Below are 56050 nucleotides of genomic sequence, written 5' to 3' on the forward strand. Positions count from 1 at the left end.
GCACCGGCGTCATGTGCCCAGCGCTGCGGCGGCCGCGGCGAGGGTTTGGGTTCGGTAGCCGCCGCCGAACAGCACGATGTGCACCAGCAGTGGATGCAGTTGATGCAATGGGATGCGGGTGCGCCAACCGTCTGCGAGGGGGTGGGTTTCGGTGTAGGCGGCACGGATTCGGTCCAGGTGTGGGGTGCCGAAGAGGGCGAGCATGGCGAGATCGGTTTCGCGGTGGCCGCCGTGTGCGGCGGGGTCGATGAGCACTGCGCGGTCGGCGGTCCACAGAACATTGCCGGACCACAGGTCGCCGTGGATGCGGCTGGGCGGTTCCGGTGGGCCGGCGAGGGTTTCGATGTTCTCGATGACGCGTTCCAGCAGGCGGATTCCGTCGCGACCGAGGTCGGCCGCTGCGCGCGGCAGGTACGGAGCCAGGCGGCGTTCGGCGTACCAGCGTGACCACGGGCCGTCGGCCGGGGTGTTGTCCAGGGGCAGATCGGCGATCCAACCCGGCCAGGGCGCGCCGAACGATCCCGGCGAATCCACGTGCAGCGCGGCGAGATCGCGCCCGAATCGCTCCGCGGCCGCCGCCGTCGGCGCCACTTGCGGCAGCCAGGGCAACACCAGCATGCGCTCGTCGACGGCCAGCACCTCGGGAACCAATTCCGGCGCTCCGTTCGCCAGCCAGCGCAACCCCGCCGCCTCCGCCTCGAAGACCGCGGCTTGGTCGAGCGATGCCTTCACGAAGACCTCGCGGCCGTCGGCGAGCACGGCCCTGTGCAGCGTCCACGAATGACTCGACCCGACGTTGTTCACCTCGCGCACCGAGACGCCGAGCATCCCCGCGATATGTGCCGCCTCGTTCACCGACATGACTCACCCATGCCCAACCCCAACCCGGTCACCACGCCCCAGACAGCGCCGACAGCTGCGCTTCCCGGTCGCCGCCGCACCTTGATCAAGTCCGGCTCCCGTTGTGCACAGATCGGCACCGAGCAGCGCCGACCCGCTCGCACCGATCCTCGGCTCCCGACCGGACCCCCGCGCATCGGCCGCCTGGAAGCCTCGCGGCAGCGAGTTGCGGCGCACGTGCGAGGCGGGTGGGCACCATGTCTGCCTCATCGTGATGCCGCGGTGAGGCGCTTCTTGGTCTCCTCGTCGGCGGGGAAGAACGATTCGATGGCGAGTTCGGCGACGGTCACGTTCATCGGGGTGCCGAAGACGGTGGTGACGCTGATGAAGGACAGCTCGTGGTCTTCGTGGCGCAGACGTAATGGGACGATGGCTTGGTCGGGTTCGGGGAGCGCGAGGTCGACTTCGCCACCGGGATATGCGCGCAGTTCGTCGCGGAGCTCGATCAGTTCGGGTGCACCGGTGACTTCGATCTGGCGTGACAGCCGCTCGAAGATGTGGCCGCGCCATTCGGCGAGATTGGCGATGCGACCGGCCATGCCATCCGGGTGCAGGCTCAGGCGCAGGGCGTTCACCGGGGCGGTGAGCAGCTCGGTGTCGATGCCCGTCAACAGCAGTGCGACACCGGCATTGGCGTCGATCATGTTCCAGCTCTGATCGATGGCCAGCGCCGGATAGGGCTCGTGTCCGGCGAGGATCTGGCGCATCGCGCCGCGCACTGCATCCATGGCGGGTGTGTCCAGCGAGGGTTCGGCGTAGGCGGGGGCGTATCCGGCCGCGAGCAGTAGCCGATTGCGTTCGCGCAACGGGATCTCCAACTGCTCGCACAGGTGCACGACCATGGTGCGGCTCGGATTCGCGCGACCCGTTTCGATGAAGCTCAGATGCCGCGCGGAGGTTTCCGCGCGTCCGGCCAATTCCAGCTGGCTGAGCCTGCGCTCGAGCCGCCAGTGGCGCAACAGGTCTCCGGCTGTCTGCGTACTCACCCCGCCGATACTACGAAGCCGACGGGCCCGAGACGATTACCTCAGTGGTAATCGCGAGCGTTCGGCGTCTTACCTCCCGGGGAATCGACACGTCGGCCCCATGGAGGAAGATCGTTGACGCGAGCGAAAGGACACCACATGCCGACGACGACGAACTACGCGTTCGACACCGATACCGCCAGCACACCGGTCGGCCCGCACGAATTCGAACTCGAGCTCTCCGACCGCTGGAACACCATGGGCGGCACCGCGAACGGCGGCTACCTCATCGCCATCTGCCTGCAGGCGTTGCGCGCGGAACTGCCGCACCCGGACGTGCTGTCCGCCTCGGCCCACTACCTGCGTCCGGGCACCAACGGTCCCGCCCGTATCCGCACCGATCTCGCCCGCATCGGTCGCCGCACCGCCACGGGCCAGGCCATCCTGACCCGCGACGACCGCGAAATCATCCGCGTCCTGGCCACTTTCACGGATCTGTCCAAGGCCACCGGACAGACCGTCGTGCGCAATACACCGCCCGAGCTCCCGGCCCCCGACGACTGCGTCAACCCGCTGCGGGGCATCACCCCGAGCCCCGCCACCATCGCCGAACGCGTCGAATTCCGCATGCCGCAGATCCCCGGCTACTGGCGCGGCACCCCCGGTGGGACTTCCGCCGCCGAATTCTGGATGCGCTTCGCTGACGGCCGCAATGCCGACCCCCTCGCCCTGGCCCTCCTGGTCGACGCCGCCATGCCCGTAGTCTTCGACCTCGGCGTCCCTGGTTCCTCCACCATCGAACTCACCGTTCACATCCGCCGCCGCCCCGCCCCGGGTTGGCTCGCCTGCCGCGTCACCACGAACTACCTCATCGATGGCTTCCATGAGGAGGATTTCGAAATCTGGGACAGCACAGGCACTCTCGTCGCCCAGTCCCGCCAACTCGCCCTCATTCCATAGCCGGATCGACCGGGCGCACCCTGCACCGAGCTGCCCCGATGGGGTTGTCCTGGTGAAGACGTAGCGCTCAGGCGTCGGCGATAGCATTTGGGAGCAACGTTGTGGGCAACCGTCGAACAAGGAGGCGCCATGGCCGAAGCGGCGACCGAGTGGGGCGGTGGGCTGTGGGCGGCTGCTGACCTGGTAACCCCGATGGCCATCCGGGTGGCGGCGACGTTGCGGTTGGCCGACCACATCGCCGCCGGCACACAGACGGCCGAGGCGCTGGCCACGGCGGTGGACGCCGATCGGGACGCGCTGGAGCGACTGTTGGGCCACCTGGTGACCGCCGGTGTGCTGACTCGTGCGGGGACCGGCAGCTACAGCCTGACGGCCCTGGGTGGCCGGTAACGCACTTCCCCAGCAACGCCACACACTCGCCCGCACAGCCAACGTGGCGGCGGGCGAGTCGTCAGAACCGCCAGCGGGTCGCGCCGCCGGAGCCGATCGTTCCGACGGCCGTCGCGGTGCGCGCAGTCAGGCGGTAGATGTGCCAAGGCGGCGGGCCCGCGGAAGGGGCGCTGTACTCGGCGGTGAGCGCCTGGCCGGTGTCGTCGACGCGACAGGGCCAGCCGCCATCGGCCCAGCGCCGGGCCATATCGGCGATTACCTCGGGATCGGTGATCTGGGTTGCGGTGCCTTCGACGACCAGGTCGAATTCATGGGTGGCGACGCTCATCGAGCAGCGCGGATCGCGCGCCAGGTTGCGGCCCTTTCGAGAGTGGGCGCCGGTCACGAACCAGAAGGCGCCGTCGACCCAGAGGGCACCCAGGGAGGTCACGTGTGGGCTGCCGTCCTGGTTGATCGTGCTCAGCCAGCAGGTGTGCCGGTCGAGGCCGCCGCTGCCAGGGGCCAGTTCGATGCCTGCGTCGAGCCGCGCTCGAATACCCGACCAGTCCAGCGGCGCCAGCTCGTACAGGTCGGCGAGGTTGATTACGTCCATACCAGTAGCCAGTCCAGCGGCGCCAGCTCGTACAGGTCGGCGAGGTTGATTACGTCCATACCAGTAGGACGGTGCGCCGATCGGAAACTCACCGATGCCGGCGAATGGGTTGCCCCGGATCTCGGAACGGGCACTGCAAACTCGAACGATGCCCGCAACCGCGCGGATCGCCACAGTAAACTCCAGTAAATGAACGCGGCCCTGCCGACTGTCGGAGTGGAAGAGGAGTTCCTGCTGGCCGATCCCGCCAGTGGCGCGCCGGCCCCGAGAAATGTCGAAGTCGCCGCGGCGGCGGCCGAGGTCGGGATCGATCTGCAGTTGGAGTTGACGCGCTGTCAGATCGAGACCAATACCGAAGTCCATACCAAGACCTCGGAATTGCTCGATGACCTGCGCCGATTGCGCACGGGCGTGGCGAGTTGCGCGGAAAAGCACGGTGCGCGGCTGCTCGCGGTGGGGGTGCCGCCTGCGGTGCAGGACGAGTTCCCGGTCACCGATACCCCGCGCTATCAGCGCATCGAACGCAATTTCGGCATGCTGGCCCATGAGCAGGGACTGTGCGGCTGCCACGTCCATGTGGGGGTGCCCGCGCGCGACGTCGCGGTGCGGGTGGGGAATTATCTGCGGCCGTGGTTGCCGGTGTTGTTGTCGTTGACAGCCAATTCGCCGGTGTATCGCGCCACCGATACCGGATACGCCAGTTGGCGCAGCATCATGTGGCGGCGGTGGCCGAGCGCCGGGCCGCCACCTTTCTTCGCATCCATCGCGGATTACGACGATATGGTCGAGATGATGCTGGCCAGCGGCAGCATCCTGGATACGGCGATGGTGTATTGGGATGTGCGGCCCTCAGCGTCGTTCCCGACCGTCGAGGTGCGCGTCAGCGATGTGCCCGCGACCGTCGAGGAAACCGCGTTGCTGGCCACACTCATCCGCGCCGCGGTCGCGATGGCGCTCGAGGAGAGGCGGCCCGCGCCCCCGGTGCCGGCGGAGGTGTTGCGTGCCGCGTATTGGAAGGCCGCGCGGTCCGGCCTGGACGGTGACGGCCTCGACACCCGCACCGGACGCACTGTGCCCGCCCGCATATTGCTCGACCAGTTGATCGACTATGTAACCCCGGCGCTCGAGCAGTCGGGCGATCAGGAGTTCGTCGCCGCGGCGGTCGCGGCAGTCGCGGCGCGCGGCAACGGCGCCCGACGACAGCGCGCCGCCTTGCGCGCGCACAACGACGTCACCGAGGTCATCGATGAGCTCGCCGCCGCTACTCTCGAAGGCTGCTATTGACCGGCGGGCGGCAAGCCGAAGACGGGGCGCGGTCCACCGTCACGGACAGCTTGAACCGCGACGAGCGCCAATAGCGTCGCGCCGTCACCGAACTCATTGCGGCCTCCCACCCGAGACGTTCTACTACATAGCGTAGTTGATACGTCCGTCGGGCAAAAGGGTCAGCCGATGACGGAGTTCATGATGGTGCCCGCACTGGTCGCGATGACACCGCCGATCATCCCTCCGGCGATCATCTTCGGTGACTCCAGCGTGCCGCCGTTCCACTTCTCCCAGGCGAACCGGCCACCCGCGTAGGTGATGCCGCAAACGCCCGACAGCAGCACCAGCCAGGTCAGATATCTGACCATCTGGAGGATCTTGTCCGAGGCGGGCGGCGCCTCGGGAGTCGGGTTGCCGATTTGGGCCAGTACGGTCTCGTGCAAGGCGATCAGGATCATGGGCGCGCTCATTCCAGGTCGATGCGGACGAGAATGGCAGATAACCGAGCGATAACCAGATCGGTACCCGACAGTATGGGCGGCGGATGCGATTTTCGTGGGGCGTCCGCGGAACCTGTCTGTTATGTCCGATGGCCGCACCGCGCGCAGCGGGTGTACTATTCGCCCGAACGACCCACGCGGGAGCTCGGGCACGGCCGGGCTGAGAGGGCGGACCCCACGTTTCGCCGACCGCATGAACCTGTCCGGGTAATGCCGGCGTAGGGAGAGCGGTACCGGGATGTCTGCACCCACCCTTGATCGACGTGAAGCTCCGCTGACCCTGGACCAGCCCGCACCCAAAGTGCTGTCGTTCTGGGATCAGAGTGCGTTCTGGGCGAACCTCGGGGTCAGCTTGTTCGCGTTCTCCGGCGCGTACACGGTGCTGGCGCCCAATACCGACGGCGCGGCGCAGATCTCCATCGCCGCGGGCATTCTCGCGATGATCATCGGGACGGTAGTCGGCGGTCTCATGCTCGGACTGGCCGCGATACCGGGAACCGAGACCGGCAAACCCGCGATGATGCTGCTGCGCGGGCTATTCGGCGCAAAGCTCAGCTATCTGCCGACGGTGCTCAATATCGCGCAGCTGATCGGCTGGGGCACCTTCGAGCTGATCGTCATCGGCAACGCGGCCGAAGAGCTGTTCGACGGTGGACCGCACTGGGTCTATGTGGTCGCCGCGGGTGTGCTGACGACCGTGTTGACGATCTGGCCGCTCGGTTCGGTGCGGATGCTGCGGCGGTTCGTGACCGTCGGCGTGGTGATCGCCCTGATCTGGTTCTATCTCCAGTTCATTCGCGAGGGTCTGCCCGATCTCACCACCAACCCGGGCCCCAAGAGCAGTGGACCGTTCGGTGTCGATTGGAATCTGTTCTGGGTCGCCACCGATGCGGCACTGGCGGTTTCGATCTCGTGGGTGCCGGTGGCCGCGGACTACACCCGGCACTCGCGCAGTACCCGCGCGGCATTCGGCGCGGCGAGTGGGGCGTATGCGTTCACCCAGATCATCGCGTACGTGTTGGGGCTGTTCGCGTTGGCGCTCGCCTCCGGTGACGGCGGGGTGTACTCGCCGTTCCTGACGGTCAGCCTGGGTGCGGTGTTCTTCTTCATCTTCGTATTCCGTGAGGCCGACCAGTCTTTCGCGAATGTCTACTCGACCGCGGTGTCGATCCAGAACCTCGCGCCGCGGGTCGATCGCCGGGTGTTGTCGGTCGGTCTCGGTGTGCTGATCACGTTGCTGGCGCTGCGGCTGAATATGGAGAACTACTTCGGCTTCCTCGGCCTGATCGGCTCGGTGTTCGTGCCGCTGCTCGGCGTGCTCGTCGCGGACTTCTTCCTGCGCGCGAAGGGGCAGTGGAATACCTCGATCGACGCGCCCTCGCGGTGGGGCATGGTTTTCGCGTGGCTGGTGGGGCTTTCGGTATACCAGCTGATCAACCCGGGCGATGCTGGCGTGTGGACCGACTTCTGGGTGCATGCGCAGGAGAAGCTGCACTTCACCAAGCAGGCTTGGATGAGTGCGTCGCTGCTGTCGTTCGTCGCGGCGGTCGCGGTTGCCTGGATCGTCGGGCGGATCTCGCTGCGCAAGACCGGGGCTAGCACCTCGTAGACCCGCCGAAGTCGGCTGTGCGACACCGGCGACGCGCACCTGCCCCGGGCCGGGGTGCTGTCACAGACGCAATGATCGCCCCATCCAGGTTGCACATTGTCCGAGGCGATCACTGGGTATGCGGGAACCCTGCAGCGGGGTTTGGTGTCCGCACGGTCAGTTCACGCGACACGAACCGGGGCATTTGCCATTCTCAGGTGATCGCGAGCAATTCGCCGACAAGTGTTGGGGCATCGGGCAACTATTGTCGACGACATGACTGGGCCTACCGGACGGCCCGGGACTTCGCCGACGAGGAACTCGGCCCTTGATCCGGCGAGTTCGACGATGTCGTCCTGGACCCGTGTCCATGCGTGGCGCTGGCGGGCGCATCCCGTGCTCACAACGCGACTATCCGGAGTCCATGACGTCCTCGCCGTCGCACTGATGGCGGCGACCTGTGGGTGCGGGGGCCACTGGTGACGCCGCAGCCGAGCCGCCTATCCAGTGGGACAGCAGCACAGGTCGCGGTGTGTGGGCCGCGCGACTGTACCGCGGCTGAGGCCGGATGGGCCGAGGAGGTCGGGCGACTGCTCGCGGCGGCCGGTGCGACCGTGCTGTGCGGTGGCGGCACCGGCGTCATGGCCGCGGTCGCCGAAGGTGCCTCGCGCGCGGGCGGTCTCGTGATCGGCGTCCGCCCCGATACCGATCGTTCCGCCGTCTGCCCCGGGCTCTCCGCAGTCCTCTACACCGGCATGGGCGAGGCCCGCAACGCCATCCTCATCCACTCCGCCGACGCCGTCATCGTGATCGGCGGCTCTTGGGGCACCCTCTCCGAACTCGCCCTTGCCCGACACCGCGGCACCATCCCCATCATCTCCCTCGGCGGCTGGCAGATCCACGACGCCGCCGGAAAACCAATAGCGGCGGCACAACTCGCCTCCGATCCCGCCGACGCAGTTCACCGCGCGCTGAACTAGCAGTGCTGACCATGGACGTTGGTGACGCGTGGTCAGTGCAAACAGCGGCAGGCCCGGGGCGGGTCATGCGCTGACTATTCGGCGAAAGACTTGGCGCGGGCCGCCTTCCGGACCCGGGGCGGCCGCTTCGGCCGGGGTGAAGCCGAGGCTCTCGTAGAACGCGCGGGCGCCGGTGGCGGCGGGGTGTCCGAGGCCGAAGGTGATCACCTCGATGGTGGCAGGTGCTCGGACGAATCTGCGCACGGCATCCGATATGAGCGCGCGACCGACGCCGACCCCGCGTTCCGGTTCGGAGACGACGAGCCAGCGGACGTGATAGATCGGCGCTCGGCGCACTCCGAACAACAACCCGCCCACGACATTCGGGCCCGAAGCGGCGACCAGCGCCGTGCCGCGTCGAATGTTGTTCAGCACCGCGCCGTGGAAGCCGGGGTCCTCGACCATCGGGCCGAACCAGTGCTCGACCTGAGCTGCCAGCTCCAGAAAAGCCGGAATATCCTGCTCCCGCGCGAGTCTCACGATCACTCGGCCAGTCTGGCAGGGCGGTTCACGCCGCTCCCACCCTCCACGATCACGGCGACGAGCCGGGCGTGAGGGACTCACCGAGGCCGGAGCGCGACGGCACCGTGCGTCGCTACCCGGCCCCCTCGTCGGCAAGCCGCTGGATCCCTCCGACATAGAGGGGCACCTTCCCGCTGATATGCAAGGCGAACCGGGGCCGATTCGTCCACGCATATCATGGCCGTGCATCCCGGCATCAGCTGGACGACGGACGGGTGGGTACGGTGACGAATTCCCAGGATGGTGGCCATGAAGCGACCGCAGCAAAGCGGCGGATCGACGCCGATCCGACAGTCTCCGCCTCGACGGAACTCGCGGTCTGGCGGGAGAAAAGGTACGTCGCACTGGGTAGTTCGTTCGCGTCCGGGCCGGGTATCGCGCCCCGGGTGCCGGGCTCGCCTCGGCTGGCGGGGCGATCGCAGCGCAACTACCCGCATCTCGTCGCTACGGCCGCCGGGCTGTCGCTCACCGATGTCACCAGCAGCGGTGCGACGTGTGAGCATCTGTTGCGCAGCCGTCAGTACGGGCAACCGCCGCAGATCCGTTCGGTCAGTGCCGGTACCGATCTGGTCACCGTCACCATCGGCGGCAATGATATCGGCCTCACGCCCTACCTGCTGGCCCGCCGGCTGCCGCGACCGCTCGGACTGCTGCCGCCGATCGCGAAGTTCGGCGACGCGTCCGCGGCCTTTCGTCGGCTGGCGAATGTCGAAAACGAGATCGTCGAGGTACTCGAAGCGGTCGCCGCGCACGCACCGCACGCCCACATCCTCCTGGTGAACTACCTGTCCGTGCTGGGCCCGGAAGCCGCGACCGACACCGCGGTCGACCGTCACTACCGTCACCTCGCCGAATCCCTTGCCGCACATACCGAATCCGCCGCAACCCGCACGGGTGCCGAACTCATCGATGCGCGAACACCGAGCCTGGGCCATCCTCCAGGCAGCCCCGACGCCTGGACCATCGACTTCTACGTCCCCCTGCCCCGCCGCACCTACCCGGGCAGCCCCTGCCATCCGACTGCCGCAGGAATGGCCGCTGTCGCCGACTTGATCACCACCCGCCTCCGCACCCTCACCCCACGCCGGTAACAGCTCCACCGAACGGCGGCTGGTTCGGGATCAACGGGCATGCGCGCGGGACAGGTTCCAGCTCTGCCAGGTGTCCTCGTCGAGTCTCGCGCGGATCCGGTCGAGGACGTCGTTGCGCTGTGGTTCGGGCAGTTGGTCGAGGGCGGGGACGATGTCGGGTGAGAGGTTGCCGAGATACTGGGTGTCGAGATTCTTGCCGTGTTGCCAGCGATCGATATTCCGTTCCGCGACAAGGCCTTCCGGATTGAGGATCGCCAAGGCGAACAAGGTCGCCATTCCGGTCCCGATCGCGGCGCGTGGCAGCCAGGTGCCGTCCAAGCGGAGTACGGCCACGATCATCAGCAGGTAGACCAAGCCGAGCCAGAGTTCGCAGACCTCGACCAGCAGGCGCAGCACGGTGAATCCGTATGCCTGCTGGTAGGTCCACATGCGGCCGAGTGCGGAGGCGACGATGACCAGCGAGAGCAGGCCGAACGCGCACAGCAGAACTCGCAACCAGGCCCGATCGGTAGCGGAGTCCTTTGCGGCCCAACGCAATACGACGGCGATCACGGCGAGCGTGAGGATGGTGACGATCGACAGCTGCCAGAAGCCAGTTCGCGCGTACTCGGCGTAGGTCAGGTTCGCGGTCCGCTGAACGTAGTCGTCACCGCCGAACAGTGCGACGAACTGGACGGCGACGAAGACCGCGAACAACACTGTCAACGCGCCCACCGGCAGCGACCACTCCAGCCGTCGCAGGAACCGGCCGCTCGCTTCGCCTTCCGCCGCGGCTCGCGGACCCGCCAGCAGATATATCGCCCCCACACTGCCGAACCCTAGGACCACGAACAGGATGATCCATTGCACAACCGATCCCGCATCGATCTCCGGCGTCACCGACCTGAGCAGCTTCGCGAAGGTCGCATCGGCACCACCGAGCAAAGGCACGAACACCGCCAACAAAGCGACGGTCACCGCCACCGACACCCCGACCCGCGATGCTCGCTTCCCCTTCCCGTCACCAATCCGCCCGAACGCCGCGTACACCCACGGAATCCCCGCAACCGACTCGATCGGCACCGCGATCACGTCATACCACGCCCCGTACACCGACCGCCGCCCCACAACCGCCAACGACCCAGCCACCCCCGCCCCCACCACACACAACGCGAACAACCACCCCGCCGCCCGAAACGCCCCAACCCCCAACAGCGCCAACGCCAACACAACCCACCAAACCCGCCCCCAACTCCGCAGCAGCACCCCGAATCCCACGCCACCCGCCCCCGAACCAGCCCAACCCGCCTCAGCACCCCCACCCTCGCGCCGCGCCCCCGTAGCACGCCCCGTCCCAGCCGACCGCCCCGAATCTTGCCCCACTACAGAGGACATCCCCGATGACGGTCCGGCCGAACCTCCAGCCCGATCCGACACCGCGCCAATAGTTTCGGAGCGCGTCGAACCGCCCGTGACCGCCGGATCGCATTCCACCGACGACGATGAGGCCGCAGCGACCGACGACGGGTCCGTCACGGAGGGCCCGGCCGTGGGCAGCTCCGCCGATGGCCGTCCGGCCGAATCGTTTGCCCGACCCGGCTTCGCCTCAGCACCTTCGGACCGCGTCGAACCGCTCGTAACTGCCGGGCCCGAGTCTCGTTCCGCCACCGCAACCGCGGCACTGGTCGACGGCGATACGGTCAAGAACGGGTTGCCCGATAGCGGGACGGTCACCGCGGCTGCTGCTGAGAGCGGGCTGTCCGATGGCGGTACGGCCGGTACGAGTGGCGTGGCCGGCTGGGCATCACCTTCGATCGCGGCGGCTCGGCGGGCTCGGCGGTCGACCGTGAACACCACTGCGGCCACTATCGAACCGGCCAGTAGCCAGCCGATTCCCGGGCGGTCCAAGGGGATCAAGGCCGCGCCGGCGAGACCGGCGAGGCCGGCTGCGGGCAGGACGTCCGGTGGGCATGCGACCCGTCGCCATCTCGGCAACGGCGCCTTCCAGTCGGAGCCGGGCTTGTTCGGCGATTCCGACAACGGTGTCGGTTCGGGTTGCGGTGGGTTGTCAGGCGTGGGTTGGTCTGGCATGGGTGCCCCTCATGTCGGTGTGCGGGATCGACCCGGGACCTTGTGGGTCCGGGTTGCGGGCCTGCGGGGTGGGTCAGTGGTCGGGGAGGACGACGCGGATGCGGGAGCCGGGGTCGGCGACGGCGATGGTGCCGCCGTGGAGGTCAACGATCCAGCGCGAGATGGCCAGGCCGAGACCGGTGCCGCCGCCGTCGGTGCGGCCGCCGCGGGTGAAACGGTCGAAGATGGTGGCGCGTTCGGCGATCGGGATGCCGGGGCCCTGGTCTTGGACGTCGATGGTGAGGTGGCCGTGGTCGGCGCGGGCCTCGATGCGAACCTCACCACCGGCGGGGCCGTGGCGGGCGGCGTTGTCGAGCAGGTTGAGCAGCACCTGATGTAAGCGTGCACGGTCTGCGAAAACGCTTGCGGTGCAAGGTTGCACATCGGTGCTGAAGCGCACGCCGCGCCCCAGTGCCGCGGCCGTCACCTCCGCCTCGGCGATGACCTCGGCCAAAAGCGGTGTAACGGTGAGATGTTCACGGTCCAGTGCGCGGGCGCCGGATTCGATGGTGGACAGGTCGAGCAGTTCGGAGACGAGCAGGCCGAGCCGTTCGGTTTGCGCGAGCGCGGTGCGCAGGGTTTTGTCATCGGGTTTGGACACCCCATCGACCATGTTCTCCAGCACCGCGTTCAGTGCGGTGATCGGGGTGCGCAGCTCGTGCGAGACATTGGCGATCAGGTCGCGGCGCTGTTGATCGGCGGCGGCCAGGTCGGCGGCCATCTGATTGAAGGCCACCGCCAACTGCCCGACCTCATCGCGGGAACTGGCGCGCACCCGCCGCGTGTAATCGCCCTGCGCCATCCGTTTCGCCGCCGCCGTCATCTCCCGCAGCGGCCTGGTGGTGCCGTGCGCGAGGATCTGCGAAGTCAGCAGTGCGATCACCGTCGCCGCGATAGTCGTCTTCGGCGGCAACCATCCGATCCGCAACCGAAAGAACCCGAACGCCACCCCCGCCGACCCCAACATCAGAATCGCGAACTTCAACTTGATCGACTTCACCGGATCCAGCGGCCGCGGCAGCAGCTCCGCCACCGCGTCCGACACCACCCGCACCTGCCGCACGACAGTCGCCCGCCACACCGATGCCGCAGCGGGCGGATCCGAAGTCGGCTGGTCGGTCATCGTGCCTCCAATGCGTAACCCACTCCGTGCACCGTGCGGATCAGATCTGCGCCGAGCTTGCGGCGCAGGGCTTTGACGTGGCTGTCGACGGCTCGGGTGCCTGCGGCGTCGGCCCAGTCCCAGACTTCTTCCAGGAGTCGTTCGCGGGCAAGGACCACGCGCGGGCGACGCGCGAGGCGGGCCAGGAGGTCGAATTCGAGCGGGGTGAGCTGGGCCTCGACCTCGGCGCGCCACACGCGGCGCTGGTCGACGTCGATGCGGAGGTCGCCGACGATGATGGTCGCACCGTCGCGGTCGGCGACCCGGTCCATGCGCCGTAGCAGGGCGTGCACGCGGGCGGCGAGCACCCGCAGGGAGAACGGTTTGGTGAGGTAGTCGTCGGCGCCGACGCCTAGGCCGATGAGTTGATCGGTTTCGTCGGTGCGCGCGGTGAGCATGAGCACCGGGATCGGGCGCGCGGCCTGGATCCGGCGGCACACCTCGAGGCCATCGAAGCCCGGCAGCATCACATCGAGGACGACCAGGTCCGGCGCGAGCGTCTCGGCCGCGGTGACCGCACCGGGACCGTCGTGCGCCAGATCGACGCTGAACCCTTCGGCCCGGAGCCGCGCGGCGACCGATTCCGCGATGGTCACCTCGTCATCGACCACCAGAATCCGTCGCACCCCCTGCCCGCTGACCGCCGCGTTCTGTTCCATGAAGCGAAACCCTAGCCACCCGCTGTGGAGAGAAGCGGCACCAATTGTGGAGATTCCGTGTGCGTCCAGCGAGCGGCCGGCGATCGAAGCACCGTTGTGACAACCCAACGGAGACATCGAACCGTGTCCTACCCGCAACGAAACCGAAGGCCGAGAAGTCGCGGCGGCAGCGGACAGTTAGCGACATGGTTGCGCTGGGAAGGATCGGGATACGCGTGCTCGTGGCCGCGGCAGTCGCGGTCATCGCCTCCATGGGGCTCCCCGGAAACGCACTGGCCGAACAGCGGGCAATGCTCGGCGGCGGATCGGGCATTCTGCTCGACGGCCGATATACCTGCACTCTCACCACCGTCGGCTACGACCGCGCCGAGCGCATGGTCGGACTCACCGCTGGACACTGCGCCGAGATCGGTATGTCCGTGCAGGCCGAGGCGCGGCAGGCGGGCGTCATCGGCACCGTCGCCGCTGTCGATCACGACAGCGACTTCGCCGTCATCGACTTCGACCGCGCCAAGGTCACGCCGATCCGCCAGGTCGCGCAGACCTTCATCGACGGCATCGGCACGCCGCCACGGCTGGGCGACATTGTCTGCGAGAACGGCCGCACCTCCGGATTCAAGTGCGGTCTGGTGTGGGATACGAACCTGCGGTGGTTTCAGCACCAGGTCTGCTCGCGGCCCGGCGATTCGGGCGGACCAGTCACCATCGGCGACCGGCTGGTCGGGATGAATGTCGGACATATCGGGGTCGAGATGCTCGGTGTGAGGGTGTTCGACATCGGCTGCGAGAGCCTGATAGCGCCGCTGCACGATCCGGCCGTGGCGACACAGATCGGGATGGTGCTCGCGGCGATCGATGCGGGCGGCGGTGTGGGAGCAGGTTTTCGACCGCTCTGAATACCGCACCCCTGGCTCGAATTCCCGCCCGCCCTTCCCCGATCGTGACACTCACGACCGTGAGTTGAAGTGCCCCGGCATGTTTCGACTACCGTGGGCGGCGGCCGGATACCCGCTCAGCGGTAGACGAGGTCCTTATATGTCTGGAGGATTCCGCGGATGGAGGGCGTCACGAGCAGTTCTCCGTCCAACGGCGCCCATACGTAGCCAGCGTGTGCGGTGAGCAGAATTGGGCCGGTGGATGCCACGTCCACGGCGAAATGCAAGCGTCGGACCGGCTTTCCAGCCGGAGACAAGTAGTCGAAGTCGCCGATGTGCCGGCCGATGCCGGTGACGGTCAACCCGGTCTCGTCGCGGACTCCGCGAATCACTGCCGCGGCAACCGACTCGCCCGGTTCCACGGTGGCGCCCGGAAGCTTGCGGGTCAGCTGGATCGGCCCCGTACTGTGGGCTTCCAAAAGCAACACTTCCCCACCCCGGTCGATGATCGCGCCGACTCGCAGCCCAACACCATCACGTTCACCGCGCGGAAGCGCCTCGTCGAACATCGATACCGACATCGGCGGACTCACCAGCCTTTATTCGGGCGGACCTGCCGCGTCAATGTAAGAGCGATCGTCCCAATGTTACCGTGACATCACTGCCACATGACAGCCGGTTCCAATTGGTGTCGGCTGGTTCACGATAGATCGGCGTCGGCGATGCGGGCCAACGCCACGCACAGCAGCGGTTGTCCTGTCACTGAGCTTGTCGGAGACGTCGGGTTCCTGGAAGTTCGGTGACCGCGGCGCTGCGGTCGGGGTGGTCTCGGCCAGATGCCGTGGCGCGGGTGGGATCGGGAAGTGCGGGGCAGTGGCAGTGGCATATCAGAAGAGATGCCGTCGGTTTCGCAATCCTTCGGCGCGACACCGTATTTCACGGGGGTGCAGTGCTCGTTGAGGGTGTAGTTGTCACCGGCGGAGAGGTCGCGGCCGCTGGCGGGAACTCGATGCCGATTACCCGTGCGAGATGACGTCGCGCCGAGGTGATGGACCACCGTACTCAGCGAGGCTCGGGACGGCGGTGCAGGAAGAAGTCAGCAGACGGGTGAGTGCGGATCGCCGCTCCTGTCGGGATTCGGCGCTTGCAGCTCGATCGCGAGCGTAGTCGGCGAGCAAACCAGGCAACCGGTAGTGATGTCTGTCTACCTCCACGATCATATGCTCGTCGACCAGACGGTCCAGTTGCTGCCGGGTCTGTGCGGAGGTGAGCGCGGCCAGCGCCGCAACGGAATACACGGTGAAGTCGTCGCGGGGATGTAATCCGAGCAACCGGAACAAACGCTGATGTACGGGGTCGAGCGCCTGGTAGGAAAGATCGAATACGGCCCGCAGGTGTCTGCTACCCCGAGCCTGCTCGTTCAGTGGGCCACCGACCTCGTCCAGTCGTTCCAGAAAGTCGGCGAAGCGCCAGGTCGAGCGGGATTGCAGCCGCCGTGCCACCAGGGCTACGGCCAGCGGAAGCCTGCCGTAGCGGGTCAGCACCTGGTCGACAGCGTCGGGTTCGGCGGCCACCCTGGCCTCGCCGACGGCACGTATCAACACTCGCCGCGCCTCATCCGCGGTGAACGCCGACAGCGACAGCGTATGGGCGCCATCCAGCCACAGCGTTCGTCTGCTGGTGACCAACACCAGATTATCCGGTCCGGCGGGCAGCAGCGGAAGCAGTTGGCTCTCGCCCGCGACGTTATCCAGCAGCACCAGCGCGTGCTTATCGTAGAGACGATCGCGGTACAGCGCGGAACGGTCGTCGAGACTGGCGGGGATCCGGTCGCTCGGCACTCCCAACAAGCGCAGGAACGACCCGAGCACGACCGCGGGCTCCGCGGGTGGCCGACTCGCATAACCTCGCAGATCCGCATGGAGCTGGATGTCACGGTAGCGTCCGTCGGCAAGCAACCGGTGCGCCATCTGCACTGCCAGCTTGGTTTTGCCGACCCCGCCCATACCGAGGATCGCACAGATCGTCATCGAGTTACTCTTGCCGGGCGCGGGCAGGGCGTCCCACAATTCCCGCAGTTGTGCCGCTCGTCCGGTGAAATCGGTAGTCGCGGGCGGCAATTGGCGATGGGCTGTGATCGGCACGACCTCCGGCGCAGCGACTTCCTGGCGCAGTATGCGGTAATAGGCGGCGGTCAGGTCCGGTCCCGGATCCGCGCCCAGCTCGTCGGCAAGGCGATGGCGCAGCGTGTCGAAAACGGCGAGCGCGGCGGCCTGTTGCCCGCCGCCCGCCAGCGCGATCATCAGCTCTCGGTGGACAGCCTCGTTCAACGAGTCGGTATCGGCCGCCCTCCGCAACAACGGCAGTGCCGCATGGTATCGACCGAGCTCGGCGGCGACCGCTGCGTACTCGACGACGACCGTCCGATATTCGTGCGCCAGCCGCACCACTGTTGGGTGAGATTGCAGAGCGTCGAGGCCCGCCAGCGGCTCACCTCGCCACAACCGGACTGCCTCGGCGAAGAGTTCACACGCCGCGCTGAGGTCGCCGTGGTCGCGGGCGGCACGGGCTCGAATCACCGTGCGGTAGTAGATTTTCAGGTCGTGCTGTCCATCGGCGACCGACAGGCGGTAGCCACCGTGAACCGCCGCCAGGATATCGTCGGATTCGGACTCCGCCCGGTTGGGCTGCAAGCGTCCGCGCAGCCGCGAGATGCGCGATTGGAGCAAATGCCCGGTTTGACCCCGTGGACATTCGCCGCAGATCATTTCCAGCAATGTGTTCCTGGGCACCGGGTGGTTCGGCGACAGCGCGAGCATGCCCAGCAGCAGTCGCTGTGTTTCCGAACCGGGGTCGACGAGTTTGCCGTGCACCCAAACCCGGAGCGGGCCGAGCACTTCGATGCGCAGGCCGACGGCACTGCCTTCGTCGACCTCGCGCAACAATTCGGCGAGTTCGCCATGGGACAGTTCGAGTACGTCCCCGAGCATGCGCAGGGTCGATCCGCGTGGGCGGGCCACTCGGCCTTGTTCGAGGTCGCGCAGGGCGCCGACGCTCAATCCGGCCGACTCGGCCGTCTCCTGCTGGGTCAAACCCGCGCGGCGCCGATACTTCCGTACCATTGCCGCCAATCGCCCACGGGGGCCACTGATTTCGTCATCGACCATGCGATCCCACACCTCAGTTGAACCCTTGCGTGGTCGATCATGGCAGAGTATTTGTGGGACGTCATTTTGAAGGCCGCATACTGCTTCCTGTCACCCCCGGTCGATCGGGCACCAGGCACCGTCTGCAGCGGAACGGCGAATCGCGTCGGTGATCCGGCAGGCACGCAGGCCTTCGGTGAAAGACGCGGCCCGGTCGGCGGCGCCGCCCTGCCCGGTGATCTGGTTCAGCACGGCGATCCACTGGTGTACCAGGGTGTGCTCCCAGCCGAGGATATGGCCCGGAGCCCACCAGGTATCCAGGAAGGGCTGGCTGGGCTCGGTCACCAGGACCGCTCGTGGTCCTGCCGTCCGCGAATCTTGTTCATCGTCACGCGTTTGCGCGATATGCAGTCGGTTCAGGTCCTCCATATCCCAGCGCAGCGACCCGTCCGACCCGAAAATCTCCACCAGCTGTCTGCCCTTGCTGGCCGTGGCCACCCGGGATGCCTCCAACACCGCGGTCGCTCCCGAGGTGAGTTCGACCAGGGCCGCATACCAGTCCTCGTGGTCGGTGCCCGGCTCGGCCCGGCGCAGACCCGCGGGCGCGTCCGGCTCCGCCAGCGTGGCTATGCTCGCGCATACTCGGGCCGGCTCACCCACCAACCAGCACAGCAGGTCGATGATGTGCGAATAGTCGGCGACGCTGTTACCGGCCACCGGATCGGCGAACTTCCAGCCGTCGCGAGCCGCGGCCGTGGCTGCCCAGTCCTGCAAATAGCTCAGCCGCACATGGCGGATGGTCCCGAGCCTGCCTTCCTTGATCAGGTCGCGGGCCAGGCGCAACGCTGGAACGAAGCGATAGTTGTATCCGCACACGGCGACGAGATCGGGCGGCACGGCCGCAGCCATTGCCGCTGCGGTAGTCGCGTCGATGGCCAGCGGTTTTTCACAGACCACATGCTTGCCCGCGCCCAACGCGGCGATCGACGGCTCCGCATGCGATTCGTTGGCTGCGACGTTGACCACAATGTCCACGCCGGGATCGTCGATGGCCGCCCGCCAGTCGTCGGTGGCGTGCTGGTAACCGAGCCGGTCCGCGGCCCGCGTGGCCCTGGCTTTGTCCCGGCTCGCTACCGTGACCAGGCGGACATCCGGCAGGTCCAGGCCGAGATCGGGCAGAGCCCGCACAGCGTGCGTGTGAGCGCGAGCCATCCAGCCGGTGCCGATCAGGGCGATCCCGAGAGTCATCGCGAGATGCCTTCCAATTCGTATTGGTCGAGCCGCACCGGAATACCGTTGCGACGACTGTGGGTCGCTGCTTGTGCCACCGAGAACGCGACGAACGCGTCGTGCACCGAACAGGGGTTGTCGCCGATACCCTCGACGTAGTCCAGGAAGCGGCCGACCTCCGATCGGTAGGCGGCAGCGAAGGTGGCCAGAAACCCTCCGTCGGAGGCGAGGACATCGGCCACCCCGTCCACGGTGGGCTGTCGGGTGGCTGAGGAAACTGTTGCGACACCTCCGCTACCTGCCAGTTCGAAGGTCACGTCATAGCCTGTCGCGCTGTGCCGAGAGCTGGTGAGCGAGACTATTGTGCCGCCGCTGAGCGTCAGAACAGTGACCGCGGTGTCGACGTCAGCGGTCTCGGCAAACCCGGCGGCTCCGGTGAGGGCTGCTCCGGTCGCATACACCGACACGATCTCCTCGCCGGTGATGTAGCGGACGATATCGAAGTCGTGCACGCTCTGATCGGTGAACAGGCCGCCGGAGCAGGCCAGGTATTCCGCCGGAGGCGGAGCTTCGTCGGCGGAGACCATGCGCGCCAGATACAGCTTGCCCAGCGCGCCTGATACGACGCGTTGGCGCAGCGCCTGGTAGCCGGGGTCACTACGCCGCTGGAATCCGATCGTCACCGGCACATCGGCGGATTCGACCAGGGTGAGCAACCGCGCCGTCGCATCGAGGGTGGTGGCCACCGGTTTTTCGCAGAAGGTGGGTATTCCCCGGTGCACTGCCTCGGTGAGGATGTCCTCGTGGGTGGTCGAGGGCGAGCAGATCAGCAACGCGTCCAGCCGGTCGCCGAGCAGCGCGGACGGAGATTCCGCGACGCGCCCGCCCACTCGCTCGGCAACGGCTCGCGCGACCTCGGCGCGGGGATCCCACAGTGTCAGCGACCCGACCCGGGATGTCGTTGCGAGCGTGCCCGCATGAAATGCACCGATTCGTCCGGTACCGAGTAGTCCTACCCGCACATCCGCTCCCTGCTGATCGCATTCTCGGTTTCCAGTGTCGGCGGCACCGCTCGCGCGACACAGTCACGTGTCCTGGCCACCACGGAGCGGCGATCGGGGGGGCTACGGGAAAACTACGGGGCAATGGATCTCAGCGGACACCGGCCGGTCGTTCACGTGACCACGGCCGCAGCATCCGCGCTAACCCGTACCGGCTCCGCAGTCGATCGGCTTCCCACCTGTGGGGCGTGTCCACGCTGCGATTTTCGCCCTGGTAGCCGCGTGTCGGCTGCGTCGTTGTCGTCAGGTGCCACTCCTACTGTCGTAGCCACCCTGGAATTCGTCAGCGTCGACCGGAAGCAGCACCCGGCCACCGGTCCGACGCACTTCCGGTTCGCGCAGCTGATCGTGACGAAGGGGCGATCCGTGTCGCACCGAGCAAGGAGAGACCGATGGTGGACGGCAATAGTGTGGGTAGTGGTCGGGTACGGGTGGCGATTGTCGGTGTGGGGAATTGTGCGTCCTCGCTCGTGCAGGGTGTTCAGTACTACCGGGACGCCGATGAGTCGGCCACGGTGCCGGGCTTGATGCACGTCCGATTCGGGCCGTATCACATTCGGGACGTGGAGTTCGTCGCCGCGTTCGACGTCGATGCCAAGAAGGTCGGCTTCGACCTGGCCGAGGCGATCTTCGCCAGCGAGAACAACACCATCAAGATCTCCGACGTACCGCCCAGCGATGTCGTCGTGCAGCGCGGTCCGACGCTGGACGGTATCGGCAAGTACTACGCCGAGACCATCGAGCTGTCCGAGGCCGCACCCGTCGACGTAGTGAAGGTGCTCAAGGACAACAACGTCGACGTCCTGGTCTCCTACCTGCCCGTCGGCTCCGAAGAAGCCGACAAGTTCTACGCCCAATGCGCCCTCGACGCGAATGTCGCCTTCGTCAACGCACTGCCGGTGTTCATCGCCTCCGACCCGGTCTGGGCCGAAAAGTTCACCAAGGCAGGCGTTCCCATCGTCGGTGACGACATCAAGAGCCAGGTCGGCGCGACCATCACCCACCGCGTGATGGCCAAGCTGTTCGAGGACCGCGGCGTGCAACTGGACCGCACCATGCAACTCAATGTCGGCGGCAACATGGACTTCAAGAACATGCTCGAACGCGAGCGCCTCGAGTCCAAGAAAATCTCCAAAACCCAGGCCGTCACCAGCAACCTGAAGAAGGAACTCGGCGCCAACGACGTGCACATCGGCCCCTCCGACCACGTCGGCTGGCTCGACGACCGCAAATGGGCCTACGTCCGGCTCGAGGGCCGCGCCTTCGGCGATGTACCACTGAACCTGGAATACAAGCTCGAGGTATGGGACTCACCGAACTCGGCGGGCATCATCATCGACGCGGTACGCGCGGCGAAGATCGCCAAGGACCGCGGCATCGGCGGACCGGTCATCCCGGCCTCGGCGTACCTGATGAAATCCCCGCCCATCCAAATGCCCGACGACCAAGCCCGCGCCGAGCTGAAGACCTTCATCATCGGCTGAAACCACTTACGGATATTTCTCCGGGAACCGACGGATGTTCCTGAGTGTGGGTACGCCATAGAGTCCGGTTCACTGCTGCACCTCACATGATCGAATCGGTCGGCAGCCGGAGGTAATTGCAGTGTCGGTCACGACGACAGAGCCGCTGGTCGGAGGGCTACTGGCGCAGGAAGTACTGGCCAGAGCCCGGACGATGGTTGAGCCGGTCTTGCGGGCTTCGGTGGATTCGCTGGGCGAACCATTGCGCCGGATGGCCGGCTACCACTTGGGGTGGTGGGATGCGACGGGCACGCCGTTATCAAGTGAATCAGGCCGGGCTCTGCGCCCGGCGCTCACCCTCGGCGCGGCCGCCGCTTGTGGCGGCGACCCCGCTGATGCCGTCCCGGCCGCCGCCGCAATCGAGTTACTGCACAACTTCTCCCTCGTACACAACGAGGTGATGGACGCCGACCCGCTGCGCCGCGGCCGCCGAACAGTGTGGAGCGTCTGGGGCATCACCAATGCAATCCTGCTCGGCGACGCCCTGCAAGCACAGTCCGTCGAGGTGCTGTCGACTCGGCTGCCCGGACATCTGACCGCCAAGGCGATCACCCGGCTGCAAACAACGGCTGTGGATCTGTGCCGCGGGCAATACGCCGATTGCGCATTCGAGAACCAGTCACGGGTCAGCATCGACGAATACGTCTCGATGGCAGCGGCCAAGACCGGCTCGCTGATGGCCTGCGCAGGCGCACTGGGCGCGCTCTGCGTGGGCGCGCACACGCACACCGTGTCGGCAATGGAGATCTACGGTCGCGAACTGGGGCTGGCGTTCCAATTCGTCGACGAGGTGATCGGGATCTACAGCGACCCAGCGATTTCCGGTGAGCCTGTGGGCAATGACCTACGCAACCGCAAGAAGACTCTGCCCGTGATCGCGGCGCTGGAATCGGGCACCGACGCCGGCGTCGAACTGGCGGCTCTGTTCGAATCGATCGAGCCGCTGACCGCCGAACAGGTGACACGGGCGGCGGTGCTGGTCGAGCAGGCCGGCGGACTGGCGCTGACGCTGCGCTACGCGCACGAACGGTTGGCAGCTGCGATGGCGGCGCTTCCGGCTGACGCCGACACCGGGGATCTCGAACAGTTGGCGCTGCTCCTCACCGAGCGAGGCAGGTGAGGCGGCATCCCACCCGCTATCCCAACGCGGCACGCTGGCACAGTCGTGCCGAGGTGACCGCGGACGCGCCACCGAGCCGGATCCGCACCGATTCCGGAGTTCGCCGGGCATAAACTGGGAGACCACAGCGCGGTAACACCGCGAACTTCCGACACAGAGCACGACATCTGCAGATCGTGGTCACCAGCAGGTCACCGGAAGGGCTGCCGATGGCCACCATGCGAGTTCGCAACGAACTCATCGAAATAGATTCCACCGCACTGCGTTTCGATGAGTCCGAGGTGAGCTCACTATTGGTCGGGATCGGCGGCTTCGACCTGGACGACACGCAGATCGCCGATCTGCGCGCCGGCACCGAAGGGTGGGTCGCCGCATTGCAACTCGTGGCCGTGTCGCTGTACGACCAGCACGACCCCCGCGCGCTGATCAGCCACCTGTCGGGCCGACATCACGCCATTGCCGATTACCTCGCCGAGAATGTGCTCGTCACCGTGGATCCGACGCTGCTGGATGCCCTGCTGAATTCCTCGTTGCCCGAACGGATCAGCGGCGATCTGGCCACCGCGCTGACCGGACAGGAGCACGGGCAAGCGCTGCTGTACACCGCACGCTGCTGTTCGGCGGTGGGCTGTAATTCGTCTCCGACATCGGCACCGCGACCCGACTGTCGCGGCACAGTCAGGGACAGTTGCGCGCCGAACAGATCGGCGATCGCGGCGAAGGCGTCGAGTTGCCCGGCGTTCCGGCGCGTCACCACCACGGCTAGCTCGAAGTCGTAAACCCCTGCCGAGGCGAGCGTTTCCATCGCCCGCACCGCCATCCGATAGGAACCGGCGCCGCGCACGGCATCGTTGACCTGCTCGGTGGCGCCGTCCAAGCGGATCTGTACGCCGATGCCATTGCTCGTGGCGAGGCGACGGGCCACCGCCGGGGTGATGCGAAGTCCGTTGGTCGCGAACTCGACTCCGACATGATGGGCGTTCGCGTAGTCGACGATGTCCCAGAAGTCCGCACGCACAGTCGGTTCGCCGCCGCCGATGTGCACATGGCACACCCGTGTCCGCTCGAACTCGGCGATCAGCGCCAGACATTCGGCGGTACTCAACTCCCCCGGATCCCGGCCGCCGGAACTCGATCGACAATAGGCGCAGGACAAATCACAGGCGTAGGTCAGCGCCCAGGTCAAGCAGTTCGGCGCCGCGACGGAAACGCCTTCCACCAGCACCTGGTTGGCAACCGGCGCAGCCGCGGCAGACGGATCGACTGCGTCAACAGCGTTATCGATCATGATGTCTCCTTTGTCCGGTTTATGGCACGGCATGACGGAAATTGTGTTCTCGCCCACGGTAATGTCATTCTACCAATGTGACAAGCACCACTCGACGCGGTCGCCCACGGGAGACGGATGCCCGGCGGCTCGAACTCAGCGCACTGCGTCTGTTCGCGACGCAGGGATTCGAGCAGACCACCGTCGAGCAGATCGCGGTCGGCGTCGGCGTCAGCAAACGCACCTTCTTCCGCTACTTCGATTCGAAGGTCGCCGTGCTGTGGCATGCGTTCGACACCGAGATCGACGCCATCCGCGCCGGACTCGCCGAAGCACCCGCGGAGCTACCGATCATCGCCGCGGTCCGCCACGGCGTACTCGCCGCCAACCGCCGTAGCAGCATGGACCTCGCCGAACTTCGCGTGCGAATCACCCTGCTGCGTGCGGTGCCCGAACTGATGGCGAGCGCGACCAGGCACTACGAGGCCTGGGCCCGGGTGATCGCCGATTTCGTCGCCCAGCGCACCGGCCAACCCGCGGATTCGCTCTATCCGCTCGCGATCGGACGCGCCACTCTCGCGATCTGCCGCGCGGCATACGACCAGTGGGCACCGCGCGCCGACCACGATCTCGCCACCTATCTCGACCTGGCCCTACGTGGTCTGGAAGCCGGTTTCGCCGATAGCGCGATCACCGCTCCCGAACCGGGGAGCGGGGTGATCGAGGTGTAGCCGAACCAACTGTGATCTCACACGTTTCGACAACTATCCCGACTAGCACGATGAGGATTCAGCACCATGAAATTCAAGAAGTTCGCGGTAACGGCCGCGCTGGTGACCACCGGACTCGGCGTCACCGCGGGCACGGTCAATGCCGCGCCCGCGCCGAGTAGCGATGACGTCAAGTTCACCACCTCGCTCACCGAGCGGTCGACGATCATCACCACCGATGCCGGCGATCTGGCCGTCGAGGATGGGGTGTTCAAGATCAAAGCGGCCGATGGGACCGTACTCGGTGGCACCGAATTGCGGTTCCGTGTCGATGATTTCGAATTCCCGATCGCCGCGGATATCGCCGGCCGCACCGCGACCCTGACCCCGCAGTTCGATATGGCACACGCGACCTACAAGCCGGTCGCACTGCCATTCGAGGATCAGGCCCCATGGAAAACCCAATACGACCGTGAACAGGCCGCTTTCGGCCGCATGATGAGCACCATCACCATGGGTGCCACCATCGGCGGCATCGTCGGCGGCCTCGGTGGCGGCGCCATCGGCTGCGTTCTCGGCGGCATCGCCGGGGCCACCGTCGCCTCGGCCACCATCATCGGCCTGTTCGGTGCCTTCATCCCCGCGGCCGCCATCGGCTGCCTCGGTGGCATCGCCGCCATCGGCGCGGTCGGCACCCTGGCCGGCCAGCTGTTCATCGCCGCCCCGATGGCGATCATGGCGGTGGCGCAGTACTTCACCACCATCAACCAGCCAATGCCGACCCCGAAATGAAACACTGAGTAACACAGGCCTTTCCGGCCATTAACCCGCCCGCCCGGCCATTCGCCGGGCGGGCTTCCGGCGCACCGTCGAGGATGCCCGGGGCGTTCTGCGCGGGCACGACGGGCACGAGTCAGGCCCGACCGGGCATCTCGAAACCGGAGACGATCACGGCGTTACTGTCGGCCGCGGCGTGACGCAGCGGTTTCGCCTTCTCGTACGAATCCGACTCATACCAGGCGCGGGCCGCCGCCACCGATTCGAACTCGAGCACAATGGTCCGGTCACCGTGCCAGGCACCCTCGAGCACCTGCGGCTGCGAGTCGGCGGCGAGCACCGAGGCGCCACCCTCGAGCAGCGACGGCCCGGCGGCACGACCGTAGGCATCCATGCCTGCCTCGTCCCGCACGGCCTCAGTGAGGATGACGTACCCCTTCGGCATCAAAGCTCCTTCAGTCGAATTGCATTGGGAGACATCCTACTCTCTATTTTTGCGAATCAAATTCTGCACGAAGAGTCACACGTGCGAGTGCCGCGCGCAGACGGCCGGACAACAGATGGCAACCTGCCGCGCGCCCATGCGGACATCAGTGTCCCTGCACCCGGCCCCATATGGTCCGTTCGGCAGCGCCGTCAACGGGCGCGAGGATCTGAACCGACGGCGCGCGCACACGGTAGCGGCGCGGCACCACGACGACCGCGCCGTACTGCCTGGCGATCCGCATGGCGAGGCCGCGCGCGCCCAGTGGCGTGTGCCGCCAGGTCCACGCACAGCCGAACGGTGCGAGAATCTGGGCCGCCTCCGCGAAATCCGCGTGCTCGATCCGTTCCGCGTTGATCATCAACCCCATCAACATGATCGAACTGGTCACCGCCGGGGGCAGCAGGCCGTCACAGACGACGTGCACGCGCCCGGTGTGGCCCGCATAGCGGGCGGCCCACTCCAGCACGGCACGGCGCCGCGCCGCGGTGCCGGTGACGAACGCGACCACGTCATCCATCTCAGGCCCGCGGCCCCGCCAGAATGGTCACCGCCGCGACGGCGGTCGGTCCGCCGACGTTGTGCGCCAGGCCGATTCGCGCACCGTCGACCTGGTTGGCGGCATCGCCGCGCAGCTGTTCGAACAGCTCGACGCATTGGGCTACCCCGGTGGCGCCGGGCGGATGGCCCTTGGCCTTCAAACCGCCGCTCGGATTCACCGGCAGCGCGCCCCCGACACTGGTGACACCGGCTTCGAGGAGTTTGTGCGCCTCGAAGCGGTCAGCGAAGCCGAGATCCTCATAGCTGATCAGCTCGACACCGGTGAAGAAGTCGTGCACCTCGGCGACATCCACATCCGCCGGTGTCAGCCCGGCCATGCCGAACGCCTTTTTGGCGGCGCGGACCGTCGCCGGGAAGGTCGTCATATCCCGTTTGTGCTGGTGCATCACCGAATCCAGGCCCAACCCGACCCCACGCACCCACACCGGACGATCGGTGTAGCGGTCCACCACATCCTCAGCAACCAGCACCAGCGCCGCCGCACCATCGCTCTGGGGAGCACAGTCATACAGCCCGAACGGGGTCACCACGGTCGGCGCGGCGAGGGCCTCTTCGATGGTGATCTCGAAACGCAACCGCGCCTTGAGATTTCGCACACCGTGGCGGTGGTTCTTCACCGCGACCATAGCCATATGCTCGCGGGTGGCCGGAGATTCGTGCAGATACCGCGCGACATGCAGGGCGAAACCGGCGGGCGCGACCAGGCCGAGGGGATAGTCCCAGGCCATATCCCGCGTCATCGCCTCCCACTCCCACAGCATGTTCTTCGACGCCGATTCCCGCAGTTTGTCCGCACCCAGCACCAGCGCGACATCGACCGCGCCCGAGGCGATCGCGAACAACGCGTTGCGCACGGCGTCATGTCCGGTGGCACAGGCGTTTTCGACGCGGGTGACCGGGACCTCGGGCAGCCCGAGGGTATCGGCGAGGATGCCGGAGGGAAATCCGTCGGTGGTACCGAGCTCACCGAACCAGGCGGCCTCGATATCGGATTTGCGCAATCCCTTGTCGATACTGGCCGCGCACTCGGCGAACGCCATCGGCACCAAATCCTTGATACCAAGGGCGAAATGCTCAGCGAACGGCGTCATCCCCGCGCCGACAATGGCAACTCTTCTCATGCCGCCACCTCCAGATCTGGTTCGAAGGCATAGCCGTAATCCGGCACGCCCGATCGCACGGCCACCCGGCGCAGCACCATACGACCACGGTCACCGATATCGACCGCGCCCGGCTCGGCACCGGTGACCTTCACCAGCGCGCGCACCCCCACCTCGTCGAGTTCGACGATGACCAGCGAATACGGGGTCTTGAGCCCCGGTACCGGCACGTGCACCGTCACACCGGTGTAGACGACGGCGGTGCGCGGCAACGGCACCAGGGTGTAATCGGTGCGCAGCGCACCGTCCTCGCCGACCCGATAGCGCGGCGGGAAATCCAATTCATCGGTGTCGGCGTGCTTGCCGGCCACCCAACGCACCTTCGCCTCGAAGGCCCGCTCATAGGCGGCCAGCGAAATCGGGATCTCGGCACCCGGCATGAACGTGCCATCGGGCTTGTCCCGGGCCGCCGGTTCCCGGCGACGGACCTCTACCGCACCGGCGGCCACCGTGACACCGGACAGACTGGCCTGCTCCACACCCACCAGCGGGCCGGTCTGCTCCGACTCCGCGATAGCGGCCAGCGCGAACAGTCCCGCACTCGCTCCGAGCGTCGGCAGTGGCGCGGGCGTGCCGACACACAGATCGACCGCTTGGTCGTGTTCGACCCCGGCCACCGCGATCGGGGTATCCAACCAGGCGACCGCCAGCGAACCGAGCAGACCACGTTCGTGCAGCAACCGGGGATCGCCGTAGTCGTGCACCACACCGGAGGCGTAGCGCGTGCGGACCGGCAGACTGCGCGCGATCCGCGCCGCGGTACGCACCTGCAGGCCACGCTCGGCGGTCAGCGCCGCAGCGGCACCGGCCGGCTCGAGGTCCACACCGATGACCAGAGTCCGCGGCCGAGCCGAGCCGAGAGCGTCCAGCGCAGCGGGCGCACCGCCGAGCCGCTCGATCACCTCCAGTTCCGGATCCAGGCCGAGACCGGCCAGCAGCACCGCGGCATTGCCGCCCTCCAGCAGCGGCAGATCCCGGCTGACCAGAACCACATGTTCCACGCCCGCGCCGGCGTCGAGCGCGGCCCGCCCGGCTTCCACCGCGAGGGTGATCGCGTCCTCGTCGTCACCGGGCACCCGCCGGTCGGCGGCGCCCCAGCACGGCAGATATGTTCCGATCGAAGCGATGAACGGCATCGGATCTCCCCCTTCGTTCTAGGTGGCCGCGCCGGCCGATTCGACCGCGAGGAGGTATCGGTCGATCCGCCCGGCGGTCGCGATATCCGACGCCTGGTCCTGAGAGCGCATCCGGCCTCCTCATCGAGGTGAAAATATAATTCTCTTTGAACGAGAACAAGCAAGCTGTCGGCGGCAACTCTAACAAAGGGACCGACGCCGCGTCACATACTTGCCGGACTTTTCGACAGCCGGTGCCGATATGGCTCGCTCGGCCCTGACGCACGTCACCAACCCCACGGTTGCCACCCAATCCTTCGCGAGAGTACGGTTCTCGTAACAGGAAGGGAGATTCTCGTGATCGAGACTACAGCACTTGGTCCAAACCTGGGAGTGTCTGTCACCGGAGTCGAGGACCTACTCGACGAAACGGCGGTCAGCCGGTGCCTGGAGGCACTGAAGTGGCGCGGCGTACTGCTCATTCGCGGCCTGCATCTCGACGACGCCGCGCAGGTGGCGTTCAGCCGCAAACTGGGCACGGTGCTCGCACCCGGCGGCCAGGAGATCTTCACGGTCTCGCTCGATCCCGCCAAGAACCGATCGGCCGAATACCTCAAGGGCACTTTCTTCTGGCATATCGACGACACCACCAGCAAAGTGCCCGCCAAGGCGACCATGCTCACCGCCCGGCACGTGGCCATGGTCGGTGGCGGCACCGAATTCGCCAGCACCTACGCGGCCTACGAGAACCTGCCCGAACACGAACGCAAACGGTATGAAGGTCTGCGCGTGGTGCACACCTTCGAGGCCGCGCAGCGGCTGGCGTATCCGGAGCCGACCGAGCAGCAGGTAGCGGGTTGGCGCAAAGTGCCCAGCCATGAGAGCGCGCTGGTCTGGCGGCGTCGTGACGGTCGGCGCTCATTGGTTATCGGTGCCACCGCCGACCACGTCGTCGGCATGGACCCCGTCGAGAGCCGCGCGCTGCTCGACGAGCTGCTGGCCTGGTCGACCCAGGAGCGCTTCTGCTACACCCACGACTGGGCCGTCGGCGACGTGGTGATCTGGGACAACACCGGCATGCTGCACCGCGCCCTGCCCTATGACCCGTCCTCGGAACGCACCATGCACCGCAGCACGATCGCTGGTGACGAGCCTTGGTCGTGAAAACCGCGGTGGTCACCGGCGGCGGTTCCGGTATCGGTGCGGCCGTCGCACAGCGCCTGCGCACCGACGGATATCAGGTGGCCACCCTCGACCTGAAACCCCCGACCGGCGACGATCACACCTACGGGGCCGATGTCACCGATCCGGTCGCGGTGGACAAGGCGCTCAACGCGATCCGCCAGCAGTTGGGTCCGGTCACCGTACTGGTCAATGCCGCGGGCCTGGACGGCTTCAAACGCTTCACCAACCTGACCTTCGCCGCCTGGCAGCGCGTGATCGACGTCAATCTCAACGGCGTCTTCCATTGCATCCAGGCCGCACTGCCCGACATGCTGAACGCGCGCTGGGGGCGAATCGTCAATATCTCCTCCTCCAGCGCCCATTCGGGCCAGCCGTTCATGGCGCACTATGTGGCGGCCAAATCGGCGGTCAACGGTGTGACCAAGGCGTTGGCGCTGGAACTCGGCCTCTCCGGGATCACCGTCAACGCGGTGCCGCCCGGTTTCATCGACACCCCGATGCTGCGCGCCGCCGAGGAGCGCGGCGTACTGGGCGGCACCATCCAGCAACATATCGAGCGGACACCGGTGCGACGGGTCGGCCGGGCCGAGGATATCGCCGCGGCCTGCGCATTCCTGATCTCGGATGAGGCCGGCTACATCACCGGCCAGATCTTGGGCGTCAACGGTGGCCGGAACACATGACCGTCACCGATACCGATCCGGTGCCGCCGCTCGACGCGGATGACGGCGCCGCGGCGAGTGGATCGATCAGCCGCCGCATCGTCGAGGTCGATGGCATCCCGATGTCGGCGCTGGTGGCCGAAGCGGCGAATCCGCGGGCCGTCATAGTCGCCGTGCACGGCGGTGCGACCACGTCGGCGTACTTCGACTGCCCGGGCCATCCTCGGCTGTCGCTGTTGCGTACCGCGGCCGCGGTCGGTTTCACCGCTATCGCACTCGACCGCCCCGGCTACGGCAGTTCGCTGCCGTACGGGGGTGAGTTGGACTCACCCGCGCGCCGCGTCGACTTGGCCTACGCGGCGGTGGACCGGATCCTGCACGACCGCCTCCGTGGTGCGGGCATCTTTCTGTGGGCGCATTCGGCCGGTTCCGAATTGGTGGTCCGGATGGCGGCCGACGCACGCAGCACCGAACTGCTCGGTATCGAACTCGCGGGCACCGGGCGCGAGCACCATCCCGCGGCGGCCCCAATCCTGGACACGGCCCATCGGAACGCGAGCGCCGCCGGCGTCCGCGATCTGCTGTGGCAGCCGCGGCGCCTCTATCCACCCGAACTCTTCGGCGGCGCGACCATCTCGTCCCCGACTCCCGCCTATGAGGGCACGGTGGTCCGGCGCTGGGCCGAGCACGACTTCCCCGCGCTCGCCGACCGGGTCCGCACCCCGGTGCACTTCACCGCCGGTACGTACGAGCGGGTCTGGCGTAGCGATCCGAGCGCACTCGCGCAGATCGCGGCCATGTTCACCGCGGCACCGCGCGTCGTGCTCAACGAGCAGGCCGACAGCGGGCACAACCTCAGCCTCGGCCATACCGCCACCGCATACCACCTGAAGGTGCTGTCGTTCGTCGAGGAATGCGCGGTGACCCGCGAAGGCGAGGGATTCAGCCGAGACGAATTCGTCTGACGAGGTCGGCGGCCGCCTCGCGGTCGAGATCGGCCGACAGGCTCAGCGACATCCGGGTCAGGATCGCGCCGAACCGCTCGACCACTCGCCCGGGCAGCTCATCCGGCGTCGCCACGACGGCGAAGGCGTCGACCATATCGTCGGTGATCAGGCCGGCCATATCCGCCCATCGGCCCGCCTTCGACAGCACGGTCAGCTCCTCGTTCACACCATCCCAGCCGTGCAGTTCGAAGATGCCGCGATAGGCCGGAGTCGAGGCATAAAAGGCGAGACGACCGCGCAGCACCGCGATCGACGTGCCCAGCTCGATGCGATCGGTCAGCTCGGCGGCGACGGCCAGCGGCAGAAATGGATCCTGGTTGAGCTCCCCCGACCACATTCCGTCGTAACCGTCGACCTCCAGCATCCGGGCCCTGGTGCCGACCTCGGCCAAGCCACCGGCTGTAGAATCACGTTTCATTCTATCGATAATATGATATCGACTGAATGTAAACATTATTCTCCAACCGCGAGGGAGTGGCGGATGACCGACGGCGAGCCGCTGGTTCTGACCGACACGTCGGACGGGGTCACGACAGTGACGCTCAACCGGCCCGCAGCACGCAATGCCTTGAGTCGGGCGCTCACGCACGCGCTCTGGGACGCCATGAACGCCGCCGAGGCCGACCCGGCGGTACGCGCGGTGGTCCTCACCGGGGCGGATCCCGCCTTCTGCGCCGGGGTCGATCTCGCGGAGGTTTCCGGCGCGGTACCACCTTCCGCGGCACCGCGATCCCCCGGCGCCGGCCCGGAGCGCGGCGCCAACGGTCTGTTCCGATTCGTTCCGGCCATGACCAAACCGGTCATCGCCGCAGTCAACGGACCGGCCGTCACCGGTGGGCTCGAGGTGGCCCTGCAGTGCACCTTCCTGGTCGCCTCGGAGCGCGCCCGCTTCGCCGATACCCACGCTCGCCTCGGCGTGATGCCCGGCGGCGGCGCGACCGTGCTGCTCGCCCGATCCATCGGGGCGCGCCGCGCCATCGAGATGTCGTTGACCGGAAATTTCCTGGACGCCGCTGCGGCGCTGCGGCTCGGGCTGGTCAATCATGTTGTGCCACACAGGGATCTGCTGCCGTTCGCGCAACAGCTGGCCAACGATATCGCCGACAACCACGGACCCGCCGTGCGGCGACTGCTCGCGCACTACCACCAGTTGGCCAACACTTCCACCCTCGACGAAGCACATCTGCTCGAGGGCTATCTGGCCGAGACCTGGCGACCGGGAACCAGTCAGATCGCCGCGCGCCGCGCCGACGTCACCGCGCGTGGTCGCGATCAGACTCGAGGTCCGAACACCTGACACGACAAACCGGATAGTATTGTCCGGTTAGGGCAATCCGCCGATCCAGTCGATCGAATACGCATCGAACAGTGGTTTCTCCGGAAACGGGATCGCCGACCAAGTGTGAGGAGCATCCATGAGCACCACTATCGACCACCGAGTGAGCCTGATAACCGGCGCCGGTTCGGGCATCGGCCGGGCCATGGCCATCGCCTTCGCCGCCGCCGGCGCGCAGGTCGTCGCCGCCGATCTCGACCAGACCAGCGCCGAGAAGACCGCCGCCGAAATCGGCGATGCGGCCATCGCGGTCGCCGTCGATATCGCCGACCAGACATCCGTGGCGAACCTGGTACAGCGCACCATCGATACCTTCGGCCGGATCGATGTGCTGTGCAACAACGCGGGCATCATCGACACCATGGCCCTGCCCGCCGATATGTCGATCGAAGAATGGGACCGGGTGCTGCGCGTCAATCTGACCGGGACTTTTCTGGTCACCAAGGCGGTGCTGCCCCATATGCTGGCCCAGCGCAGCGGCTCCATCGTCAACACCGCGTCCGAAGCGGGTATCCGCGGCGGCGCGTCCGGCGTCGCCTACACCGCCTCCAAACACGGCGTCGTCGGCATCACCAAGAACGTGGCCTGGTCATACGCCAACGACGGCATCCGCTGCAATGCCATCCTGCCCGGCCCCACCCTGACCGGTCTCGCCGGCGCGGCGGCCAATTTCGATCCCACCGGCTCGGCCCGGCTGCGGCCCATCATCTCGCTCACCGAGCGCATCGCCCAGCCAGAGCAAATGGCCGACGTCGCCGTCTTCCTCGGCTCCGACGCCGCCGCCAATATCAACGGCGCGATCATCCCGGTCGACGGCGGCTGGTCGGCGGGCTGATCGACCGCGGTCGAGATCGCCGGGGGTGCTAGATGACGCGGGATTCTCGCCCGCGCCAGTATTGCTCGCGTAGCAGCCGTTTGTAGAGCTTGCCATTGGGGTCGCGTGGCAGTTCGTCGACGAACTCGACGGTGCGCGGGCATTTGTAGGATGCCAGTTCCGCGCGACAGTGCGCGATGAGTTCGACCCCCAGGCTGATCTGGTCGACGGCCGGGTCCACGGGGCATACGACCGCCTTGACCGCTTCGCCCATCTCGTCGTCGGGCACACCGATCACGGCCACGTCGGCGACGGCGGGATGACTCGCCAGCACGTTCTCGGCCTCCTGCGGATAGATGTTCACCCCGCCGGAGATGATCATGTGGGCTTGGCGATCGGTGAGGAAGAGATAGCCGTCCTCGTCCAGATATCCCATATCGCCCAGCGTCCGCCAGCCCTTGTCGTTGGCGACCGACGCGGTTTTGCCGGGATCGTTGTGATATTCGAACGCCCGCCCGCCCGCGAAGTAGACCACACCGATCTGGCCGGGCGGCAACGGATTACCCGCCTCGCCGACGATATGGCATTGCTCCATCGGCCGACCGACCGAACCCGGATGGGCCAGCCACTCCTGCGGCGTGATGTAGGTGGTGCCGATGTCTTCGGTTCCCGAGTAGTACTCGTGGATGATCGGCCCCCACCAGTCGATCATCTGCCGTTTCACCGGAATCGGGCACGGCGCGGCCGAATGCACGACATTGCGCAGGCTCGACAGGTCGTAGCGGTCCCGCTCCCACTTCGGCAGCCGCAGCAACCGCACGAACATCGTCGGCACCATCTGCGTATGAGTGACCCGGTGACGCTCGATGAGTTCCAGACACTGGCGCGGGTCGAACTTCTCCTGCACCACCACGGTCGCGCCGATCCGCTGCCACGACATCGAGAACACCAGTGGCGCGGCGTGATACAGCGGCGCGGGCGACAAGAAGACGGCACCCGGCGCGGCGTCGGTCACGAGCAGCCCCTTGGCGATCTGCACCGGTGCCGCCGACGGATCGCCGAGGGCGGTGCCCGGCAAAGGTTTGCGCACCCCCTTCGGACGACCGGTGGTGCCCGACGAATACAGCATCTCCCGGCCCTCGCATTCATCCGCGAGCGGCAGCGGCGGCGACCCGGCCAGCAACTGCGCATAGGGCTCGAACCCGGCGAGTTCACCGGCCGCCGATACCCGCAGCGGCAGTCGAGTCAGATCGAGCCCCGCGACCACCTCGGCCGATTCCGCGCTCGCCACCAATGCCACCGCACCGCAGTCATCGAGGATGTATTGCACCTCGCTCGGGCGCAGGTGCCGGTTGATCGCGGTGTAGTACAGACCCGAACGTTGTGCCGCCCAAGCGATTTCGAGATAGGCGCGGTTGTTCTCCATGAGGATGGCGAGGTGATCGCCGACGCCGAGGCCGCGCTCACGCAGCGCCCGAGCGAACCGCAGTGACCGCTCTTCCAACTGCGCGTAGGTCACCACCTCACTGGTGGTCCCCAGCACGATCGCGGGCCGGTCGGGGGCCTGCATGGCATGCCGGCCCGGGGTCATTTCGGCCGCCGTCACCGCCGGGCACCGTTCGCCGCAAGCCGCGCCGTCCGTCCAAGAACATTGCTCTCGATCACGCAAGTTATATTCTCACCTCAAGATCGGTTCAGCTGCGGATTGCTCTGGAAATCCGCGCCCGATCCCCATCGGGCGCGCCCGCTCTTGCCGATAAGCTCGGCAACCTGTACGAAGACTAATATTCTCATCAACAGAGACTCTAATTCTCACAGAGGTGACCATGCGCTTCATCTTCCACTACCCGGAGACGAGCGGACTCGACGGCGATGTGCTCGACGCCGGGCCGCTGCGCGAGATCGCGGTCGCGGCGGAACGGTCCGGCTTCGACGGATTCTCGCTCAGCGAGCATCCGGTGCCCGGGGCCCGGTGGCTGGCCAACGGCGGCCATCAGACACTGGATCCGTTCGTCGCGCTCGGCTACATCGCCGCGGCCACCGAACAGCTGCGCCTGCTCACCCATCTGGCCGTAGCGCCGTATCGGAATCCCTTCCTGCTGGCCAAGGCCGCGGCGACGCTCGACAAACTCTCCGGTGGGCGAGTCACGCTCGGTCTGGGCACCGGATATCAGAAGAGCGAATTCCACGCTCTCGGTATCGATTTCGACGAACGCAACGTGCTGTTCGACGAAACCCTCGACACCCTCCCCCTGCACTGGAGCGGGGAACCGTTCAGCTATGCGGGCAAGCATGTCAACGCGCGCGACGTGATCGCCCGGCCGCGGCCGGTCCAGCAGCCGATCCCGGTCTGGGTCGGCGGCAATTCCAAGCTCACCCGCCGCCGCGTCGCCGAACGGGCCCAGGGCTGGATGCCGATGACCGGCGGCGCACAGCTCAGCGCCACCGCCCGCACCCCGGCCCTCGGCACCGTCGCGGACCTGGCCGCCGCCATTGCGGAGTTGCGCGCGGCGGCGAGCGCGGCCGGGCGGTCCGATCCGATCGACGTGCTGTACTCCTACCAGGGCGACGGGATCGAGGCACCGGCAGTCGACGCCGACCGGCACCGGGAGGCGTTCGCCGAACTCGAGAAGGCCGGTGTCACCTGGATCGTGGTGTCGAGCCGGACGAATTCGAACGCGGCGACGCTGGCATTTCTCGATGCCTTCGGCACGACCTATTTGTCGTGACCGACCGGAGGACAGCAGCGATGGGATGGTTCGAAGAACGCGGTGGGCTGGCCGGCACCGTCGCGGTGATCACCGGTGGTGCGGGCGGTCTCGGGGAAGCGATCGCCCTCGATCTGGCCGCCAACGGCGTACGCCTCGCCGTACTCGACATCGACGGCGAGGCAGTGGAAAACCTCCGGCGCACCCTCGATGAACAGGACTGCGACGCGATCGTGCGGCATGGCGACGTGCGGGAGCCCGACGCGCTCGCGGCCCTGTTCACCGCCGTCGACGAGCGGTGGGGCAGACTCGACACGCTCGTCAACGTGGTCGGCGGCACCTTTCGGGCGCCCTTCGTCGACACCACACCCAAAGGCTGGGACAGCCTGTTGCGGGCGAACCTGAGCCACGTACTACACGCCTGTTCCTTGGCGGTTCCCCGCATGCGCAGCGGTCGACGTGGCGGCAGCATCATCAATATGACCACCATCGAGGCGCACCGCGCGGCGCCCGGGTTCGCCGTCTACGCGGCGGCCAAGGCGGCCGTCGAACAGTTCGCGCGCACCCTCGCCGTCGAACTCGCCCCGGACGGCATCCGGGTCAACAACATCGCGCCGGACTACGCGCCGACCCCGAATCTCAGCCGGCTCTCGAACGGCGATGACGCACTGTCGAATCCGGTCGGCGTCCGCGTCGCCATCCCGATGGGACGGGTCGGGCAGGTCACCGATGTATCCAGTTGCGCGGTATTCCTGGCGTCGGGGCTGTCGACCTACATCACCGGAACCACCCTGCACCCCGATGGCGGCACGTTCGCGTCCGCGGGCTGGTTCAACTGGCCGGATTCGGGTTGGGCCAATCACGCGCCCCTGCGATTCCTGGAACGCTGACCCCCTGACGCACTACGGCTTCACATTGGGCGCCGAATTCGGCACCTGGGGTGAGCCGATGGCACCACGCGCGCCGCAGCCGGGCGAATACGACGTCGCCGTGCGGCGGATCGAGGCCGGTCCGCCGCGCCGCCGGTCGGTCAGCTCGCCGGGATCAGATCCGATGCGCCCGGCCACAGCAGCAGCTCACTGCTGCGGAATGTTTCGATATCGCCGATCGGGTCGACCGGGGCGTCGAGTGCGGCGAGCGCCTGTGCTTTGAAAGCCCGTGCGGCAACACTCAATTGGTGCTGCACCGAACCGACCCGATGATCCAGCCCGCTCGGACACAGCTCACCCCAGAGCGTCACTTCGGCCGCATGCTGATCGAGTGTGTCCTGCACGCCGCGGCGGACCCGGACATCGGATTCGTACAGATCGCCGGCGACGGCCAGTGCCCGGGGCAGCGGGCCGTGCTCACCCATCAACCGCAACGCGGATTCCAGATCGACCGCCTCGACCCCGAGAATCCGCAGCGGCCGCAGATCCTCGCATTCGGCGACCAGCACCGTGACGTGCCAGCCGGCCATCACTCGGTCGAATATCCACCCGCCGGCACTGGCCACCACCTCGGCCATGCTCGGCGCGACGACGGCAAGTCGGTGCCTCAGCGGATGGCGACGGGCGCGAGCTCGCGAGCTAGCGACCGGGTGTATCCCTTGAACACCTCGGTCAAGGGAATTGAGGGATCGAGCAGCCATGAGGTTTCCATTCCGTTGAGAAATGCGACAATCTCGACGGCCTTGACCGCCGGGTCCAAATCGACGCGGTACCGTCCGGCGCGCTGACCGCGCCGGATGCCCGCGGCCACGGCGTCGACCGCGGCTCGGTACCTATCGAGCAACCGATTGCGCAGCGGCGCATCCGGTTCCAGATTCTCGATCACAAGGACGGCGAACATGCCGACCAGATCGGGTGAGCGGTCGAATCGTTCGACGATCCGCTCGAGCTCCACGATCAGGTCGCCGGTGCGGTCCGCGTGCAATTGGTCGTCGGTGTCGCGAGCTTCGAGTATGGCGTGCAGCAACTGCTCCTTGGACTCGAAATGATGCAACAGTCCCGCCGAGGTGACCCCAGCCGCCCGCGCGATCTGCGCGAGCGAGGTGTTGCGCCATCCATTACGTGTCAACAACTGCTGGGCGACAGCCAGGATCCGCAGTTTGCGATCCTCACCTTTGGCGAGCAGAGCGTCGTAGCGCCGCGTGGTCGCGGGCCGCTGACCAGACATCGAACTCCCTCGTTCGACCAACCTACTGATGACACAGTAGGTTGGTTTGGCCGATGTGACAAGGGTCTCATTCGATATTCATCGGGACTCAGATCACAGACCGAGGGATTTGGCGATGATCACCTTCATGACCTCGCTGGTCCCGGCGTAGATGCGGGCGACCCGGGCATCGGTGTACAGCCGGGCGATCGGATACTCGGTCATATAGCCATAGCCGCCGAACAGCTGCAGACAGCGGTCGACCACCCGGCCCTGCACCTCGGTCGCGAACAATTTGACCCGCGCGGCATCGGCGCCGGACAGCACGCCGTCCACCAGATCCAGCACGGCGCGGTCGACCATGGTCTGCGCGGCCTCGATCTCCGCGGACATCGCGGCCAGCTCGAATTTCGTATTCTGGAAGGACGCAACCGGCGTTCCGAATGCCTTGCGCTGCTTGACGTATTCGATCGTCGCGGTAACCGCGGCGCGGGCCTGCGCGACCGAGCCGACCGCGACCGTCATCCGCTCCTGCGGCAGATTGTTGCCCAGATAGCCGAATGCCGCCCCGTCCTCGCCGAGCCGATTCGCCGCCGGGACTCGCACATTGTCGAACGACAGCTCGACGGTGTCCTGCACCTTGCAGCCCATTTTGTCCAGCACCCGGCCACGTTCGAATCCGGGCATACCGTCCTCGACGACGAGCAGGGTCAGACCCGCGCGCCGGTTCTCCGGATCGGTCGCGGTGCGCGCCACCACGATCACCAGATCGGCCAGCAATCCACCCGTGATGAAGGTCTTCGCGCCGTTGAGCAGGTAATCGTCGCCGTCGCGCACCGCGGTGGTGCGCATGCCCGCCAGATCCGAGCCGGTGCCCGGTTCGGTCATCGCGATCGCGGTCAGCAGCTCGCCGTTCGCGAGCCCGGGAAACCAGCGCTGTCGCTGATCGGCATCGGCGTACTCCAGGAAGTACGGGAGGATCACGTCGAGCTGGGTCCGCACCGTACTCAGGGTGACCAGCGCGCGCGCCGCTTCCTCCTGCAACACCGCGTTGTAGCGGTAGTCCCGCAGGCCCGCGCCCCCGTACTCCTCCGGGATGGCCACGCCGAGCACCCCGAGCGAGCCGAGACGGGCGAAGATCTCGCGCGGCATCTGCCCGGCCTGCTCCCACTGCGCATAGTGCGGCGCCACTTCTTTCTCGATGAATTCGCGCGCCAACTGCCGGAAGGCCTCATGGTCGGTGGAATAGATTTCTCGGCGCACCGGAACCTCCTCAGGCCGCGAGTTCGACGATGGTGGCGTTCGCGGTGCCGCCGCCCTCGCACATGGTTTGCAGGCCGTAGCGAATCCCGTTGTCGCGCATGTGATGAATCATTCGGGTCAGCAGGCCCGCACCCGATCCGCCGAGCGGATGGCCGAGCGCGATGGCGCCACCGAGCGGATTGAGCCGGCCCGGGTCGGCGCCGGTCTCGGCGAGCCAGGCCAGTGGTACGGAGGCGAACGCCTCGTTCACCTCGAAGACGCCGATATCGGCCAGGGCCAGGCCCGCCTTGCCCAGCACCTTCTCGGTCGCCGGAATCGGGCCGGTCAGCATGAGCACCGGATCCGAGCCGGCCACCGCACCGGCGCGATAGCGCACCAGCGGCGTCAGCCCCAGCGCACGCGCTTGTTCGGGCGTCGTCACCAGCAGTGCGGCGGCACCGTCGGAGATCTGCGAGGAGTTGCCCGCGTGAATCACACCGTCGTCCTGGAAGGCCGGTTTCAGCGCGGCGAGTTTCTCCGGTGTCGTACCGCGTCGTATCCCTTCATCGGCCGCGACGGTCCCGGCGTCGGTGGTCACCGGGACCAGTTGCGCGTCGAAGGCTCCCCCGTCCTGCGCGGCCGCGGCGAGCTCATGTGACTGCGTGGCGAATTCGTCGAGCCTGCGCCGGGACAAACCCCATTTCCGCGCGATCAGTTCCGCCGATATCCCCTGGTTGAAGGAGAAATCCTGATAGCGCGCAAGGACTTTGGGCCCGTACGGCATACCGTCGGCCTTCGCCGCACCCAGCGGCACCCGGCTCATGACCTCCACCCCGCCCGCCACGACGATCTCCTGCTGGCCCGACATCACCGCCTGTACGGCGAAATCCAATGCCTGCTGGCTCGACCCGCAGGCCCGGTTGACCGTGGTGCCGGGAATGCTCTCCGGCCAGCCCGCGGCCAGTACCGAATAGCGGCCGATATTGCTCGATTGGTCACCGACCTGGGATACGCAACCCCAGATGACGTCGTCGATCACCGCCGGATCGATCCCGGTGCGCTCGACCAGCGCGGTGAGCACGGCCGCGGACAGGTCGGCCGCATGCATCGCGGACAGTCCCCCGTTGCGCTTGCCCACCGGCGTGCGAACCGCCTCGACGATTACTACTTCACGCATGCACTCTCTCCCATTCGGACTAACCACGTTCGGAATTCGCGGTGGATTTGCCGGCCGCGGTTGCCGACCACAGACCGGTGAAATCGGGATCGCGCTTCTCGACGAACGCCGCGAAGGCCTCGGGCGCGTCGGCCGTCGCGAAGTTGACCGCCTGTGCCCGGGCCTCATTGGCCAGCGCGTCCCGCAGGGTCCGGTCGGCGCCCTCGTTCAATAGCGCTTTGGTCTGCGCCAGTGCGATGGACGCGCCGGCGACGAGCCGCTCGCCGAGCGAGGCGACGAACGCGTCGATATCCGGCTCGGGCACCACCCACGTCACCAGATTCAGTGCGCGCGCCTGCTCGGCGTCGATGGTTTCGGCCAATAGCGCCAACCGTTTCGCCTGCTGCAGCCCAACCAGTTTCGGCAGCAACCACGAGCCGCCGAGATCCAGTGACAACCCGCGCCGGGTGAATATCTGCGAGAACCGCGACTGCGGCGTGGCCACCACCAGATCGCAGCCGAGCGCGAGATTCCAGCCCGCGCCGACGGCCACCCCGCTCACCTTCGCGATGGTGGGGATCGGCAATTCGTGTAGCAGCAGGGCCACATCGGTCAGCATGCGCATCTTGTAGGTGGGATGGCCGCCGTCGGGCGCGGAGATATCGGCGCCGGAGCAGAACGCGCCGCCGGCGCCCGTGATGACGAGCGCGCGGACGCCGCGATCGTTGCCCGCCGCGTCCAGCGCGTCGCGCAGCGCCGTCCACAGTGTCGAGTTGATCGCGTTCTTGCGCCGCGGCCGGTTCAGCGTGAGGGTACGCACGCCGTTGTCGTCAGTACACAACAGCACCGAATCATCGGTCACGACAACCTCTTTCGTTCGTAGTCGAAATCAGCGGTAGGCCGGTCCGATGACGCCGCGCACGCGCAGCAGGGAGATCTCGTCATCGGAGAGTCCGAATTCGGCGAGCACCTCTGCGGTGTGCTGGCCGAGCGCGGGCACCGCGCCCATGGGCGGGTCGAAACCGGCGATGATCGGCGGCGGCAGCAGCGACGGGATCGGGCCCGCCGGCGTGTCGATACGACGCCAGCGATCCCGATCGGTCAACTGCGGATGCACGATCACCTCGCTGGGCAAGTTGTAGCGGGCATTGCCGATACCGGCCGCATCCGCGGCCTTCTGCACATGGGCCAGATCATGGTGCGCGCACCAGGCGCCGACCTCGGCCTCGAGCACGTCGCGATGGCGAACCCGATCGGGATTGGTCCGGAACCGCGCGTCCTCGGCCAGGTCCGGACGCCCGAGCAGTGCACGCGCGAACCGTTGCCATTCGGCGTCGTTCGTCGTGCCGAGCACCACGGTCTGCCCGTCGGCGGTCCGATAAGCGCCGTAGGGCGCCACCGCGGGCGAACTCATGCCCAACGGCTGCTGGTCCACCCCGGAGTGCCGGGTATAGGTGAGTTGGTACCCCATCACGTCGGCCATGGTGTCGAACAGGCTCACGCTGACGGCCGCACCACCGGTACCGCGCTGCCCGCGTGCGTACAGCAGCGCCACGATCGACACCGCGGCGGACAAACCGGTGCTGACATCGGCCACCGGCGGCCCGGGTTTCGCCGGTGCGCCCGGCTCGCCGGTGACCGCGCATACTCCCGATTCCGCTTGCGCGAGTAGGTCGTACGCGCGTTTACCCGACAGCGGCCCGCCCGCGCCGAACCCATCGATCTCCACCGCGATCAGATCGGGATGACGCTCGGCCAGATCGGCCGGCGCGAGGCCGAGCCGGGTGGTGGCGCCGGGCGCGAGATTGGACACCAGCACGTCGGCGCGCTCGAGCAGCCGGTGCAGCACCTCCAGTCCGGCAGTCGATTTCAGATCCAGAGTCACCGATTCCTTGCCTCGGTTACACCACACGAAGTGCGCCGCGAGGCCATTGACCACATCGTCGTAATGCCGGGCGAAATCGCCGCCGCTCGGGTTCTCCACCTTGATCACCCGGGCCCCCAGATCGGCGAGCGTTCGGGTGCACATCGGCGCCGACACCGCCTGCTCCAAGGTCACCACGGTGACACCCGCCAGCGGTGCGCCCACCGGCGCCTGCTCGGCCATCACATCACCATGCCGCCGTCCACCGGCAGCACCTGCCCGGTGACGAAGGAGGACGCGTCCGAGGCCAGGAAGACGAACGCGCCGGCGATCTCCGCCGGTTCCGCCCACCGCCGCAACGGAATTCGGGCCAGCATCTGGGCGGCGAATTTCTCGTCGGTGCGAATGGTGTTCGTCATCGGGGTCGCCGCCAGCGGCGCGAGCGCGTTCACCAGGATGTTCTTGCGCGCCAGTTCGCGGGCGAGGGATTTCGTCACGCCGATGATGCCCGCCTTGGCCGCGGAGTAGTTCACCTGGCCAAGGGTGCCGACGATGCCTGCCGAGGAGGTCACGTTGATGATCCGCCCGGTGCCATCGGTCGCCAGCTTCGGCAGCGCGGCCTGCGAACAGGTGAACGTGCCCATCAGATGGATGTCGATCAGCCGCCGGATCGAATCCTCGGTCGTATCGGCGAACATCGCCGGATCGGTCACCCCGGCGTTGTTCACCAGAATGTGCAGGGTGCCATCACCCAGCTCCGCCGCCGCGGCGACCGCGGCATCGGCCGCCGCGCGATCACGCACGTCCAATGCCGCCGAGCCGGCGGTGCCGCCTTCGGCGGTGATCTTCTCGGCGACGTCCGCGGCGGCCGCGCCGTCGACATCGGTCACCAGCACCGCCGCACCCGCGGCGGCGTAGGCCCGTGCGACAGCCGAGCCGATACCGCCCGCGGCGCCGGTGACCAGCGCCGAGCGGCCGGTCAGGTCGAAATATCGATTCTCGATAGCCATTCAGTAGCTCCTCGGCATTCCCAGCGTGTGTGATCCCAGGTAGTTCAGGATCATTTCTTGACTGATCGGCGCGATCTTCATCACCCGCGCCTCTCGGAAATAGCGGGCGACGTTGTATTCCTCGGCGTAGCCCATACCGCCGTGTGTCTGCAGTGCGCGGTCGGCCGCGGTGAATCCGGCGTCCGCGCACAGATATTTGGCGGTATTCGCCTCGCGCCCGCACGGCTTGCCGTTGTCATAGAGCCAGGTGGCCTTGCGCAATATCAGTTCCGCCGCGTCCAAATGGGTCAGCGAATCCGCGAGCGGGAACTGGATGGCCTGGTTCATGCCGATCGGCCGGCCGAACACGACCCGCTGGTTGGCGTATTTCACGGCCTTGTCCAATGCCACCCGGCCCAGGCCGAGGGCCTCGGCGGCGATCAACATCCGCTCGGGGTTCAGGCCATCGAGCAGGTATTGGAATCCCCTGCCCTCCGCACCGACTCGATCGGCGACCGGCACGCGCAGATCGTCGATGAACAATTCGTTCGAGGTGACCGCGTTGCGGCCCATCTTGGCGATCGGCCGGATATCGACCCGGCTGCGATCCAGGTCGGTGAGGAACAGCGTCATACCGTCGGTCTTCTTACCGACCTCGTCATAACTCTGGGTACGGGTCAGCAGCAGAATCTTCTCCGACTCCATGGCCTTGGAGATCCACACCTTGCGCCCGTTCACCACATAGTGGTCGCCGTCGCGTTTGGCGAATGTCGTGATGCGCGTGGTGTCCAGCCCCGCGCCCGGCTCGGTGACCCCGAAACAGACATGCAGATCGCCTGCCGCGATACGCGGCAAGGTCCGGCGCTTGAGTTCCTCGGAGCCGTGCACCACGACCGGATGCATACCGAAGATCGATATATGGATCGAGCTGGCGGCATTCATCCCGCCGCCGGACCGCGACACCTCCTCGAGCAGCAGCGACGCCTCGGTGATGCCGAGACCATGGCCGCCGTACGCCTCCGGAATGGTGATGCCCAGCCAACCGCCGCCGGCTATCGCCTGGTAGAACTCCGTCGGGAATTCATGTGCCTGATCCTTGTGCATCCAATACTGGTCATCGAACCGCTTCACCAGTTCGGCGACCGATTTGCGAATCAGTTGCTGATCCTCGCTGAGTTCGAAATTCATGCCCGCGGACACATCCACTCCTTTCACCGGAAAGATTCATCGACCGCACGCGCCCGCGAGCGGATGCTGATGTCGTGGTCGGCCACCGACGCGCGCAGCGCATCGAGTTGATGTCGTCGCGCCGCACTCGGCAACTCGTCAATCCGAGGCCGGCAGCGCCTTGGCGGCCTTGATCGTCATCGGCACGCCGTCGCAGCTCAGCTCCCCCGCACCGGCGGCGGTGCACAGCACCTCGACCGTCTCACTCGCGTCGACATAACGCTTGCCGAGCACCGTGACCGTCGACCCGTTCGCCGCGACCGGCGTGGCGGTGGCCGCGGGAACCATCGGGCTCCCACCGCAGGCGAGCACCGGTGCGGCGTCGGCCGGGATCCGGATCACCACCACCCGAGTGCTGCACACGGTGCTGGCGAGCTGGTCACCCGGACGCGGGGGTGCTGTCGTCATGATGAATCTCCGTTCCTGGCTCTCACTGATTGAAAACTAGCTTCTCATTTGAAGAGAATCAATGCTGCACCAGCCTCGAGCCGAGATGCTGAGCCAGCACCTCGGCAGCGGCGCGCGATCCGACGTCGGCGAGCCCGTCGCCAGCCGGAGAACCGGCCGGTACTCCGGCGCGCGATTGACTATCCGGCCGTCGCGTGGAAATCTTACAGTTCAAAAGTGAGAATCTAATTCTCCAACCCGAGAGGAGGGAACGATGCGTCTACCCCCGCTGCCAGCAGACCAATGGGACGACGAGGTCCAGCGCTCACTCGCCGGCATCCTCGCCCGCGAGCGGCAGAACCCGGAGGAAGCCGGCAATGTCCTGGCCACACTGGTCCGGCACCCGGCCCTGGCCAAGGCGTTCTTCGGCCTCGGCGTCCATCTGCTGTTCCGGTCGACGCTGCCGCCGCGCGTGCGCGAACTGACGATCATGCGTGTCGCACACCGACGCGGCTGCACCTACGAGTGGAACCACCATCTCGAGTTCGCGGCGCAGGCGGGATTGACCGAAGACGACATCGCGTCCATCCAACGCGGCACCGCCCCCGACGAGTTCGACAACCTCGTGCTCAGTGCCGCCGACGAACTCGACGACAAGTCCAACCTGTCCGACCAGACCTGGGCCGCACTCGGCGAGCGCCTGAACGAGCGCCAGTGCATGGACCTGGTTTTCACGGTCGGCTGCTACTGCATGTTGGCCATGGCCTTCAACACATTCGGCGTAGAAGTCGAACACTGAAAGGTAATCCGTTGCCCCACTTCACCAAACCAGCCGCGGGAAGCTGGACCAAGAACTATCCCGAGCTCGGCACCGAGCCGGTCGACTACACCGACTCGATCGATCCGCAGTTCTACGAAGACGAGCGCAACGCGATCTTCCGGAAATCCTGGCTCAATGTCGGTCGCGTGGAACGTCTTCCGCGCGGCGGCAGCTATTTCACCCGGGAACTCGCCTGCATCGGCACATCGCTGATCATCGTCAAGGGCACCGACGGCGTTGTGCGCGCCTTCCACAACATCTGCCGCCATCGCGGCAACAAGCTGGTGTGGGACGACTACCCGAACGAGGAGACCGCGGGCACCTGCCGCCAATTCACCTGCAAGTACCACGCCTGGCGCTACAGCCTGGAAGGCGAGGTGAATTTCGTCCAGCAGGAGCACGAGTTCTTCGACCTCGACAAACAGCAGTACGGACTGAAGTCGGTGCGCTGCGAGGTGTGGGAAGGGTTCATCTTCATCAACCTGGACGAGGATGCCCAGCCGCTCAACGACTACCTCGGCTCGATGGTCAAGGGCGTCGAGGGTTATCCGTTCCACGAGATGACCGAGGTGTACACCTACCGGGCCGATATCGGCAGCAACTGGAAACTGTTCATCGACGCCTTCGCCGAGTTCTATCACGCGCCCATCCTGCACATGAAGCAGGCCGTCAAGGATGAGGCCGAAAAGCTGGCCGGGGTCGGCTTCGAGGCGCTGCACTATCAGTTGGACAGCCCGCACTCGATGGTCTCCTCCTGGGGCGGTATGTCCCCGCCCAAGGACCTGAGCATGGTCAAGCCGATCGAGCGGGTCCTGCGCAGTGGTCTGTTCGGTCTGTGGGACAAGCCCGATATCGAAGGCCTCGATCAACTGCCGCCCAGCATCAATCCCAGCGGCCACCGGGCATGGGGCATCGACGAATTCGAGATCTTCCCGAATATGTCGCTGCTGTTCTGGGAGCCGGGCTGGTTCCTCACCTACCACTACTGGCCGACCGCGGTGAACCGGCACATCTTCGAGGCGAGCCTGCACTTCGTACCCGCGAAGAACGCCCGCGAGCGGCTCGGCCAGGAACTGGCCGCGGTCACGTTCAAGGAATACGCGCTCCAGGACGCGAACACGCTGGAGGCGACCCAGACGATGCTGGCCACCCGGGTCGTCTCCGATTTCCCCCTCAACGACCAGGAGATCCTGCTGCGTCACCTGCACAAGGTCGCCAAGGACAAAGTCAAGGAGTACCGCGATGCCACTGCTGCCCGCTGAATTCGCCGACCTGGAACCATTCGCCGACTGGGTGCTGGCCACCGAGCCGGAGCGGTATGCCAAGCGCCTGGCCTCCTCCATGGCGCAAATGCAGGAGTTCTACGACGCCGCGTTCCCGCGCATCGACGCGGCGATCACCTACTGCGACAAGTTCCCCTGGGGTGATCTGCCCGACGACGCCCGTGCCCTGTTCCATCTGATGCAGTCGCTGATCAATGTGACCTTCCCGGTGGAGGTGTGGAAGCAGGCGCGAGTGCCCGACAGTGGCGCCGCCATGGTCGAACTCATCAAGGAGCCGGTGGTCTGACCATGCTGACGCTGAAGGCCGCCGGACTACTCGATATCGACACCGGCGAGATCATCCGACCCGGCATCCTGCGGATCGAGGGCGATCGCATCGTCGGTGTCGGCGGATCACCCGAGGGTGAACTGCTCGACCTCGGTGACGTGATACTGCTGCCCGGCCTGATGGATATGGAGGTCAACCTCCTGATGGGCGGGCGGGGCGAGACCGGGCTGGCCTCCAGCGTCCAGGACGATCCCGCGCTGCGCATGCTGCGTGCGGTGGGCAATGCCCGCCGCACGCTGCGGGCGGGGTTCACCACCGTGCGCAATCTCGGGTTGTTCGTCAAGACCGGCGGTTACCTACTGGATGTCGCGCTGGGCAAGGCCATCGACGCGGGCTGGATCGACGGTCCGCGGGTCGTGCCTGCCGGCCATGCGATCACCCCGACCGGTGGGCATCTGGACCCGACGATGTTCTCGGCGTTCGCACCGCATGTGCTGGACCTGACCGTCGAAGAGGGCATCGCCAACGGCGTCGACGAGGTACGCAAGGCGGTCCGGTACCAGATCAAACATGGCGCCCAGCTGATCAAGGTGTGCGTCTCGGGCGGGGTCATGTCGATGACCGGCGCGCCCGGTGCCCAACACTATTCGGCCGAGGAGCTGCGCGCGATCGTGGACGAGGCCCATCGGCGCGGGCTGCGCGTCGCCTCGCACACCCATGGCGCGGATGCCGTGCGGGCGGCGGTCGAGGCCGGGATCGACTGTATCGAGCACGGTTTCCTCATCGATGACGACGCGATCGCGCTGATGGTCGAGCGCGGCACGTATCTGGTGCCGACGACTCGGCTGGCCGATGCCATGGATGTCTCCAAGGCCGCGCCCGAACTCCAGGCCAAGGCCGCCGAAATGTTCCCGCGCGCACGCACTTCGGTGCTGGCCGCCTACAAGGCCGGAGTGAAGATCGCGGTGGGTACCGATGCCCCCGCGATTCCGCACGGCCGCAACGCCGACGAGCTGGTCGCGCTCGTCGAACGTGGTATGCGCCCGCTGGATGTGCTGCGGGCCGCGACCGTCACGGCCGCCGAGCTGATCGACGTCACCGACCGCGGCCGACTCGCCGAGGGGCTGCTCGCCGATGTCATCGCGGTAGCCGGCGACCCCATAGCGGACATCACCGCAACCCAGCGGGTGCGGTTCGTGATGAAAGGCGGCAAGGTCTTTGTCCAGAACTGACGATGTGATCGAACTCGAGCAGCTGCTCGCGCGCTACGCGGTCACCATCACCAAGGGCGATATCGAGGGGCTGCTCGCGGTCTTCACCCCCGATGGCACCTACAGCGCGTTCGGCGATACCTACCCCCTGGCCGAGTTCCCCGATCTGGTCGCGGCCGCCCCGAAAGGGTTGTTCCTCACCGGAACTCCGGCGCTCGAACTCGATGGCGACAGCGCCGGCGGCACCCAGCCGCTGTGCTTCATCGACCACGCCACCCACGATATGCGGATCGGCTACTACAGCGATACCTATGCTCGCACCGATGCCGGTTGGCGGCTGCGCACCCGGGCGATGACGTTCATCCGCCGCAACGGCGACCACGATTCGGGCCGCCCGCATGCCTTCGAACGACCGAGTGTATGAATCGCACCGAATTCCGGGCCGGTCTGCGGACCTGGCTCGACGAGAACAACCTGTCCGTCGGTGTCAGTCACTCCCTCGACGAACAGGTCGCGCAACTGGCCCGGGTCCGCCGAGCCCTGTACGACGCGGGCTGGATGCGCTACGGCTGGCCCGCCGAGGTGGGAGGCCTCGGCGGGCCGGCCGTCTTCCGGGCGATCCTTGGTGAAGAGGTCGCCACCCGGGACCTCGCCGAACCCGGAATCTATTCCATGGTCGAGGTGCTCGCACCGACCATGATCGCCTACGCCCGGCCGGAACTGGCCGCGGATATGGTGCCGCGTCTGCTGAGCGGCCGCGAACAGTGGTGCCAGGGATTCTCCGAACCCGGCTCCGGCAGCGATCTCGCTTCCCTGACCACCCGGGCCGAGCAGCGCGGCGCGGATTGGGTGATATCCGGCCAGAAGGTCTGGACCAGCCTCGCCCAGTTCTCGACGCGGTGCGTGCTGCTCACCCGAACCGCGCCGGGGCATGCGGGGATCACCGCGTTCTTCGTGGATATGGACTCCCCCGGTATCACCGTCCGGCCGCTGCGCACGATGCACGGCGTCGACGAATTCGCCGAGGTGTACTTCGACGAGGTGGTCGTCCCCGCGGACCGGATGCTCGGCCGACCGGGTGACGGCTGGCGGGTCGCGATGGATCTGCTGCCATATGAGCGCTCGACCTGCTTCTGGCACCGGGTCGCCTATCTGTACACGCGATTGGACGATCTGCTGACCGAGACGTCCATACCGGACGACGCCGAACTCGGCGCCGCCTATCTCGCGCTGCACACCATTCGCTGCCGGTCCCGGGCCACCCAGCAGCGCCTCGCCGACGGCGCCGAACTCGGTCCGGAGACCTCCATCGACAAGGTCTTACTGGCCACCGCCGAACAGCAACTGTTCGACACCGTGCGGGATCTGCTGCCCGGCACACTCGAACTCGACGATGTGCGCTGGCGCACGGAATTCCTGTACTCGCGCGCGGCGACGATCTATGGCGGCACCGCCGAAATCCAACGCAATATCATCGCGCGCCGACTGCTCGACCTGGGGAAGGAGTGAGCCGTGGACGATGCCGAACGCGAGCTGCTGACCGAAACGCTGCGCAAGACCATGCTGGCGGCATCGGGCCGCGACCTCTACGGGGCACTCGTCGACCTCGGTTGGCACGAGATGCTCACCGAAGCGCCGGATGTGGCTGTGCCGCTGGTGTTTCGGCTGCTCGGCGAGACCGGAGCACACGCCCCGGTACTCAATGATGTCGTGCGGGTCGCGGCGGGCAAGCCGACCGGTGGCTCGGTGCCGCTGCCGTTCGCGGGAGGTTCGTGGGTGTTGTGGGCCCACACCGACGAGGTCGGCACATCGATCGACGGCGACCTGCCGATACACCGGGTGCCCGTCGGGTATCCGGTCCCGCTGGCCGCGGGCCGTCGCGCCCTGGGGTGGTGGTTGGTCGGCGCGAGCCGCGCCATGCTGACGCTCGCCAGAACCCATGCCTTGGACCGCGTGCAGTTCGGTCGCCCCCTTGCTTCCTTCCAAGCCGTGCGGCATCGGCTCGCGGAAACGCTCGTCGCCATCGAAGGCGCGCAGGCCACACTCGAAGCCGTCACCGATGATCCGGCTGCCGACGATATGGGCGCACTGCTCGCCAAGGCCGCCGCGGGCCGGGCGGCGACGACCGCGGCCCGGCACTGCCAACAGGTGCTCGGCGGCATCGGCTTCACCGCCGAACACGATCTGCACCGGCATATCCGGCGGGTACTGGTGCTCGACGGGCTACTCTGCAGCTCCCGGGAGCTCATCCGGGAGGCCGGCGCAACGCTGCGGTCGACCGGCAGCGCCGCACGCCTGGTGCAGTTGTGACACGACAGCGACACGACGAGCCGGCGGGCAGTCCGACCGACCAGCCCGCCTGGAAGCAGCGTGCGGTCGAGCGGTCGATCAGGACCGCGAAACTGCGCGCCGAAGAGCGGGTTCAGCGGTTCCTGGACGCCGCGCAGGCGCTCATCACCGAGAAGGGCACGACGGAGTTCACCGTCCAGGAGGTGGTCGAACGTTCGCGCCAATCGCTACGCAGCTTCTACCTGCAGTTCGACGGTAAGCACGAATTGCTGCTCGCGCTCTTCGAGGAAGCGCTGACCCGCACCGCCGAGCAGATCCGCGCCGCGGCCACGGGCCAGGCCGATCCGCTCGACCGGCTGGTGGTCGCGATGCGGCTGCTGTTCGAACTGTGCCGTCCTGATCCGAGCGTGCGGCGCCCACTGTTCACCGATTTCGCACCGCGACTGCTGGTCACCCATCCCGCGCAGGTCAAGGCGGCGCATGTGGCGCTGCTCGCGCTGTTCACCGAGCTGATGATCGATGCCGATCAGGCCGGCCGGCTGCGCGCGGGCACCAATCCGCGCCGGATGGCCGCGCTGGCAATGCAGACGATCATGTTCACCGCCCAATCCAGTGGCGGCAACGACGACGCGACGGTGCGCCCGATCACCGCCGAGGAACTGTCGGACTTCTGTACCGTCGGAATAGCCGAATCCGGGTAGGAGAATTTAATTCTCATGTAGGTAGAACATCGCTTACACTCGGGACATGCCCGACCTCTGGAATGATCTCCTCGCCTGCCTAGATCTACACCGCACCGAGCCGACCGATGACACCAACGGTCATCCGTCCGCGGCCGACCCCGGCGCAACGGCCGTCTTCGAGGGGCCCAATCTGCGGCTCGAATACCGCCGACTGTTCGGCGGGCAGATTCTCGGGCAGTTCGTCCGCGCGACCGAACTCGCCTGCCCGGACAAGACCGTCAAATCCGTGCACGCGACATTCGCGAAAGAGGGCCGGTCCGGGGAAACCGTCCGGTACGAGGTGTCCCGTCACCATGAAGGACGCTCGTTCGCCACGCTGACGATCATCGCCAGGCAGTCCGCGGCGGTGGTGGCCAGCGCCGCGGTGTCCATGCACAGCGCCGAGGCCGGGCCCGAGCTGCAGAGCACCGCCGAGGTACCGGCCGTCCCGACCGATGCGCAACGGGTCGAGTTCAGCCTGCTGCCCTGGGAGACCCGCTCCGACGCCGACCTGAACGAAACCGCCGCCGCCGCACCGGAATACGAGTTCTGGATGCGCACACCGGCGGTCGGCCAGGACCTCGCCCCGGCACTGACCGCATACGCCACCGACCTCAATCTCATCGGCACGGCCCTGCGCCCGGTCGAGGGTGTGAGCCAGGGCGGCAACGGCACGGTGTTCGACTCGGCCGTGACCTCCCATACCCTCTGGTTCCACCGCCCCTTCCGCACCGACGACTGGCTGTTGCTGCGCCAGCACAGCCCGCTGCTGGCACACGGCCGGTGTTTCGGTCGCGGCGATGTGCTCACCGCGTCGGGCACCCTCGTCGCCTCCTACGCCCAGGAAGCCATACTTCGGTTCAAACCCGATGCGGCACAGCAGCTTTCCGAAGTCCACCGAGTCGAGCAGAAGGTGTGAGATGGTTCTGGAATCCACCAACCCGTCCGCAGGCAAGTACTCCGTCGTCCAGTGGGCGACCGGCAATATCGGTACGCGCGCACTGCGCGCGATCATCGAGCACCCGAATCTGACGCTGGCCGGGGTGTATGTCCACGGGCCCGACAAGGTCGGGCGCGACGCCGGTGAACTGTGCGGGCTCGACCCGACGGGCGTGCGCGCCACCAACGATATCGAGAGCATCATTGATCTCGATGCCGACTGCGTGCTGTACATGCCGCGCGAGCTCGATGTGGACGAGGTCTGCCGCTTGCTGACGGCGGGAACCAATGTTGTGACCACCCGTGGTGAATTCCATCGGCCGGACAGCATGGATCCTCGGATCCGGGCCGAGGTCGAGCAGGCATGCGCACTCGGCGATACCTCGATCCACAGCACCGGCAGCAGCCCTGGCTTCATCACCGAGGCCGTTCCGTTGGTGCTGTCCTCGATTCAGCGGCACCTGGAATCCCTCACCATCGACGAGTACGCGGATCTGTCACAACGCGATTCGCCGGGCATCCTGTTCGATGTCATGGGTTTCGGACATCCGCCCACCGAGTTCGACGAACACCGGCTCGCCCACCTGCAGGGAAATTTCGGCCCGTCGCTGCAACTGCTCGCGGATGCGCTCGGACTGCCACTGGACTCGGTGGAAGTCGATGGCGAGTTCGCCACCGCCCGCCAGAGGACGCACATCGCCGCGGGCACTCTCGACGCAGGTTCCGTTGCGGCACAGCGAATCACCGTCTCCGGGATGCGAAATGGGCGGGCGCTGCTGCGTTTCCGGGCCAACTGGTATTGCACAACGGACCTGGATCCGGCCTGGACGGTCCGCGATACCGGCTGGCATGTGTCGGTCGAGGGCGATGCGCCGCTCGACATCGACATGCGATTCTCGATACCGCTGGAGCGCATGAGCGAGGTTTCCCCCGGCTACACCGCCCATCGCGCCGTCAACGCCGTGCCCTACGTCTGCGCGGCGCTCAGCGGGATCCGAACAACGCTCGACCTGCCACAGATCATTCCGGTACTGAGCTGAGCAGCATCGTTGCCGCCGATCCGACAAGCGACTCAGATCTGTCGGATCGGCCCCACGGCGGCAGGAACTCAGTCGCCCGCCGGGCGCACGGTAACCGGTTCGGCCGGCCCTTGCTCGTCACAGATCCGCTGCAGCTTGTCGAGAGTCTCGTCCAGTCCCGCACCGAGTCCGGGACCGGGCGTGAAGTGCGCCGGAAGGTGCCGCATGCCCTGGATGACGCCGATCGTTTCGTAGTGCACGGCCCCCTCTGGGTCGCAGCGGTAATCCGGCATCCGGTCGAGTACCGCAACGAGCATCCGCTTGAAGACCGTGCGCGCGACATTGGAGCCGATACAGCGATGGATGCCGATACCGAAACTGAAGTGCCGGTTGCCCTTTCGATCCAGGATGACGTCGTTGGGCTGTGCGAACGCCTCGGGATCCCGATTCGCCATCGCCCAGGACAACCACAGACGTTCGCCCTCCCGGAATTGTGTGCCGGCGATCTCGCAATCCTCGGCGAAGGTGCGGCCGTCACCGGGCGCGGGCGTGAAGAACCGCAGGAACTCCTCCGTCGCGGAATCCAGCAGCGTCTCCCGCTCATCGCTGAGTATCGCCCGGTCCCGCGGATTTTCCGACAGCCATTCGAGGGCATGCGCGGTGAGTGCGGTCGTCGTGTCGAAACCGCCGCCGATCAGCAGCGACAGCATGCCGAGTAGCTCGACGTCGGGCGCCGCCGCACCGTCGATCCGAGCCCGGACCAGCGCATCGATCAGACCCGGACGTGGTTTTTCCCGAATCTCCACGAGATTGGCGAGCAGATCCTGCCCCATCGCCTTGCGCAGTTCCACGACTCGCGGGTGATCGGGCGAGTCCTGTGGTGTGTACACCGAGGCGTGCGCCGGCTCGTTGTAGATCGCCCACTTGTGCAACGGAATACCCAGCATCGCCAGGGTGAGCACAGCCGGAACGATATTGGCGAGGTCATCGACGAAGTCGATGACCCCTTGCTCGATCCGCTCGTCGAGACAGGCGCGCACTATTTCGTCGATGAACGGGATCCACCGTTTGACGGCGGCCGGTGACAGGTACGGATTGAGCACCTGCCGATACAGGCGGTGTTCTGGTTCATCCATTTCGAGGATGCCGCTGCGCATGCTCTCCTCGGGGGGCGGTGGCGGAATGGTGATGCCCCGATACCCGCGCCGCTCACCGTTCGGGTCGTGGTCGTTCGACACATGTGGACAGCGCGCCAGTGCGAATACCTCGTTGTTGCCCGCGGCGACCCAGTGCCCGTCGTAGGTGTCGGACCAGGCGACTGGGCATTGCCGCTGCATGTCCTGGGTGATCGATTCGAACTGGTGGCGATAGTCGGGCCGGTGCCGGTCGAATCGGTAGCGGCGGCTCCTGCGCTCGTCGGGTGCGGCGGAGTTCTCGACGTTCATAGCGTTATCCCTACTTCAGCGATGAAATCATCTGAACGTTCTGGCCGTGGCCAGTGTCGTGAGCCGGTTGTCGTTGCCGGAGTCGCGCAACTCCACCCGCCCGACACCGTCGCGCAGGCGCGCGGTGGCGACCACGGGTCCCACCCGGGCCGCCTGCAGATAGCGCAGGCCGAGAAAGCACAGGCTCTCGCCCGGCGCGAGCGACAGCACGGCCTCCTCCGCGGCGAGAGCGATGAGGCCGCCGTTGAAGGTGTTGGAGGCGTTCAGACCGTCCTCGGATCGGGGCAGCACCGCGACGCCCGGACTGCGCCGTTCGCATCCGGCCCGTTCGGCCAGCGGTTTGGTGAGCCGCAGCCCGGTCGCGGGCATATCGATGCTCAGCTGATGCGGCAGTCGCACATCGGGATTGGGCGCCACCATGAAGGAGGCCGCCGCCACCGCGACCGGCTCGTCATCGACGGTAAACTCCATCTCCGCGACGAATACCGAACGGCCCACCTTCACGGTCCGGCCGAATGCCCGCACCTCGCCCACACCGGGAGCGGGTCGATACAGGTTGACGTCGAGCTCGAGGGTCACCGGGACGCGC

Annotated in this window: 58 protein-coding genes, 1 pseudogene and 1 riboswitch (1 of these 60 running past the window's edge); of the genes and pseudogenes, 28 read left to right on the forward strand and 31 right to left on the reverse strand. The window is 66.8% G+C overall.

The window, feature by feature from the left end; genetic code table 11:
- Window positions 1-9 precede the first annotated feature (9 nt).
- Both OG874_RS14255 and OG874_RS14260 read right to left on the reverse strand, forming a co-directional pair.
- A complete protein-coding gene (locus OG874_RS14255) occupies window positions 10-861 on the reverse strand; it encodes a fructosamine kinase family protein (protein WP_330255614.1) in 852 nt (283 codons plus the stop codon).
- 245 nt (window positions 862-1106) lie between these two features.
- On the reverse strand, window positions 1107-1886 hold the full coding sequence (locus tag OG874_RS14260) for a helix-turn-helix domain-containing protein (protein WP_330255615.1): 780 nt from the start codon (window positions 1884-1886) through the stop codon (window positions 1107-1109).
- Window positions 1887-2024: 138 nt separating this feature from the next.
- Here OG874_RS14260 and OG874_RS14265 point away from each other — a divergent pair, with 138 nt between their 5' ends.
- On the forward strand, window positions 2025-2825 hold the full coding sequence (locus OG874_RS14265; protein WP_330255616.1) for a thioesterase family protein: 801 nt from the start codon (window positions 2025-2027) through the stop codon (window positions 2823-2825).
- A gap of 129 nt (window positions 2826-2954) precedes the next feature.
- Entirely contained in the window at window positions 2955-3215 is a 261-nt protein-coding gene (locus tag OG874_RS14270; RefSeq protein WP_330255617.1) for a methyltransferase family protein, read from the forward strand.
- Between the two features lie 61 nt (window positions 3216-3276).
- On the opposite strand, the gene OG874_RS14275 is transcribed toward OG874_RS14270, so the two are convergent.
- Window positions 3277-3807: a pyridoxamine 5'-phosphate oxidase family protein gene (locus OG874_RS14275; protein WP_330255618.1), complete on the reverse strand. Its 531-nt coding sequence runs from the start codon at window positions 3805-3807 to the stop codon at window positions 3277-3279.
- Between the two features lie 189 nt (window positions 3808-3996).
- Between OG874_RS14275 and OG874_RS14280 the strand changes: the two genes are divergently transcribed.
- The gene (locus OG874_RS14280) at window positions 3997-5091 is read left to right on the forward strand and encodes a carboxylate-amine ligase (protein ID WP_330255619.1); all 1095 of its coding nucleotides are present in this window, start codon (window positions 3997-3999) and stop codon (window positions 5089-5091) included.
- A gap of 161 nt (window positions 5092-5252) precedes the next feature.
- On the opposite strand, the gene OG874_RS14285 is transcribed toward OG874_RS14280, so the two are convergent.
- Window positions 5253-5531 (reverse strand): hypothetical protein, encoded by a 279-nt coding sequence (locus OG874_RS14285; protein ID WP_330257288.1) that lies wholly within the window; start codon window positions 5529-5531, stop codon window positions 5253-5255.
- A 169-nt stretch (window positions 5532-5700) separates the two neighbouring features.
- Window positions 5701-5815: riboswitch (TPP riboswitch) on the forward strand.
- On the opposite strand from OG874_RS14285, the gene OG874_RS14290 reads away from it, so the two are divergent.
- Both OG874_RS14290 and OG874_RS14295 read left to right on the forward strand, forming a co-directional pair.
- Window positions 5812-7182, forward strand: a complete 1371-nt coding sequence (locus tag OG874_RS14290; RefSeq protein WP_330255620.1) for a purine-cytosine permease family protein — start codon at window positions 5812-5814, stop codon at window positions 7180-7182. Its footprint overlaps the riboswitch before it by 4 nt.
- 458 nt (window positions 7183-7640) lie before the next feature.
- Window positions 7641-8141, forward strand: a complete 501-nt coding sequence (locus OG874_RS14295; RefSeq protein ID WP_330255621.1) for an LOG family protein — start codon at window positions 7641-7643, stop codon at window positions 8139-8141.
- A gap of 63 nt (window positions 8142-8204) precedes the next feature.
- Here the strand turns inward: OG874_RS14295 and OG874_RS14300 are convergent, their stop codons facing one another.
- Complete coding sequence (locus OG874_RS14300) at window positions 8205-8666, reverse strand: GNAT family N-acetyltransferase (protein WP_330255622.1); 462 nt, start codon at window positions 8664-8666, stop codon at window positions 8205-8207.
- A 260-nt stretch (window positions 8667-8926) separates the two neighbouring features.
- Here OG874_RS14300 and OG874_RS14305 point away from each other — a divergent pair, with 260 nt between their 5' ends.
- Complete coding sequence (locus OG874_RS14305; RefSeq protein ID WP_330255623.1) at window positions 8927-9793, forward strand: SGNH/GDSL hydrolase family protein; 867 nt, start codon at window positions 8927-8929, stop codon at window positions 9791-9793.
- Between the two features lie 30 nt (window positions 9794-9823).
- Here OG874_RS14305 and OG874_RS14310 read toward each other — a convergent pair whose 3' ends face one another.
- From OG874_RS14310 to OG874_RS14320, 3 genes are all read right to left on the reverse strand, one after another.
- The gene (locus OG874_RS14310) at window positions 9824-11050 is read right to left on the reverse strand and encodes a DUF4153 domain-containing protein (RefSeq protein WP_330255624.1); all 1227 of its coding nucleotides are present in this window, start codon (window positions 11048-11050) and stop codon (window positions 9824-9826) included.
- An 886-nt stretch (window positions 11051-11936) separates the two neighbouring features.
- Window positions 11937-12869 carry a HAMP domain-containing sensor histidine kinase gene (locus tag OG874_RS14315; protein WP_442943401.1) on the reverse strand — a complete coding sequence of 311 codons (933 nt, stop codon included), beginning with the start codon at window positions 12867-12869 and terminating at the stop codon, window positions 11937-11939.
- A 152-nt stretch (window positions 12870-13021) separates the two neighbouring features.
- Window positions 13022-13723, reverse strand: coding sequence for a response regulator transcription factor (locus OG874_RS14320; protein ID WP_330255626.1), 702 nt, complete (start codon window positions 13721-13723; stop codon window positions 13022-13024).
- A 185-nt stretch (window positions 13724-13908) separates the two neighbouring features.
- Between OG874_RS14320 and OG874_RS14325 the strand changes: the two genes are divergently transcribed.
- Window positions 13909-14619 carry a S1 family peptidase gene (locus tag OG874_RS14325; protein WP_330255627.1) on the forward strand — a complete coding sequence of 237 codons (711 nt, stop codon included), beginning with the start codon at window positions 13909-13911 and terminating at the stop codon, window positions 14617-14619.
- Window positions 14620-14735: 116 nt separating this feature from the next.
- Here the strand turns inward: OG874_RS14325 and OG874_RS14330 are convergent, their stop codons facing one another.
- From OG874_RS14330 to OG874_RS14345, 4 genes are all read right to left on the reverse strand, one after another.
- A complete protein-coding gene (locus OG874_RS14330) occupies window positions 14736-15179 on the reverse strand; it encodes an NUDIX hydrolase (protein WP_330255628.1) in 444 nt (147 codons plus the stop codon).
- Window positions 15180-15614: 435 nt separating this feature from the next.
- Complete coding sequence (locus OG874_RS14335; RefSeq protein WP_330255629.1) at window positions 15615-17765, reverse strand: BTAD domain-containing putative transcriptional regulator; 2151 nt, start codon at window positions 17763-17765, stop codon at window positions 15615-15617.
- Window positions 17766-17855: 90 nt separating this feature from the next.
- Window positions 17856-18992, reverse strand: coding sequence for a Gfo/Idh/MocA family protein (locus OG874_RS14340; protein WP_330255630.1), 1137 nt, complete (start codon window positions 18990-18992; stop codon window positions 17856-17858).
- Window positions 18989-19996, reverse strand: a complete 1008-nt coding sequence (locus tag OG874_RS14345; protein ID WP_330255631.1) for a Gfo/Idh/MocA family protein — start codon at window positions 19994-19996, stop codon at window positions 18989-18991. Before OG874_RS14345 ends, OG874_RS14340 begins: the two co-directional genes overlap by 4 nt.
- 431 nt (window positions 19997-20427) lie before the next feature.
- Between OG874_RS14345 and OG874_RS14350 the strand changes: the two genes are divergently transcribed.
- The gene (locus OG874_RS14350) at window positions 20428-21519 is read left to right on the forward strand and encodes an inositol-3-phosphate synthase (protein ID WP_330255632.1); all 1092 of its coding nucleotides are present in this window, start codon (window positions 20428-20430) and stop codon (window positions 21517-21519) included.
- 121 nt (window positions 21520-21640) lie between these two features.
- Complete coding sequence (locus tag OG874_RS14355) at window positions 21641-22678, forward strand: polyprenyl synthetase family protein (protein ID WP_330255633.1); 1038 nt, start codon at window positions 21641-21643, stop codon at window positions 22676-22678.
- Window positions 22679-22968: 290 nt separating this feature from the next.
- Here the strand turns inward: OG874_RS14355 and OG874_RS14360 are convergent, their stop codons facing one another.
- On the reverse strand, window positions 22969-23112 hold the full coding sequence (locus OG874_RS14360) for a hypothetical protein (protein WP_330255634.1): 144 nt from the start codon (window positions 23110-23112) through the stop codon (window positions 22969-22971).
- 164 nt (window positions 23113-23276) lie between these two features.
- Window positions 23277-23966, reverse strand: a pseudogene (gene mftC / locus OG874_RS14365) (mycofactocin radical SAM maturase); the annotation flags it as partial.
- Between the two features lie 77 nt (window positions 23967-24043).
- On the opposite strand from mftC, the gene OG874_RS14370 reads away from it, so the two are divergent.
- Window positions 24044-24676 (forward strand): acyl-CoA-like ligand-binding transcription factor, encoded by a 633-nt coding sequence (locus tag OG874_RS14370; protein WP_330255635.1) that lies wholly within the window; start codon window positions 24044-24046, stop codon window positions 24674-24676.
- A gap of 66 nt (window positions 24677-24742) precedes the next feature.
- Window positions 24743-25447, forward strand: a complete 705-nt coding sequence (locus OG874_RS14375) for a hypothetical protein (protein ID WP_330255636.1) — start codon at window positions 24743-24745, stop codon at window positions 25445-25447.
- A gap of 121 nt (window positions 25448-25568) precedes the next feature.
- Here OG874_RS14375 and OG874_RS14380 read toward each other — a convergent pair whose 3' ends face one another.
- The 4 genes from OG874_RS14380 to OG874_RS14395 all read right to left on the reverse strand — a co-directional run bounded on the left by OG874_RS14380 (window position 25569) and on the right by OG874_RS14395 (window position 28773).
- Window positions 25569-25877, reverse strand: coding sequence for a DUF1330 domain-containing protein (locus tag OG874_RS14380; protein WP_330255637.1), 309 nt, complete (start codon window positions 25875-25877; stop codon window positions 25569-25571).
- A gap of 145 nt (window positions 25878-26022) precedes the next feature.
- Window positions 26023-26436, reverse strand: coding sequence for a hypothetical protein (locus OG874_RS14385; protein ID WP_330255638.1), 414 nt, complete (start codon window positions 26434-26436; stop codon window positions 26023-26025).
- Window position 26437: 1 nt separating this feature from the next.
- Window positions 26438-27598 carry a thiolase C-terminal domain-containing protein gene (locus tag OG874_RS14390; RefSeq protein ID WP_330255639.1) on the reverse strand — a complete coding sequence of 387 codons (1161 nt, stop codon included), beginning with the start codon at window positions 27596-27598 and terminating at the stop codon, window positions 26438-26440.
- On the reverse strand, window positions 27595-28773 hold the full coding sequence (locus tag OG874_RS14395; RefSeq protein WP_330255640.1) for a Zn-ribbon domain-containing OB-fold protein: 1179 nt from the start codon (window positions 28771-28773) through the stop codon (window positions 27595-27597). The genes OG874_RS14390 and OG874_RS14395 overlap by 4 nt, the downstream gene beginning before the upstream one ends.
- A gap of 336 nt (window positions 28774-29109) precedes the next feature.
- Between OG874_RS14395 and OG874_RS14400 the strand changes: the two genes are divergently transcribed.
- The 3 genes from OG874_RS14400 to OG874_RS14410 all read left to right on the forward strand — a co-directional run bounded on the left by OG874_RS14400 (window position 29110) and on the right by OG874_RS14410 (window position 31564).
- Entirely contained in the window at window positions 29110-29916 is an 807-nt protein-coding gene (locus OG874_RS14400; protein WP_330255641.1) for a TauD/TfdA dioxygenase family protein, read from the forward strand.
- Window positions 29913-30620, forward strand: a complete 708-nt coding sequence (locus OG874_RS14405; protein WP_330255642.1) for an SDR family NAD(P)-dependent oxidoreductase — start codon at window positions 29913-29915, stop codon at window positions 30618-30620. The genes OG874_RS14400 and OG874_RS14405 overlap by 4 nt, the downstream gene beginning before the upstream one ends.
- Window positions 30621-30721: 101 nt before the next feature.
- The gene (locus OG874_RS14410; RefSeq protein WP_330257289.1) at window positions 30722-31564 is read left to right on the forward strand and encodes an alpha/beta hydrolase; all 843 of its coding nucleotides are present in this window, start codon (window positions 30722-30724) and stop codon (window positions 31562-31564) included.
- Here the strand turns inward: OG874_RS14410 and OG874_RS14415 are convergent.
- Complete coding sequence (locus tag OG874_RS14415; protein WP_330255643.1) at window positions 31542-32024, reverse strand: LLM class flavin-dependent oxidoreductase; 483 nt, start codon at window positions 32022-32024, stop codon at window positions 31542-31544. The two genes, OG874_RS14410 and OG874_RS14415, sit on opposite strands and share 23 nt — an antisense overlap.
- Window positions 32025-32087: 63 nt before the next feature.
- Here OG874_RS14415 and OG874_RS14420 point away from each other — a divergent pair, with 63 nt between their 5' ends.
- Both OG874_RS14420 and OG874_RS14425 read left to right on the forward strand, forming a co-directional pair.
- Window positions 32088-32903, forward strand: coding sequence for an enoyl-CoA hydratase (locus tag OG874_RS14420; protein ID WP_330255644.1), 816 nt, complete (start codon window positions 32088-32090; stop codon window positions 32901-32903).
- A 118-nt stretch (window positions 32904-33021) separates the two neighbouring features.
- Window positions 33022-33777 (forward strand): SDR family NAD(P)-dependent oxidoreductase, encoded by a 756-nt coding sequence (locus tag OG874_RS14425; RefSeq protein ID WP_330255645.1) that lies wholly within the window; start codon window positions 33022-33024, stop codon window positions 33775-33777.
- 28 nt (window positions 33778-33805) lie between these two features.
- Here OG874_RS14425 and OG874_RS14430 read toward each other — a convergent pair whose 3' ends face one another.
- A complete protein-coding gene (locus tag OG874_RS14430) occupies window positions 33806-35347 on the reverse strand; it encodes an acyl-CoA synthetase (RefSeq protein WP_442943402.1) in 1542 nt (513 codons plus the stop codon).
- A 235-nt stretch (window positions 35348-35582) separates the two neighbouring features.
- Between OG874_RS14430 and OG874_RS14435 the strand changes: the two genes are divergently transcribed.
- Window positions 35583-36485, forward strand: coding sequence for an LLM class F420-dependent oxidoreductase (locus tag OG874_RS14435; RefSeq protein WP_330257290.1), 903 nt, complete (start codon window positions 35583-35585; stop codon window positions 36483-36485).
- Between the two features lie 20 nt (window positions 36486-36505).
- Window positions 36506-37354: an SDR family NAD(P)-dependent oxidoreductase gene (locus OG874_RS14440; RefSeq protein ID WP_330255647.1), complete on the forward strand. Its 849-nt coding sequence runs from the start codon at window positions 36506-36508 to the stop codon at window positions 37352-37354.
- 140 nt (window positions 37355-37494) lie between these two features.
- On the opposite strand, the gene OG874_RS14445 is transcribed toward OG874_RS14440, so the two are convergent.
- From OG874_RS14445 to OG874_RS14485, 9 genes are all read right to left on the reverse strand, one after another.
- Window positions 37495-38004, reverse strand: coding sequence for a hypothetical protein (locus OG874_RS14445; RefSeq protein ID WP_330257291.1), 510 nt, complete (start codon window positions 38002-38004; stop codon window positions 37495-37497).
- Window positions 38001-38621: a TetR/AcrR family transcriptional regulator gene (locus OG874_RS14450; RefSeq protein WP_330255648.1), complete on the reverse strand. Its 621-nt coding sequence runs from the start codon at window positions 38619-38621 to the stop codon at window positions 38001-38003. Before OG874_RS14450 ends, OG874_RS14445 begins: the two co-directional genes overlap by 4 nt.
- Before the next feature lie 93 nt (window positions 38622-38714).
- Entirely contained in the window at window positions 38715-39863 is a 1149-nt protein-coding gene (locus OG874_RS14455) for an acyl-CoA dehydrogenase family protein (protein ID WP_330255649.1), read from the reverse strand.
- A 10-nt stretch (window positions 39864-39873) separates the two neighbouring features.
- The gene (locus OG874_RS14460) at window positions 39874-41019 is read right to left on the reverse strand and encodes a thiolase family protein (RefSeq protein ID WP_330255650.1); all 1146 of its coding nucleotides are present in this window, start codon (window positions 41017-41019) and stop codon (window positions 39874-39876) included.
- Between the two features lie 19 nt (window positions 41020-41038).
- Window positions 41039-41860 carry an enoyl-CoA hydratase/isomerase family protein gene (locus OG874_RS14465; RefSeq protein WP_330255651.1) on the reverse strand — a complete coding sequence of 274 codons (822 nt, stop codon included), beginning with the start codon at window positions 41858-41860 and terminating at the stop codon, window positions 41039-41041.
- Window positions 41861-41887: 27 nt separating this feature from the next.
- The gene (locus OG874_RS14470) at window positions 41888-43105 is read right to left on the reverse strand and encodes a CaiB/BaiF CoA transferase family protein (protein WP_330255652.1); all 1218 of its coding nucleotides are present in this window, start codon (window positions 43103-43105) and stop codon (window positions 41888-41890) included.
- Entirely contained in the window at window positions 43105-43872 is a 768-nt protein-coding gene (locus tag OG874_RS14475) for an SDR family NAD(P)-dependent oxidoreductase (protein WP_330255653.1), read from the reverse strand. Before OG874_RS14475 ends, OG874_RS14470 begins: the two co-directional genes overlap by 1 nt.
- A complete protein-coding gene (locus OG874_RS14480) occupies window positions 43873-45039 on the reverse strand; it encodes an acyl-CoA dehydrogenase family protein (RefSeq protein WP_330257292.1) in 1167 nt (388 codons plus the stop codon).
- Window positions 45040-45177: 138 nt separating this feature from the next.
- Window positions 45178-45486 (reverse strand): hypothetical protein, encoded by a 309-nt coding sequence (locus tag OG874_RS14485; RefSeq protein ID WP_330255654.1) that lies wholly within the window; start codon window positions 45484-45486, stop codon window positions 45178-45180.
- 253 nt (window positions 45487-45739) lie between these two features.
- Here OG874_RS14485 and OG874_RS14490 point away from each other — a divergent pair, with 253 nt between their 5' ends.
- From OG874_RS14490 to OG874_RS14535, 10 genes are read left to right on the forward strand one after another with little or no spacing between them, the layout of a single operon-like run.
- A complete protein-coding gene (locus tag OG874_RS14490) occupies window positions 45740-46264 on the forward strand; it encodes a carboxymuconolactone decarboxylase family protein (RefSeq protein WP_330255655.1) in 525 nt (174 codons plus the stop codon).
- 11 nt (window positions 46265-46275) lie between these two features.
- Window positions 46276-47547 carry an aromatic ring-hydroxylating oxygenase subunit alpha gene (locus OG874_RS14495; RefSeq protein WP_330255656.1) on the forward strand — a complete coding sequence of 424 codons (1272 nt, stop codon included), beginning with the start codon at window positions 46276-46278 and terminating at the stop codon, window positions 47545-47547.
- A complete protein-coding gene (locus OG874_RS14500; RefSeq protein ID WP_330255657.1) occupies window positions 47528-47854 on the forward strand; it encodes a hypothetical protein in 327 nt (108 codons plus the stop codon). Before OG874_RS14495 ends, OG874_RS14500 begins: the two co-directional genes overlap by 20 nt.
- A 2-nt stretch (window positions 47855-47856) precedes the next feature.
- Window positions 47857-49068 carry a metal-dependent hydrolase family protein gene (locus OG874_RS14505; RefSeq protein WP_330255658.1) on the forward strand — a complete coding sequence of 404 codons (1212 nt, stop codon included), beginning with the start codon at window positions 47857-47859 and terminating at the stop codon, window positions 49066-49068.
- Window positions 49055-49471, forward strand: coding sequence for a nuclear transport factor 2 family protein (locus OG874_RS14510; RefSeq protein WP_330255659.1), 417 nt, complete (start codon window positions 49055-49057; stop codon window positions 49469-49471). The genes OG874_RS14505 and OG874_RS14510 overlap by 14 nt, the downstream gene beginning before the upstream one ends.
- The gene (locus OG874_RS14515; RefSeq protein ID WP_330255660.1) at window positions 49468-50556 is read left to right on the forward strand and encodes an acyl-CoA dehydrogenase family protein; all 1089 of its coding nucleotides are present in this window, start codon (window positions 49468-49470) and stop codon (window positions 50554-50556) included. The genes OG874_RS14510 and OG874_RS14515 overlap by 4 nt, the downstream gene beginning before the upstream one ends.
- Before the next feature lie 51 nt (window positions 50557-50607).
- The gene (locus OG874_RS14520) at window positions 50608-51357 is read left to right on the forward strand and encodes an acyl-CoA dehydrogenase family protein (protein WP_330257293.1); all 750 of its coding nucleotides are present in this window, start codon (window positions 50608-50610) and stop codon (window positions 51355-51357) included.
- Entirely contained in the window at window positions 51354-52037 is a 684-nt protein-coding gene (locus OG874_RS14525) for a TetR/AcrR family transcriptional regulator (RefSeq protein ID WP_330255661.1), read from the forward strand. The genes OG874_RS14520 and OG874_RS14525 overlap by 4 nt, the downstream gene beginning before the upstream one ends.
- A gap of 46 nt (window positions 52038-52083) precedes the next feature.
- Window positions 52084-52977 (forward strand): acyl-CoA thioesterase, encoded by an 894-nt coding sequence (locus tag OG874_RS14530; protein WP_330255662.1) that lies wholly within the window; start codon window positions 52084-52086, stop codon window positions 52975-52977.
- Between the two features lies 1 nt (window position 52978).
- Window positions 52979-54037 (forward strand): NAD(P)H-dependent amine dehydrogenase family protein, encoded by a 1059-nt coding sequence (locus OG874_RS14535; RefSeq protein ID WP_330255663.1) that lies wholly within the window; start codon window positions 52979-52981, stop codon window positions 54035-54037.
- A gap of 68 nt (window positions 54038-54105) precedes the next feature.
- On the opposite strand, the gene OG874_RS14540 is transcribed toward OG874_RS14535, so the two are convergent.
- Both OG874_RS14540 and OG874_RS14545 read right to left on the reverse strand, forming a co-directional pair.
- Window positions 54106-55461: a cytochrome P450 gene (locus tag OG874_RS14540; RefSeq protein WP_330255664.1), complete on the reverse strand. Its 1356-nt coding sequence runs from the start codon at window positions 55459-55461 to the stop codon at window positions 54106-54108.
- Between the two features lie 27 nt (window positions 55462-55488).
- Window positions 55489-56050: the 3' portion of a PaaI family thioesterase gene (locus OG874_RS14545; RefSeq protein WP_330255665.1), read on the reverse strand. Its footprint extends 206 nt past the window's final position; the window shows 562 of its 768 coding nt (coding positions 207-768); the start codon falls outside the window, past its right edge; it ends in the stop codon at window positions 55489-55491.

Source organism: Nocardia sp. NBC_00565 (genome assembly GCF_036345915.1).
In the GTDB taxonomy this organism is placed as follows: domain Bacteria; phylum Actinomycetota; class Actinomycetes; order Mycobacteriales; family Mycobacteriaceae; genus Nocardia.

What these genes read in the sequence shown, in the direction of transcription:
- OG874_RS14255 (WP_330255614.1), bottom strand. Translation starts at nt 861, where the DNA reads ATGTCGGTGAACGAGGCGGCACATATCGCGGGGATGCTCGGCGTCTCG.
- OG874_RS14265 (WP_330255616.1), top strand. Translation starts at nt 2,025, where the DNA reads ATGCCGACGACGACGAACTACGCGTTCGACACCGATACCGCCAGCACA.
- OG874_RS14270 (WP_330255617.1), top strand. Translation starts at nt 2,955, where the DNA reads ATGGCCGAAGCGGCGACCGAGTGGGGCGGTGGGCTGTGGGCGGCTGCT.
- OG874_RS14275 (WP_330255618.1), bottom strand. Translation starts at nt 3,807, where the DNA reads ATGGACGTAATCAACCTCGCCGACCTGTACGAGCTGGCGCCGCTGGAC.
- OG874_RS14280 (WP_330255619.1), top strand. Translation starts at nt 3,997, where the DNA reads ATGAACGCGGCCCTGCCGACTGTCGGAGTGGAAGAGGAGTTCCTGCTG.
- OG874_RS14285 (WP_330257288.1), bottom strand. Translation starts at nt 5,531, where the DNA reads ATGATCCTGATCGCCTTGCACGAGACCGTACTGGCCCAAATCGGCAAC.
- OG874_RS14290 (WP_330255620.1), top strand. Translation starts at nt 5,812, where the DNA reads ATGTCTGCACCCACCCTTGATCGACGTGAAGCTCCGCTGACCCTGGAC.
- OG874_RS14315 (WP_442943401.1), bottom strand. Translation starts at nt 12,869, where the DNA reads ATGTTGGGGTCGGCGGGGGTGGCGTTCGGGTTCTTTCGGTTGCGGATC.
- OG874_RS14320 (WP_330255626.1), bottom strand. Translation starts at nt 13,723, where the DNA reads ATGGAACAGAACGCGGCGGTCAGCGGGCAGGGGGTGCGACGGATTCTG.
- OG874_RS14325 (WP_330255627.1), top strand. Translation starts at nt 13,909, where the DNA reads ATGGTTGCGCTGGGAAGGATCGGGATACGCGTGCTCGTGGCCGCGGCA.
- OG874_RS14330 (WP_330255628.1), bottom strand. Translation starts at nt 15,179, where the DNA reads ATGTCGGTATCGATGTTCGACGAGGCGCTTCCGCGCGGTGAACGTGAT.
- OG874_RS14335 (WP_330255629.1), bottom strand. Translation starts at nt 17,765, where the DNA reads ATGGTCGATGACGAAATCAGTGGCCCCCGTGGGCGATTGGCGGCAATG.
- OG874_RS14340 (WP_330255630.1), bottom strand. Translation starts at nt 18,992, where the DNA reads ATGACTCTCGGGATCGCCCTGATCGGCACCGGCTGGATGGCTCGCGCT.
- OG874_RS14350 (WP_330255632.1), top strand. Translation starts at nt 20,428, where the DNA reads ATGGTGGACGGCAATAGTGTGGGTAGTGGTCGGGTACGGGTGGCGATT.
- OG874_RS14375 (WP_330255636.1), top strand. Translation starts at nt 24,743, where the DNA reads ATGAAATTCAAGAAGTTCGCGGTAACGGCCGCGCTGGTGACCACCGGA.
- OG874_RS14380 (WP_330255637.1), bottom strand. Translation starts at nt 25,877, where the DNA reads ATGCCGAAGGGGTACGTCATCCTCACTGAGGCCGTGCGGGACGAGGCA.
- OG874_RS14385 (WP_330255638.1), bottom strand. Translation starts at nt 26,436, where the DNA reads ATGGATGACGTGGTCGCGTTCGTCACCGGCACCGCGGCGCGGCGCCGT.
- OG874_RS14390 (WP_330255639.1), bottom strand. Translation starts at nt 27,598, where the DNA reads ATGAGAAGAGTTGCCATTGTCGGCGCGGGGATGACGCCGTTCGCTGAG.
- OG874_RS14395 (WP_330255640.1), bottom strand. Translation starts at nt 28,773, where the DNA reads ATGCCGTTCATCGCTTCGATCGGAACATATCTGCCGTGCTGGGGCGCC.
- OG874_RS14410 (WP_330257289.1), top strand. Translation starts at nt 30,722, where the DNA reads ATGTCGGCGCTGGTGGCCGAAGCGGCGAATCCGCGGGCCGTCATAGTC.
- OG874_RS14415 (WP_330255643.1), bottom strand. Translation starts at nt 32,024, where the DNA reads ATGAAACGTGATTCTACAGCCGGTGGCTTGGCCGAGGTCGGCACCAGG.
- OG874_RS14420 (WP_330255644.1), top strand. Translation starts at nt 32,088, where the DNA reads ATGACCGACGGCGAGCCGCTGGTTCTGACCGACACGTCGGACGGGGTC.
- OG874_RS14425 (WP_330255645.1), top strand. Translation starts at nt 33,022, where the DNA reads ATGAGCACCACTATCGACCACCGAGTGAGCCTGATAACCGGCGCCGGT.
- OG874_RS14430 (WP_442943402.1), bottom strand. Translation starts at nt 35,347, where the DNA reads ATGACCCCGGGCCGGCATGCCATGCAGGCCCCCGACCGGCCCGCGATC.
- OG874_RS14435 (WP_330257290.1), top strand. Translation starts at nt 35,583, where the DNA reads ATGCGCTTCATCTTCCACTACCCGGAGACGAGCGGACTCGACGGCGAT.
- OG874_RS14440 (WP_330255647.1), top strand. Translation starts at nt 36,506, where the DNA reads ATGGGATGGTTCGAAGAACGCGGTGGGCTGGCCGGCACCGTCGCGGTG.
- OG874_RS14450 (WP_330255648.1), bottom strand. Translation starts at nt 38,621, where the DNA reads ATGTCTGGTCAGCGGCCCGCGACCACGCGGCGCTACGACGCTCTGCTC.
- OG874_RS14460 (WP_330255650.1), bottom strand. Translation starts at nt 41,019, where the DNA reads ATGCGTGAAGTAGTAATCGTCGAGGCGGTTCGCACGCCGGTGGGCAAG.
- OG874_RS14470 (WP_330255652.1), bottom strand. Translation starts at nt 43,105, where the DNA reads ATGGCCGAGCAGGCGCCGGTGGGCGCACCGCTGGCGGGTGTCACCGTG.
- OG874_RS14475 (WP_330255653.1), bottom strand. Translation starts at nt 43,872, where the DNA reads ATGGCTATCGAGAATCGATATTTCGACCTGACCGGCCGCTCGGCGCTG.
- OG874_RS14480 (WP_330257292.1), bottom strand. Translation starts at nt 45,039, where the DNA reads ATGAATTTCGAACTCAGCGAGGATCAGCAACTGATTCGCAAATCGGTC.
- OG874_RS14485 (WP_330255654.1), bottom strand. Translation starts at nt 45,486, where the DNA reads ATGACGACAGCACCCCCGCGTCCGGGTGACCAGCTCGCCAGCACCGTG.
- OG874_RS14490 (WP_330255655.1), top strand. Translation starts at nt 45,740, where the DNA reads ATGCGTCTACCCCCGCTGCCAGCAGACCAATGGGACGACGAGGTCCAG.
- OG874_RS14500 (WP_330255657.1), top strand. Translation starts at nt 47,528, where the DNA reads ATGCCACTGCTGCCCGCTGAATTCGCCGACCTGGAACCATTCGCCGAC.
- OG874_RS14505 (WP_330255658.1), top strand. Translation starts at nt 47,857, where the DNA reads ATGCTGACGCTGAAGGCCGCCGGACTACTCGATATCGACACCGGCGAG.
- OG874_RS14515 (WP_330255660.1), top strand. Translation starts at nt 49,468, where the DNA reads ATGAATCGCACCGAATTCCGGGCCGGTCTGCGGACCTGGCTCGACGAG.
- OG874_RS14520 (WP_330257293.1), top strand. Translation starts at nt 50,608, where the DNA reads ATGCTGGCGGCATCGGGCCGCGACCTCTACGGGGCACTCGTCGACCTC.
- OG874_RS14530 (WP_330255662.1), top strand. Translation starts at nt 52,084, where the DNA reads ATGCCCGACCTCTGGAATGATCTCCTCGCCTGCCTAGATCTACACCGC.
- OG874_RS14535 (WP_330255663.1), top strand. Translation starts at nt 52,979, where the DNA reads ATGGTTCTGGAATCCACCAACCCGTCCGCAGGCAAGTACTCCGTCGTC.
- OG874_RS14540 (WP_330255664.1), bottom strand. Translation starts at nt 55,461, where the DNA reads ATGAACGTCGAGAACTCCGCCGCACCCGACGAGCGCAGGAGCCGCCGC.